The sequence below is a fragment of the Ehrlichia minasensis genome (assembly GCF_004181775.1).
Classification (GTDB): Bacteria; Pseudomonadota; Alphaproteobacteria; order Rickettsiales; family Anaplasmataceae; genus Ehrlichia; species Ehrlichia minasensis.
The window spans coordinates 1-45,847 of the sequence record NZ_QOHL01000010.1; the positions used below are offsets into that span (position 1 = coordinate 1).

Annotated in this window: 38 protein-coding genes and 1 tRNA gene; 13 read left to right on the forward strand and 26 right to left on the reverse strand. The window is 29.7% G+C overall.

Going from position 1 to position 45,847, the window contains the following annotated elements; all coding sequences use genetic code 11:
* Nucleotides 1-571: 571 nt before the first annotated feature.
* The 16 genes from DRF75_RS02590 to DRF75_RS02665 all read right to left on the reverse strand — a co-directional run bounded on the left by DRF75_RS02590 (nucleotide 572) and on the right by DRF75_RS02665 (nucleotide 15,754).
* Nucleotides 572-1,456 carry a P44/Msp2 family outer membrane protein gene (locus DRF75_RS02590; protein ID WP_129992605.1) on the reverse strand — a complete coding sequence of 295 codons (885 nt, stop codon included), beginning with the start codon at nucleotides 1,454-1,456 and terminating at the stop codon, nucleotides 572-574.
* Between the two features lie 23 nt (nucleotides 1,457-1,479).
* A complete protein-coding gene (locus DRF75_RS02595) occupies nucleotides 1,480-2,376 on the reverse strand; it encodes a P44/Msp2 family outer membrane protein (protein WP_240729884.1) in 897 nt (298 codons plus the stop codon).
* Between the two features lie 24 nt (nucleotides 2,377-2,400).
* The gene (locus DRF75_RS02600; protein ID WP_129992607.1) at nucleotides 2,401-3,288 is read right to left on the reverse strand and encodes a P44/Msp2 family outer membrane protein; all 888 of its coding nucleotides are present in this window, start codon (nucleotides 3,286-3,288) and stop codon (nucleotides 2,401-2,403) included.
* Between the two features lie 23 nt (nucleotides 3,289-3,311).
* A complete protein-coding gene (locus DRF75_RS02605) occupies nucleotides 3,312-4,211 on the reverse strand; it encodes a P44/Msp2 family outer membrane protein (RefSeq protein ID WP_129992608.1) in 900 nt (299 codons plus the stop codon).
* Nucleotides 4,212-4,234: 23 nt separating this feature from the next.
* Entirely contained in the window at nucleotides 4,235-5,086 is an 852-nt protein-coding gene (locus DRF75_RS02610; RefSeq protein ID WP_129992609.1) for a P44/Msp2 family outer membrane protein, read from the reverse strand.
* A gap of 9 nt (nucleotides 5,087-5,095) precedes the next feature.
* Nucleotides 5,096-5,941, reverse strand: coding sequence for a P44/Msp2 family outer membrane protein (locus tag DRF75_RS02615; RefSeq protein ID WP_129992610.1), 846 nt, complete (start codon nucleotides 5,939-5,941; stop codon nucleotides 5,096-5,098).
* An 8-nt stretch (nucleotides 5,942-5,949) separates the two neighbouring features.
* The gene (locus tag DRF75_RS02620; protein ID WP_129992611.1) at nucleotides 5,950-6,816 is read right to left on the reverse strand and encodes a P44/Msp2 family outer membrane protein; all 867 of its coding nucleotides are present in this window, start codon (nucleotides 6,814-6,816) and stop codon (nucleotides 5,950-5,952) included.
* Complete coding sequence (locus tag DRF75_RS02625; protein WP_129992612.1) at nucleotides 6,809-7,387, reverse strand: hypothetical protein; 579 nt, start codon at nucleotides 7,385-7,387, stop codon at nucleotides 6,809-6,811. Before DRF75_RS02625 ends, DRF75_RS02620 begins: the two co-directional genes overlap by 8 nt.
* A gap of 8 nt (nucleotides 7,388-7,395) precedes the next feature.
* Nucleotides 7,396-8,262: a P44/Msp2 family outer membrane protein gene (locus DRF75_RS02630; RefSeq protein ID WP_129992613.1), complete on the reverse strand. Its 867-nt coding sequence runs from the start codon at nucleotides 8,260-8,262 to the stop codon at nucleotides 7,396-7,398.
* Between the two features lie 24 nt (nucleotides 8,263-8,286).
* Nucleotides 8,287-9,189, reverse strand: coding sequence for a P44/Msp2 family outer membrane protein (locus DRF75_RS02635; protein ID WP_129992614.1), 903 nt, complete (start codon nucleotides 9,187-9,189; stop codon nucleotides 8,287-8,289).
* A gap of 14 nt (nucleotides 9,190-9,203) precedes the next feature.
* A complete protein-coding gene (locus DRF75_RS02640) occupies nucleotides 9,204-10,001 on the reverse strand; it encodes a P44/Msp2 family outer membrane protein (RefSeq protein ID WP_129992615.1) in 798 nt (265 codons plus the stop codon).
* Nucleotides 10,002-10,015: 14 nt separating this feature from the next.
* Nucleotides 10,016-10,867 carry a P44/Msp2 family outer membrane protein gene (locus tag DRF75_RS02645; RefSeq protein ID WP_129992616.1) on the reverse strand — a complete coding sequence of 284 codons (852 nt, stop codon included), beginning with the start codon at nucleotides 10,865-10,867 and terminating at the stop codon, nucleotides 10,016-10,018.
* Between the two features lie 15 nt (nucleotides 10,868-10,882).
* Nucleotides 10,883-11,836, reverse strand: coding sequence for a P44/Msp2 family outer membrane protein (locus DRF75_RS02650; protein WP_129992617.1), 954 nt, complete (start codon nucleotides 11,834-11,836; stop codon nucleotides 10,883-10,885).
* A 556-nt stretch (nucleotides 11,837-12,392) separates the two neighbouring features.
* The gene (locus tag DRF75_RS02655) at nucleotides 12,393-13,238 is read right to left on the reverse strand and encodes a P44/Msp2 family outer membrane protein (protein WP_129992618.1); all 846 of its coding nucleotides are present in this window, start codon (nucleotides 13,236-13,238) and stop codon (nucleotides 12,393-12,395) included.
* Nucleotides 13,239-13,973: 735 nt separating this feature from the next.
* On the reverse strand, nucleotides 13,974-14,864 hold the full coding sequence (locus tag DRF75_RS02660) for a P44/Msp2 family outer membrane protein (protein WP_129992619.1): 891 nt from the start codon (nucleotides 14,862-14,864) through the stop codon (nucleotides 13,974-13,976).
* Nucleotides 14,865-15,106: 242 nt separating this feature from the next.
* Nucleotides 15,107-15,754 carry a helix-turn-helix domain-containing protein gene (locus tag DRF75_RS02665; RefSeq protein ID WP_045170689.1) on the reverse strand — a complete coding sequence of 216 codons (648 nt, stop codon included), beginning with the start codon at nucleotides 15,752-15,754 and terminating at the stop codon, nucleotides 15,107-15,109.
* Between the two features lie 244 nt (nucleotides 15,755-15,998).
* Between DRF75_RS02665 and ndk the strand changes: the two genes are divergently transcribed.
* Nucleotides 15,999-16,424, forward strand: coding sequence for a nucleoside-diphosphate kinase (gene ndk / locus DRF75_RS02670; RefSeq protein WP_082019986.1), 426 nt, complete (start codon nucleotides 15,999-16,001; stop codon nucleotides 16,422-16,424).
* 439 nt (nucleotides 16,425-16,863) lie between these two features.
* Here ndk and DRF75_RS02675 read toward each other — a convergent pair whose 3' ends face one another.
* Together DRF75_RS02675 and recJ are read right to left on the reverse strand one after the other, a co-directional pair.
* Nucleotides 16,864-18,054, reverse strand: a complete 1,191-nt coding sequence (locus tag DRF75_RS02675; RefSeq protein WP_045170675.1) for a CCA tRNA nucleotidyltransferase — start codon at nucleotides 18,052-18,054, stop codon at nucleotides 16,864-16,866.
* 1,230 nt (nucleotides 18,055-19,284) lie between these two features.
* Complete coding sequence (gene recJ / locus DRF75_RS02680) at nucleotides 19,285-21,039, reverse strand: single-stranded-DNA-specific exonuclease RecJ (RefSeq protein ID WP_045170674.1); 1,755 nt, start codon at nucleotides 21,037-21,039, stop codon at nucleotides 19,285-19,287.
* A gap of 297 nt (nucleotides 21,040-21,336) precedes the next feature.
* Here recJ and icd point away from each other — a divergent pair, with 297 nt between their 5' ends.
* Nucleotides 21,337-22,785 (forward strand): isocitrate dehydrogenase, encoded by a 1,449-nt coding sequence (gene icd, locus DRF75_RS02685; protein ID WP_045170673.1) that lies wholly within the window; start codon nucleotides 21,337-21,339, stop codon nucleotides 22,783-22,785.
* A gap of 50 nt (nucleotides 22,786-22,835) precedes the next feature.
* Here the strand turns inward: icd and ftsY are convergent, their stop codons facing one another.
* Complete coding sequence (gene ftsY, locus DRF75_RS02690; protein ID WP_045170672.1) at nucleotides 22,836-23,768, reverse strand: signal recognition particle-docking protein FtsY; 933 nt, start codon at nucleotides 23,766-23,768, stop codon at nucleotides 22,836-22,838.
* 83 nt (nucleotides 23,769-23,851) lie between these two features.
* On the opposite strand from ftsY, the gene bioD reads away from it, so the two are divergent.
* The 7 genes from bioD (at nucleotide 23,852) to DRF75_RS02725 (ending at nucleotide 32,186) form a co-directional block, all read left to right on the forward strand.
* On the forward strand, nucleotides 23,852-24,538 hold the full coding sequence (gene bioD / locus DRF75_RS02695; protein ID WP_129992620.1) for a dethiobiotin synthase: 687 nt from the start codon (nucleotides 23,852-23,854) through the stop codon (nucleotides 24,536-24,538).
* A gap of 594 nt (nucleotides 24,539-25,132) precedes the next feature.
* Nucleotides 25,133-26,206: a recombinase RecA gene (gene recA / locus DRF75_RS02700; protein WP_045170670.1), complete on the forward strand. Its 1,074-nt coding sequence runs from the start codon at nucleotides 25,133-25,135 to the stop codon at nucleotides 26,204-26,206.
* Between the two features lie 8 nt (nucleotides 26,207-26,214).
* Nucleotides 26,215-26,811, forward strand: coding sequence for an orotate phosphoribosyltransferase (gene pyrE / locus DRF75_RS02705; protein ID WP_045170669.1), 597 nt, complete (start codon nucleotides 26,215-26,217; stop codon nucleotides 26,809-26,811).
* A 3-nt stretch (nucleotides 26,812-26,814) separates the two neighbouring features.
* Nucleotides 26,815-27,597: a HesA/MoeB/ThiF family protein gene (locus tag DRF75_RS02710; protein ID WP_045170668.1), complete on the forward strand. Its 783-nt coding sequence runs from the start codon at nucleotides 26,815-26,817 to the stop codon at nucleotides 27,595-27,597.
* 801 nt (nucleotides 27,598-28,398) lie between these two features.
* Nucleotides 28,399-29,916, forward strand: coding sequence for a protein translocase subunit SecD (gene secD / locus DRF75_RS02715; RefSeq protein ID WP_045170688.1), 1,518 nt, complete (start codon nucleotides 28,399-28,401; stop codon nucleotides 29,914-29,916).
* 30 nt (nucleotides 29,917-29,946) lie between these two features.
* Nucleotides 29,947-30,108 carry a zinc-finger domain-containing protein gene (locus tag DRF75_RS02720; RefSeq protein WP_082019984.1) on the forward strand — a complete coding sequence of 54 codons (162 nt, stop codon included), beginning with the start codon at nucleotides 29,947-29,949 and terminating at the stop codon, nucleotides 30,106-30,108.
* Between the two features lie 494 nt (nucleotides 30,109-30,602).
* Nucleotides 30,603-32,186: a hypothetical protein gene (locus tag DRF75_RS02725; RefSeq protein WP_129992621.1), complete on the forward strand. Its 1,584-nt coding sequence runs from the start codon at nucleotides 30,603-30,605 to the stop codon at nucleotides 32,184-32,186.
* Between the two features lie 570 nt (nucleotides 32,187-32,756).
* On the opposite strand, the gene DRF75_RS02730 is transcribed toward DRF75_RS02725, so the two are convergent.
* The gene (locus tag DRF75_RS02730) at nucleotides 32,757-33,674 is read right to left on the reverse strand and encodes a hypothetical protein (protein WP_082019988.1); all 918 of its coding nucleotides are present in this window, start codon (nucleotides 33,672-33,674) and stop codon (nucleotides 32,757-32,759) included.
* Nucleotides 33,675-34,254: 580 nt separating this feature from the next.
* On the opposite strand from DRF75_RS02730, the gene lgt reads away from it, so the two are divergent.
* Together lgt and DRF75_RS02740 are read left to right on the forward strand one after the other, a co-directional pair.
* Nucleotides 34,255-35,040, forward strand: a complete 786-nt coding sequence (gene lgt / locus DRF75_RS02735; RefSeq protein ID WP_045170715.1) for a prolipoprotein diacylglyceryl transferase — start codon at nucleotides 34,255-34,257, stop codon at nucleotides 35,038-35,040.
* Nucleotides 35,041-35,137: 97 nt separating this feature from the next.
* Nucleotides 35,138-35,407, forward strand: coding sequence for a hypothetical protein (locus DRF75_RS02740; RefSeq protein WP_045170714.1), 270 nt, complete (start codon nucleotides 35,138-35,140; stop codon nucleotides 35,405-35,407).
* Between the two features lie 1,435 nt (nucleotides 35,408-36,842).
* Here DRF75_RS02740 and ftsH read toward each other — a convergent pair.
* The 3 genes from ftsH to DRF75_RS02755 form a co-directional block, all read right to left on the reverse strand.
* The gene (ftsH, locus tag DRF75_RS02745) at nucleotides 36,843-38,678 is read right to left on the reverse strand and encodes an ATP-dependent zinc metalloprotease FtsH (protein WP_045170713.1); all 1,836 of its coding nucleotides are present in this window, start codon (nucleotides 38,676-38,678) and stop codon (nucleotides 36,843-36,845) included.
* Entirely contained in the window at nucleotides 38,675-39,976 is a 1,302-nt protein-coding gene (gene tilS / locus DRF75_RS02750; protein WP_129992622.1) for a tRNA lysidine(34) synthetase TilS, read from the reverse strand. Before tilS ends, ftsH begins: the two co-directional genes overlap by 4 nt.
* Before the next feature lie 23 nt (nucleotides 39,977-39,999).
* Nucleotides 40,000-40,090 (reverse strand) — tRNA-Ser (locus DRF75_RS02755).
* Between the two features lie 752 nt (nucleotides 40,091-40,842).
* Between DRF75_RS02755 and DRF75_RS02760 the strand changes: the two genes are divergently transcribed.
* Together DRF75_RS02760 and ftsA are read left to right on the forward strand one after the other, a co-directional pair.
* Nucleotides 40,843-42,126: a TrkH family potassium uptake protein gene (locus DRF75_RS02760; RefSeq protein WP_235424702.1), complete on the forward strand. Its 1,284-nt coding sequence runs from the start codon at nucleotides 40,843-40,845 to the stop codon at nucleotides 42,124-42,126.
* Between the two features lie 274 nt (nucleotides 42,127-42,400).
* Nucleotides 42,401-43,636, forward strand: a complete 1,236-nt coding sequence (gene ftsA / locus DRF75_RS02765) for a cell division protein FtsA (RefSeq protein ID WP_045170710.1) — start codon at nucleotides 42,401-42,403, stop codon at nucleotides 43,634-43,636.
* On the opposite strand, the gene DRF75_RS02770 is transcribed toward ftsA, so the two are convergent.
* The 3 genes from DRF75_RS02770 to DRF75_RS02780 are packed head-to-tail and all read right to left on the reverse strand — an operon-like array spanning nucleotide 43,633 to nucleotide 44,848.
* Nucleotides 43,633-44,118 (reverse strand): ATP synthase subunit B family protein, encoded by a 486-nt coding sequence (locus tag DRF75_RS02770; RefSeq protein ID WP_045170709.1) that lies wholly within the window; start codon nucleotides 44,116-44,118, stop codon nucleotides 43,633-43,635. The genes ftsA and DRF75_RS02770 overlap by 4 nt on opposite strands.
* Nucleotides 44,115-44,618, reverse strand: a complete 504-nt coding sequence (locus DRF75_RS02775; RefSeq protein ID WP_045170708.1) for a F0F1 ATP synthase subunit B family protein — start codon at nucleotides 44,616-44,618, stop codon at nucleotides 44,115-44,117. The genes DRF75_RS02770 and DRF75_RS02775 overlap by 4 nt, the downstream gene beginning before the upstream one ends.
* 8 nt (nucleotides 44,619-44,626) lie before the next feature.
* Entirely contained in the window at nucleotides 44,627-44,848 is a 222-nt protein-coding gene (locus tag DRF75_RS02780) for a F0F1 ATP synthase subunit C (protein ID WP_006011614.1), read from the reverse strand.
* Nucleotides 44,849-45,847 lie beyond the last annotated feature (999 nt).

Here is a 45,847-nt window from a genome sequence, read left to right on the forward strand (position 1 = left end):
CGCTTCTTACTAGAATTTTCTTATAATTCATGTTAATAAACCTTTTATAAAAGATAATAAAAGTTTAAGAATAATAAAAGAAGTAAATAAAAGCAAGTCTAGAATATAAAATTTCTTTCAAGTTTACAATAAAAGTAATTGATATTTAAAAGAATTAAAATAAAAACTTTAATAAAAACCGTAATTAACTTCATCAGTTAATTAATAAAAACATTACTAGACTTACTTACTATAGTTTTACTACACATCTATTTATACGTATAAAAGCTGTATTCAGGCTTTAATTACATTAATTTTTAAATGGTTAACTGACAGTATAGATGTTATAAATACACTTAGCATGCTCATTTATTGCATTATAACATATCTTAATATGTATTGCTAATAATTTAGCTAAAGCTTTTTTTTAATACCTTAGGTATTTTATCAAGAATATTTGATAAAGTTTGGATCTTTTTGTTTTGAGTTGAGAAATTTAGTAAATATGACAATTTATATCTTTATGTTTAATTGTATATTAAATAAATGAGAAACTAATGAAAAGTTTCTCATTATTTAATGGTTCAAATAATTAAAATGTCAATCTTGCACCAATTTCACCACCAAAATAACCAATATTAAGTGTAGCAACTGCAGATGTAATTGGAGGTGCTGTTGCAAGCTTAGCAACGTGTTGGACATCTAAATTTTTAAATTGATTGCCCATTACTTTATGGTAATATAAGCCAGCAAAGAGACTAATGTTAGATGGTAAAGAATAAGTGATACCTAACTTACTTTGATATGCAAATTTGATATGTAACACATCGAAAAATTCTATAGCATCTACTCCCACTCCTCCACATATGTAAGGTGATACTAATAAATTATTTAATGAGAAATCATAACAAACATTTATTATAACAGATGTTATAGACAACCCATCATTTCTCATTACGGTATGATAAATAGTATTACTACTTGCTTTTTCTTTGGGTTCAAATTTATTACTTGTGATATTCATTTCACGTGCCAGTGCAAAATAGCGGTAAGCATCTTTTATTTTAGTGTATCCTCCAGGATCTTTAACATCGAATTCCTCATAAGACCCTTCTACTTCAACTCTTGTGCCTTCGACAAATGTATAACCAATAGTTCCATTAAAGTTGACTGCGTTATCCTCAAATACAGCTGTGTAAGGGATAGTAAAATTTCCTGGATTACTAATGCCTACGCTAGCATCAGACTTAGTTTCAATAGAGTCAACGTCTTTTTTTAAAGCTATAAGGTTTTTAGTTATAACGTTTGTTTCTTTAACTGAAAAGCTACTGAAAACAGAAACACTAGGTTTATATTGCCCACTGATATATAATCCGTAGTGTTTGTTATTTGTAGTCTTTGAAAAAGATATATTAGGTAATGACAATAAGCATACTAATGCTGTATTTATTATAGTAAATTTAAGTTTATTATTCATAAAATTTTCTTAGTTATTTGTAATTAAAATATAAATCTCACTCCAATTTCACCACCGAGATAGCCAATATCAAGTGTAGCAATTGCGGATGTAAGGCTAGGATACTCTTCTAAATGATCTACATATTGAACAGGTAAATTTTTAAATTTGTTACCCATTACTTTGTGATAGTATCCATCAGCAAATAGATTAACATTTGGAGATACGGAATAAGTAAAGCCTAACTTACCTTGACAAGCGAACTTGATATGTAATGCATTAAGAAATTCTATAGCATCTATACCGATACCTACGCAAGTATAAGGTGATAGTGGTAGATTTGGAAAAGAAAAGTCATAACAGCCATTTATTGTAGCAGAGGAAATTGATATTCCATCATTTCTTATTACAACATAATGTACACCTTTTTGTGGTGGTGTATTTTCTTTTTTAATATAAATAACTGAATTTCTCTCACTTATATACATTTTACGTGCTAAAGCAAAATATCGATAAGCATCTTTTATTTTAGTGTATCCTCCAGGATCTTTAACATCAAATTTTTCGTAAGAGGCTCCTATTTCAATTCTCAACCCTTTGGAATAAAAGAACCCAAGCGTACTGCTGAAGCCAGCAAAATTATCTTGAAATTTTGGGACATAAAGAACTGTAAAGTTTTCTGGCATGCTAATACCTTTGTTATTTTCATAACTAATTTCAATAGAATCAATATCTTTTTTAAGAGCCATAAGTTGTTGTGTGTTAACGCTTGTTTCTTTTGCTGAAAAATTACTAAAAACAGAAACACTAGGATTATACTGCCAGCTAATATATAGTCCAAGTTTATTGCTGTTTGTGTTTTCTGCAAAAGAAACATGGGGTAGAGATAATATGTAAAATAATGCTACACTGAATGTAATTAATTTGTGTTTCTTGCGCATAAAATTTTCCATTTTTAGTTATAATTAAAATATAATTCTTACTCCAGCTTCACTACCAAAATATGCTATGTCAAGTGTAGCAACTGCAGATGTAACTTTGGGATTATCTTTCAGTTCATTTACATGTTGAACCTTCAGGTTTTTAAATTTATTACTTGTTACTTGATAGTAATATACGTCAATAAATAGGTTGATTTTACGTAGTAATTGATAGCTAACCCCTGCTTTGCTTTGATAAGCAAATTTCACATGTAAAGCGTCAAAAAATTCTATGGCATTTATACCAATTCCACCGCATAAATAAGGTGATACAGGTGGTAAGTCACTTAAAGAAAAATCGTAACAAATATTTACTATATTAGATAAGATAGATAACCCATCATTTTTCATGACAACATAGTGAATACCTGCTGGTAATGGTTCAGTAAGATTGTATGGTTTAAATGAATTAAGGTCTATTTCACGTGCTAAAGCAAAGTATCTATAAGCATCTTTTGTAGTGTACCCTCCAGGATTTTTAACATCAAATTTTTCATATGATAATTCTATTTCAATTCTTGGACCTTCAGCAAAAGAATAACCAATGGAACCATTGCAATTAGTATGATTGTCTTGAAATTCTGCAGTATAAGGGATTGTAAAGTTATCTGTTAGACTGATACCTTTGGTGGCACTAGTATTATCAATATCAACAGAATCAACATCTTGTTTAAGAGCTATTAGATGTTTTGTGTGAACGTTGGTTTCTTTTACTGAGAAGTTACTGAAAACAGAAACACTAGGTTTATATTGTCCACTAATGTACAGACCAGAATGTTTTTCGTTGTTTATTTTTGCAAAAGATATATTAGGCAATAACAACGTGCACATTAAAAATGTACATCTTATTAAGAACTGACTTTTATTATTCATAGAATTTCCCATGTTTGATTGTATTAAAGTGTGAGCCTTACTCCAATTTCACCTCCAAAATATCCAACATTAAGAGTGGCAACTGCAGATGTAATTGGTGGTTTATCATGAAGTTCTTTTACGTATTGAACTTTTAAATTTTTGAATTGGTCACCTATTACTTGGTGATAGTACCCGTTAGTGAATAAACTGATATTGTGAGATAGTTGGTAAGTAACACCCAACTTACTTTGAAAAGCAAGTTTAAGATGCAGCGCATCAAAAAATTCTATAGCATCTACACCTATTCCTGTACAAAAATAAGGTGATATTGATAAATCATTTAAAGGTAGATTATAGCAACCATTTATCATAATAGATAATATGGATAGCCCGTCATTTTTCATAACTGTGTAGTAAGCCTTGGCGTTATCTTCTTTAGGGCTAGGTGATGGCTCAGGTTCTCCCATTTTACGCGCTAGTGCAAAATAACGAAATGCATCATTTAAGATGTATTTACCAGGACTTTTAGCATCAAATTCTTCGTAAGAACCTTCAATTTCAATTTTTAGTTGTTCGGAAAAAGAATAACCAATAGCTCCACTAAAGTTGAATGCATTATCTTGAAAATCTGCAACATAAGGACAGTTAAAATTTGTTGCTTTGCTAATACCTTGAGCATTATCAACTGTACCAGTATTACCATTATTTATGGAAGTAGTATCAACATCTTTTTTAAGAGCTACTAGTTTTACTGTGTTAGTATTTGTTTCTTTTACTGAAAATTTGCTAAAAATAGAAACGCTAGGTTTATATTGCCCACTAATATACAACCCAGAATGTTTTGTACTATTACCTATGAAGTTTGAAGAAGATATGGCAGGTAATGATGATAAGCATATTAATGATGTACATATTATAAAGAACTTACTCTTACTGTTCATAAAATTTTCCATGTTTATTTATATTAAAATATGAATCTTACTCCAGCTTCACAACCAAAGTACCCAATGTTAAGCGTTGCAACTGCAGATGTGACTTTAGGTGCGTTTTGTAATGTGTCTACATGTTGAACATGTAAATTTTTAAACTTATTACCTTTTACTTTATGGTAATATCCATCAAGAAATAATCTTACTTCAGGAAATATTTGGTAACTAATGCCTACTTTACCTTGATAAGCAAACTTAACATGAAAACCATTGAAGAATTCTATAAAATCTCCCCCTATTCCTGCGCATATGTAAGGTTCTGCTTGTATATCATTTAATATCACGTTATAACAGCCGTTTATCATAACAGATGAAATTGATAACCCATCATTTCTCATTACAGTAAATTTTTCTGTATCGCTGGGACTATTAGTATTCTCTCCCATTTTACGTGCTAATGCAAAGTACCTATATGCATCTGTAGCAGCTCCTCCATCAGGATTTTTTACATCAAATTCCTCATAAGAAGCTTCTACTTCAATTCTGAGGTTTTCTGAGTAAAGGCATCCTATTGCTCCGCTAAAACTTATTTCATTGTCTTGAAATTCTGCATTATAAGTGGAGTTAAAATTTGTATTTAATTTAATATTAGTCATGTCAGTTTTGCTGTCTTTTTTCATCCCCACTAATTTTACAGTGTTATGATGAGTTTCTTTTACTGAAAATTTGCTAAAGTGCGAAACTCCTGGCCTGTATTGCCCGCTAATATACAGACTAGGTTTAAAATGTGTATGACTATGTACTTCCATAGAAGAAGCATCAGTTGACAACAGTAGATTTATCAATAGCGATATACCTATTAAAAAAAAACTTCTTTTATTACTCATAATATTCCTTTAAAACATAAGTCTGATTCCAACTTCTCCACCGAAATAACTAACATTAAGTGTAGCAATTGCAGATGTTGCTTTAGGTGCTTCACTAAGTTCAACTACATGTTGAACGTTTAAATTATTAAATTGATTACCTATAACCTGATGATAATAACCATCGATGAATAAGCTGCTTCTAGTAGAGAAAGAGTAACTAATGCCTAGCTTACCTTGATATGCTAACTTAATGTGTAAAGCATCAAAAAACTCTATGAAGTCTCCACCAATACCAATACAAACATATGGTGATATTTCTAAATCTTCTAAAGAGAGGTCATAACAACCATTAAATATAACTGAGGTAATAGATACCCCATCATTTCTCATTACAGTGTATTTTCCAGTGTCAGGATTATTACTAATGCTACTGCTGGTAGCTCTAGCTAATGCAAAGTACCTGTAAATATCTTTTACTATACAATCTCCAGGGTCTGTAACATCAAACTCTTCATAAGAACCTTCCAGCTCGAACCTTGCACCTGTACTATCAGAATAACCAATGGCACCACTAAAGCTAATGATGTTATTTTGAAATGTTACATTATCATAAGGAATATTGAAACTTGAATGATTTTTTAAGTTGTCAATAGATATTTCATCATGTTTTAACCCTATTAATTTTTTGGTGTAGTGATCAGTTTCTCTGACTGAAAACTTATTAAAATAAGAAAATCCTGGTTTATATTGTCCACTTATATATAGTCTAGAATATTTATCAATGCCATTGTTGGTTGTTTCTGAAAAAGATATGTTAGGTAATAATAAACAAGCTAATGTTATTCCTGTTGTAATAATTTTCTTTTTTCTCATAAAACTCCTTAAAATATAAATTTTAATCCAAATTCACCACCAAGATACTCGATATTGAGAGACGCTATTGCAGAAGTTACTTTAAATTCGGTTAAATCAGTGACGACATGTTCAACGTTTAAATTTTTAAATTGGGAACTTATTACCTTGTGGTAATATCCATCAGCAAATAAAATTGTGTTAGAAGATAATGGATAACTAATACCTATTTTGCCTTGGTAAGCAAACTTAAAGCGTATAGCACTAAAAAACTCTATAAAATCTCCACCAAATCCTGCACATATATAAGGTAATATCTTGGAATCATTTAAAGCAATATCATAACAGCCATTGATTATGATGGATACAACAGATATACCGTTATTCTTTATAATTACATATTTGTTTGTTGTAGGATATGTTTGATAGATTTGATCTTTTTCTCTAGCTAAAGCAATGTACCTGTGAGCATCCGTTGTTGTATAATTTCCTGGATTTTTAACGTCAAATTCTTCATAAGATCCTTCTACTTCAATTCTTGGACCATGATGAGCAATATATCCAACAGCTACACTAAAGCTAGCAAGGCTATCTTGAAATTTTGCAGTATAAGGAACATTAAAATTTTCAACTTGTTGTGTGGTGGCGCTACTACGTAAGATAGAACTAATACCTTGTTTTAACCCAAACAATGCTTCAGTATTAACATAAGTTTCTTTGACTGAAAAGTCACTAAAATGAGAGACACTTGGCTTGTATTGTCCACTAATATATAACCCAGTGTGTTTAGTATTGTATATGACATTATTTGATTCTGAAAGAGATTGAATAGGTAGGTATGCTGCTAAACATACTAACATTGATCCTAATATAAAGAATATTTTTTTACTATTCATAAGAATTTTCCTGATTATTTAATATATTTTTTGCCAAAATTTTATTACTGAAACTCCTGGTACTTTTGTTATGCTGATTTGATACAGAACAGATGTACTGAACGTATAACTCATGTTGATGGATGAGACCTATTGTATGTGTAGCATTAGAAAAATTATAACTTTTATAGGCAGATTTATAGTTACAGTATAACTTGCTAGAGTTTTTTTGTGTTACATTGTATTTTATAAAGTGCAAGCTATTAAAACTTAATATTCTATCTTTAATATTTCTACTATAAGAAAATGTTTCATAAGAACTTTGTGCACTTTTAGATTTTGAATATTTATTGCATAAGTTATACAAGTTAATGTTGCGAAGAACTGTAATATTATCTTTAGCATTTATTAATTTTTTTATGATATTACTCAAAATAAGCTTATATAATTTGGTAATGCGTATGGTAAAACTATTATAGTCTTCAACATTATTTAAAATTGATAAAGTAATGCAATCAGGAAGAATAGATGAAGAAAACATTGGTATATACTCTATAAACTTTGCTTTGTATATCATAGTGTAAGCTGCCATATATATACTTAGAGTATAAACCTTATTCCAGCTTCACCACCAAAATATGCAACATTAAGTGTTGCTATTGCAGAGGTTGCTTTAGGAAAGTCAGTAAGTGCAACAGCATGAATGACATTTAAATTTTTGAATTGATTGCCTATAACTTTGTGATAATACACATCAGCAAATATATTAAATCTAGAAGATAGGGAATAGTTAACACCTAGCTTACCTTGATATGCAAGTTTGATATATAAAGTATCAAAGAATTTAATAAAATCCTCACCAATACCTGCACATATATAAGGTGACACAACTAGATTATAAAAGGACATATCGTAGCAACTGTTAATCATAATTGATGCAATGGATAATCCACTATTTTTCATAACTACATATTGGTTGTTTTGAGTATTACCACTGTCCTGTGGTATACTTATAGTTTTACGTGCCAAAGCAAAGACGGCAGTATTTGTTACTTGATAGCCTTGAGTGGTTTTAACATCAAATTTTTCATAGGAAACTTCAAATTCAAATTTTAAATTTTCAGGATAAGAGTACCCAATAGCTCCACTAAAACTTGCAGCATTATCTTGGAATTTAGCAGTATAAGCACCTGAAAATTTTGTACCTTGTGTAATACTCTCCTTGAGGTCAATAGACCATCTGTTATCTGGTTGCAACATTACTAATTCTTGAGTAGCAAAATTAGATTCACTTACTGTAAAGCTGCTGAAATGAGAAACAGCTGGTCTATATTGTCCTGTAAAATACAGACCGCTAAAGTTATGACTTATATCATTGTGATTTATAACTGAAAAAGCTTTGATGGATAAAGATGAAAACAATGATAATAAAACAGTTCCTATTAAGAGAGATTTTTTGTTATTCATAAAAATTCCTTTGTTTAATTATTTTCAAAATACAAACCTTACGCCAACTTCACTACCAAAATACCCAATTCTGAGTTTAGCTATTGCAGAGGTAATATTAGGTGGGTCTTGAAGTGAGTATATGTACTTGACATGTAAATTTTTAAATGTATTATCCGCAACTTTATGATAATGACCACTAACAAAAATGCTTACAGAAGGAGATATAAGATAGCTAATACCAAACTTACCTTGATAAGCAAATTTAATATGCATTGTTTCAAAAAGTGTAATAAAATCTCCTCCAATACCCGCACATACATAAGGTGATATTTTCACATTGTTGAAAGAAAAATCGTAACAACCATTAAGCATAACTGATGCGATGGATATTCCATTGTTTTTCATGATAGTGTAGTATGACTTGTACTGAGTAGTACTACCACTCAACGTATTCTGATGAGCTTTTGGATAAAAGCTGCTATTATCAGGTTTATTACGTACCAAAGCAAAATATCTATTAGCATCTGCTGCGCAATTTTTGCAATTTGCGGCATCAAAATTTTCATAAGAACCTTCTATTTCTAATCTTGGTCCTTGACCTGAATAGTAACCTACTGCTCCGCTGAGATTTATTAGACTATTTCTAAATTTTGCAATATAGGGAACGTTAAATTTTGTGTTATCCTTTAATATGTGTTCTGTGGCATGTGTAACATCATTTGCAAGGCCCATTAATCCTGCAAATACTACAGGTATATGATAACTATTTTCTTCTATTATAAAATTTTTAAAATAAGGTATGCTCGGTTTATATTGACTACTTATATACATACCAACGTTTCGGGTAACTTCATGATCATGTATATATAATGTAAATGATTGAAATGGAAAGAGAAGTAGCAGAAATACTAATATTATATTTATAAAATTAAACCTTTGTACCATAGATATAACCTTATTTAATTAAATATAAACCTTACTCCAACTTCACTTCCAAAATAACTATCAATATTGGCAAGGGCAGATATAACACCTTGAAAAGCATTGATACTGATTGAATTCTGCAAGGGTAAATTTTTGAATTTATTTACAATAACTTTATGGTAGTGCACATTGAAAAATGGTATGACATTGCTATTTATTAGATGACTTAATCCTGTTTTTGCTTGGTATACAAGCTTAAAACTCATACCATTGGAGAATTCTATAACATCTACATCAACTCCTATACATAATAAATGTGATAATGCTCTGATATTGTTAATCAAAATGTCATAACAAGTATTGGCTATAGCAGATGTAATAGATAATTTATTATCTATTACAGTAATAAAGTCTTGAAAATCTTCATTATACATTTTGGAAAAATGTTTACTTAAATTTATCCTTAATGAGTCATTAGTATTTTTTATGTCATAAAAACCTTCTACTTCAGACCTTAATCCTTTGAAAGGATAACCAATAGTTCTGCTGAAATTAGTAGTACTATTTTCAAGTTGTATATTGTAAGGTATAGTACTATTAGTACTTGAATTTAAAACACTAATTTTGGTATTTTTTTCTTTAGAATAATGTTCTTGTATTAAAGAGTTACTACCCTGAGAAATACTTGGTTTATATTGACTACTAATATATAGACTTAAGAGCTTTATATTTTTTTCTATATTATATATTAATATTGCACAAGATACTCTAGGCAATAGTAAGAAAGCTAATGCTATTGTATATTTTATTACATAATTTATTATGTTACACATATAGCCCCTTAACTTTAAAATATAAAACTTAAACCAATTTCACTGCTAAAGTACTCTAAATCTAGAGTTAATAATGCAGTCACATCTGTTTCGTCTAGCTCATTATTTATTCTTTTTAATGCAACAGGCTGAATGAGTGGTAAGAATTCAAATTTATTTCCTATAACCTTGTGATATTGTCCACTAATAGAGAGAACTAATCTTGAAGTTATAGGATAACTTACACCAACTTTTCCTTGATAAGTAAATTTTACTCTCATAACATCGAAGATTTCTATAAAATCTCCACCAATGCCTAAGCATATGTATGGTGTGAAATTTTTATGTTTCGTTTCGCTGCATAAGTTTATTATATTAGATATAATAGATATACCGTTATTTTTTGCTACAGTATAATTATCTGTGTCTGGCATAACATGGTAGTAAGATTTACGTGGTATAGCAAAGAACTTGTGTCCTTCTCTGGAGTTGTAGTGCACAAGACGTTTTGTATCAAAATTTTTGTAAGAACCTTCAAATTCTATCCTTAAATTTTTTACTAATAACCCAATGGATAAAGCCAACCCTGATAGATCGTTATCATAAAATTTATAAGAATCTTTGTTATATAATACAGAAAAATTATGATGAGCTTTTAAGGAATCGAAAACAGTATTTGGTGCAACTGTATTAAATCCAATAGGAGCTTCTGTATCAAAATCTGTTTCTTTAATATGAAAATTCTTAAAGTTAGAAATAGTAGGTTGATATTTGATTGTAATATAAGACCCGTGAATATTGTTGCTTTGATCTATTGAAAATGCAAACCCAGGAAATAATAACTGAGCTAATGATATTGCAAAACTTAAATAATATAACTTATACATAAATATCACTCACTATTATGAAACGAATCTAATGCCAATACTACCGGTAAGAAAAATCACATTCAGTTTTGCTAACATAGTAGTGAATTCTTGGTAAGTAGTTGGTGACTCATAACTACTTAATTTAAATGTTTGACTTTGATCAAAAGGGTAGTCCACTAATAATCCGGAAAATTGATTATTCATGTGCCCATGGAAGGACCCATCTACAAAAAACGTTAAATTTGGAGATATAGCATAACTTACACCGGCTTTAGCTTGATAAAAAGATTTCAGACTTGTTTGTCCTAAGAAATCAATAAAGTCTCCTCCAACTCCAAGACATAAATAAGGTGCTATTTTTTTTGTTATCTTTAAAGTAAAGTCATAGCATGCATTAACTAAAAAGGGTGATAAGACAATGCCAGTATTCTTCATACAATGATAATGTGTAGGTTGTGAATTACTATTAATCGCAGTCCCTATGATAAGGTACTCAGTATCATAATTATAACCAGTAGTAACTTTAATACTGAATTTTTCATAAAAAGCTTCAAGTTCTATTCTAAAGTTATTTATTGAATACCCTACAATGCCACCTGCTCCAAGTAGGCTATCTGTATATGTGGGATGATAGCCTGGTATGAAATTACCCTTATTTTTCAATGCATCTAAAGTTGTTGGTCTGTCTGTTGCATGATGTAAAAGATTTTGTTGCTCTTGTGGGAGGGAAAGTAACCTATTAACTTTTGTTGAATAATATAACAGATTATTTTTTTTGTCTATCAAAGCAAGTATATTTGTTGCATTATCATCAAAGATTGAGAACCTATTAAAGCGCTGTGCGCCTGGTTTGTATTGCACACCTATATAAAAATGACCTATATTTTTTCCAATATTATGTCCAAAGTAATTATTATCAACTGCAAAGGATAATGAAGGGAAAAGAAATATAATACATGTTAATATAAAAGCCTTTGCATAATTCATGACTTAAACCTTAATAACTGCAACTTAGAAAGTGAAAATATGCTCTGCTTGTAAAGACAATTAGTAGTATTGTAATGCTTGCTAATGTGATAATTAGCAGAAAAATTTTTTAAACTATTTGTCAATACCTTAGAGTTGCAAAAAATATTTTTGAAATCAGCTAAAAAGATTATAGAAACCAACTTTGAGAAACTTAGACATAAGTAATCTATTATTTGACTACCAGAATAGTTGTTTGAAAAGTTTAAGAAGCAAACAATACTAGAAATTTTTTTTAATCTCAACAAGGTATGCTTGTGATTAAAATATTTTAACTGACTCTTGATATTGTTTAACCTGAGTAATTTTTTTACAGGTTGCTTGTTATATTCTATATCAGTAAAATTGTGTAAAGGGTGTGGTGATGCTAAAAGTAGTAGAACTTCACTTTGTGATACTTTGTTATTCATAGCATAACCTTTTTACATATTTACTTAGATAAGTAATAAACACACTAAAATATTATTTTATACCTATATACATATAAATACAAATATAAATTTGTCAAAAAATATTTTTACAATATAAACTTTATTCCAACACTCCCTCCGTAATACGCAATGCTTAATATAGCTGATGCTGTAGTAAGTGAATGCGGTTGAGGTAATGTTATTGTGGGAGGCTCTTGTTGCGTATAATTTAGAGGAAGCTGCTCAAATTTTTTACCAAATAAACCATGATAGTAAACCTCTGTAAAGACTGATGTTCTATGAGAAATAGTGTAACTAGCCCCTAGCTTGGCTTGATATGAAAACTTTGTAGTGTATTTACTTAGAAAATCTACTATATCTATTCCAAACCCTAAACATGAGTATGTTATTATATTATGTGCGCGTGTAAGTACATCATGGCAAGCATTAATTAAAGCTGAAGTAGTTGAAATACCATTGTTTATTAAAGTAACATGTGTATACTGCTGTGTAGTTGGTTGTTTAAACTTTAGTGCAAAATATTTTTCGAATCCAACTCTTTTATATCCTTCATTTTTTAAGTGAAAAACTTCATGAAAAATCTCTGATTCTATTCTGAAATTTTTATTATAGTAGTAGCCAAATATTGCAGAAAAACCTAACCTATTGTTCTCATAATGTGGATCGTATTTTATGTTAAAGTTATCTATTGTTTGAATAGCGGTCAGTGGGTCATCTGTTTTATCATGTTGCAATGCAAGCACTTCTATAGTCTTTATTGGATCACTTGCTTTTGTATTTTCTTTTATAAGAAGATTTGATAGATGATTCCTGGCTGGTTTATATTGAATACCAAAATATACAGAATTGTGATCGTTTAGAACCAATGCTGAAGAAACATGTGATGTAAATAATATTAATGCAATATACAAAAGGAAAAATTTATTATTCATGCACCTAAACCTTAATAATTTTCAAGTAACTACACATTTACAACTATAAGTAAATATACTAAAAATGAATTAAGTCAACAAAACTAATTATTATATTTTATGAAATGGTTTGAATGTTATTGAAAGTATGACATATAGCAATTTGCAATAGTTGCTTATATTAGAAAAAAATGTTTGACTAAAAAAATTGTCAAATACAATTAAGTAATGGATGTATTTATTTGAAATATCTCTAAGTAGTTGGTACATGTGATTCTTGTGTTAACAGAAATACAGTGTGGTTTTAATGTTGTATTATTAGTAATGTGTGTATAACACATAGGAAATTTATTATCTAAAGTTAGTAAAAATAGTTGTTTTATTATCAAAGAGAACAGATTTTTGCATTATAAAGACATGTGTTGAAAACAGTTGAATTTTAGCAACTTAACTTTGTCATAATAACATTTATCATTGAGATGTTTTGTGCATGTTGATAATGACAATTGTTATACTAGTAGTGTCACTTGTTGTTTTTTATAATAAAAACAATATGCTAAGCATTATTTAAACTTAGAAAATGTTCAATCCAACTTTACTTAGATGTTTAGTATTTAGATTATTTACCGTATTTTACTATGTAAATTTGTTAAATAACATAATATCTTATGCCACATATCACATAATAACTAACACAGTAATTAACTTTTAGTTTTAGCAATTCTTAAATACTAAAGCTTATACTTTTGTAGAAAGTTATAAGATAAACCTCAGACCAACTTCGCAACCATAATTATCTGCATTAAAATAAACTGTAGGATCTATATGCTTTGGTGCTGCAGAAATTTCAACTGGATATTGGACTGATAAATTAGTAAAAGCATTATCCTTGGATTTTACATAATATCCATTTGCAAATAGAATAGTTTTTGGTGAAATTAAAAGTCCTAAACCTAATTTAGCTTTAAATAAAGTGTGGATATTTGTACCACCTAAAAACTTGATTATTCCTTGTCCTATCCCAATGCAGGCATTTGGTACTATAGAAGAACTACCAATGATCATGTCATAACAAGCGTTAAACATTAAAGAAATGGCGTTAAATCCTTCGTTTTTCATTACTACGTAATTGTTCTCCTTTGGTGGTGGTGGGTTATCACTGCTTTTAATCTCTGAGTCTTTGCTTAACGCAAAATACCTATGACCATCAGGGTTTTTATATTTTTGTTTGTCAACATCAAATCTTGTAAATGATCCTTCTAACTCAACTCTGAGTCCACCTCCTGAGTACCCAATAGCTCCAGAGAACCCTGTGTAACTTCTGTTGTATACAGGACTGTAACCCTTTTTAAAATCTTCTGCTTTTTTTAGATCTATTGTTTCAATTTCTTCTTTTAAGCTAAATAAAGTTAATTCTTTTTCTGACTTTTCATCTGTTTTGTACTTTGCAGAGATTGGACTAAATTTAGGAAAACCTATGTTGTATTGTGCACTTGCGTAAAAACCAGCCATCTCACTTTCATTTGAAAAGTCAATAGGAACTGGTGATGAAAAAGCATTAGATGCAAATAATGCTATAAAAGAAAAAACAATTCCTATAGCTGAGAATTTAATCATAATATTATCCAAATGACATAATAACTTCATATTAATAAAAACCATGCTTTAAGTCAAAAATAATACTTTAATATATGTAAATCTAATGTATTACGTAACATGCATAATTTAATTTACTCTTGTGCTGATGTTTTTAAATAAACACTTATTAGCATATCACAATCAACACGTACACAATAAATTATAAATATAATTGTATAAACATAATAAACCTACTAAACTATTAATAATTCTTGTAGTATAGCTTAGATAATGAGCTGTACAATGTTGATTTATGATTTGTTATCTAATGATAGTGCCTTAACTAAATTATAGATTATATTACGTACTTTTTCATTTTTTATACAAGTGTATGCTCTGACCATCATTAAAACTTCTTTGCTGTCTATTTTGCTATCATTAAACTCTGGTAAGAACTTTTCCTCGTTGTCTCTTAATGCATGTGGATGTGTGATAGTATTGTCACATGAGATATTTTTTAGATCTTCTTGTAATTTTAACATGATATCTCTTACTTCAACATTAAGTACACTTGCAAGCTGATATAATCTGCTAATTACTATACGATTTGTTCCTTTCTCATACTTTTGTACTTGTTGGAATGTAATTCCTAATTTATTTGCAAGCTGGTTTTGGCTCATACCTCTCATGATGCGTTGTCTTTTTATCTCTTTTCCAACACACTCATCAACTGGATGTGGTCTAACCTTTGTTGCGCTTTTTGATTCTTTTGTAGATTCAGCACCTTCTTTCTTGAAGTTTTTTGCAACATAGTCATCTACATCAAGTCTTATTCCTTCCCCTGTAAACTTGTGTTGTTGTATGTTTTTTTCTATCAAATCTTCGATTAGAGGGTCATGTGCTTTTATTTCATTGGCATATTCTGGTTTGTTTTGTTTGTTTTTTGCATGTATAGACATAATCTTTTTCCTATAATAAAGCAACATTATGTAAGATAAATCATGCATAGAGTGAATGCAATAGTTATTTAATGGATATATACTATTGAGTTGGTTAAACTAGAATATTTATTGTGTAATATCAGAAATAACATATTATGCTTTATGAAGTATAATATACTTTTTCCTGACTTTTTATATTGATTGAATTGATAATCTGCATTAAAATGTTAAGTTCAGTTTTTTTCTGTGTAGGGGGATTATTTTGTTAGAAAGAACTTTATCTATATTAAAGCCAGATGTGGTAAAACGTAACATTACTGGGAAGGTTAATTCATATATAGAGAATTCAGGTCTTAAAATAATTATGCAAAAGATGTGCCTACTGACACGTTTTCAAGCTGAGAAATTTTATGAAATACATAAATCACAGAGTTTTTTTGTCCATCTAGTTGATTTTATGGTATCTGGTACTATAGTTGTTCAAGTATTAGAGGGGGAAAACGCTATAAGCTTGTATAGAGAACTGATGGGTGCTACGGATCCTAAAAAAGCAAACCCTGGGACTATTAGAGGAGATTTTGCTGAGAGCATAGATGCAAATTGTGTTCATGGCTCAGATAGTTTAGATAATGCTATAAGAGAAATAAGGTTTTTCTTTAGTGATTATGAACTTTTATCATTAAAGTAATTAGTGTATATCAAATTAATTAACTTATTCTCAATATTTATGTGGTGAGTTTTTGTGCAGTGTAACAAGAGATTTCTATGTGTTTGTAGATGTATAGATAAGCTTTTTTATATGATTTAAAGCAATGAATCCTGTAGGTACTTAGCTTATTATAGTTTTCTTTCTGTGTTAAACATGTTTTATTAATAAGTGCGTTAGTGATAAAAAAGCAAAAGTTGTATGCTATATTGATAAATCTTAGTAATTGCTAAGTGCTGTTGTATTACAGTTGAATGTTATTTTAAAAAGCTTAAGTATTTGAAAGTTTATATTGTTGTGTGCTCTGTCTATAAAGTTTTTAATTAGATGATCATGTATTTTTGTTTTATTGCGTATTGTAGTTCGCTTTGTTTTTCTTATGCATGTACATAATAGTTTTTTAAGTGTTGTAAGCTAATTTTTACTTTTCTAATAATTCCTCAGCGTGGTCTAATAGTTGAGATTTTGTGAGTTGATATGAACTATCTTCCCACAAATCTTTTATTTTTTTTAGAATCTTACCAAGGTTTTTTCCTTCTTGATATCCTATATTGAGCAAGTCTTTTCCAGAAATGGGAAATTCTGGAATAATAAATTTGTCTGCATATTCAATGTATTGTGCTAGATCGTGGTAATTTAAGTTTAATTCTGCGTGCCTTATTTTCATTAAGTTGCAGTATACTTTTTTGCCAAGCTTGTTAATGTATTTTTGTTGTTCAATAGTTGAAATTGGAAGTTCCAAATTATTATTTAATAGTAGAGCGAGTATTTTTTGATCATGATTTGATAAACAGAGTGAGACTTTAATTTTTTCTAATGAACATTTGTTTGTTCTTAATAAGGCTGCTAGTTTTGTTAATGGATCTGCATTTGATAGAATATCAGATGACATTATGTCTGGTGTGATTTCAAAGGGGATGATTTTTTCTAATACTTGGCATTTTTGCATAATTTTTAATGTATTAGTTAAGTTTGTGTGAGATAAAAGTTTAAAAAATTCATCACGAATGCGTTCTTTGGACAAGTTGTTAATGCAAGACGAGTATTTTGTACAACAGTAAATAATTTGATCACTTAATGTATTTTGGCTACATATAGAAGTATAAAATCTAAATGCTCGAAGTATGCGTAAATAATCTTCTTTTATTCTAATCTCTGGGTCTCCAATAAAATTCAACTGTTTTTTTTCTAAATCTTCGATACCAGAAAAGTAATCATATACTATGCCTTGTTCATCACAGTATAAAGCGTTAAAAGTAAAATCTCGTCTTGAAGCGTCTTGTCGCCAATTGTTTGTGAATTTTACCTCAGCGTGTCTTCCGTCACAATTAATATCTGATCTTAGTGTAGTTATTTCATATGCTGTATTGTTCACTATGGCTGTTACTGTACCATGTTTAATGCCTGTTGGAATGGTTTTAATATCAGCTGCAGTAAGAGATTCTATGATTTGGTTGGGTAATAAAGTGGTGGCGAAGTCGATATCTGTAGTTTGTCTTGCTAAAATATTATCCCTTACACAACCACCTACCAGCCTGATGTCTCCTTGAAATTTTTTTACTGCATTTATGATTAGCAGTATATCATAATTATTTATAAAGTTTTCGTACATTTATAACATTGGATTATTGAAATAGAAAAATGTTAATATAAATATTGATAGTATTGTATTGTTTTTTTTGATTAATTATGATACAACTTTTATTTGTATTGTGTTGAACCCTCTAATATCGTTATAATATATATTAAGCTTTCAATACTTACTAAAATAAAATGTAGCAATTATTGCGTGATGCACTTTTGTGTCTATGTGTAACTTTAATAAAAACAGTCTAATGGAGATTTAGCAACCCTATCCAGTATCTGCTCATGTGTTAAGTATTCTAGTGTTGTAAATTATAAAAAGATAAAGCTTGATTTTGTTGAAAGGATTTTCTTATGTATATTAAATTTGTTTTATTGTTTGAGAACTGCTAGTGCTGTTATAGCATCTGTTGAGTGTTTAATACTTACATAAGAATGAAAATGTAGTTATTTATATAGTTTGTGCTTGTTGCATAGTTTTGAGTGAACTTTGTAATTTAGAAAGTTAATCAGTATTATAATAACTATAGATTACCAAATAAAGATACTAGTGTCTTCAAAAGTATTTTATTGTGTTGGAACTCCTGGGTATAAATTGTAACGTCTGCTAAATTTTTGATGCTTAATAAAATAAGAGTATAGCTATCATAAAGCCTATGCTTTTATTTCTGTGTATGGTTTTGATGGAAACAGTCTAATAGAGATTTAACAAACCTACTTAGTATCTACATGTGCTATGTGTTCTAGTGTTGTAAATTATAAAAAGATAAAGCTTAATTTTGTTGAAAAGATTTTTTTATGTGTACTAGATAATCTTGTTTTATTGTTTGCTGCTGATGCTGTTATAACATCTGTTAAGTATTTTAATGCTTAAATATAAAATAAAAATATGTCTATTGTAATTTCTGCACTTTTGTTTTTTTATGTGATTTTGATGGAATAGTCTAATGAATTTGTCGGGTATGCTCAGTATCTTTGTATATGTTTAGTGTTCTGGTTGTAGATTATAAAAGATAGCTGTTGGAGTTTCTAATATAATTATAGTATCTATTAAGTTTTAGTGTTTACTGGAATTTAACTGTTGCGGTATACACACTTTTGTTTTTATATATGGGTTTGAATGGAATTAGTATTGTAAATTTAACAAGCTACTAAATGGTTCTTATGTGTTATATAGTGCTAGTTCATGTGAATTATTTAAATTCTTTTAAAAATTAGTTCTGCTGCAATGTGTTTTGTGCTACAGTGAATTTTAAATTTAGTAGTTTTTTGTAATTGCATCTTCTATTATGAACTGTATATTTTCATTACCTCTCCAATAATTGACACTAATTTTGCCTAATAACATAACTGCAGTACGTTCTAACAAAGCTGACCCTAATGCTGTGTCTACACATCTAAAACAGATACCTTTTATAAAAGTTTTGTTGTCATAAATTAAACATCTTATATGGCTCTCTCCTATAATTTCTGGGTTTTTTATTTTTATATTTGTTAAAACAAATTTTGGTTCTGGATTACCTATGCCGAATGGTTCCAAAAATTGTAGCTCTTTCCATAAAGTCAGATTGACTGCTGATGCAGTAATAATACCATCTACTTTAAATACTTTTTGTTTATTTATGTTGTGAAATCTTTGTGAAAGGAATTCGTATAATGTTTTAATCTTATCTTCATTTATAGAGAAACCAGCAGCCATTGCATGTCCTCCTCCTTCAGTGATGATTCCTTCTAGCTTTGCTGATAAAATAGCTGCACCTAAATCTACATCTGGTATTGATCTAGCACTTGCTTTACCAATGCCGTTATCTAGTGAAATTACTATACTTGGTAGAAAAAATTTATCTTTAAGCCTTCCTGCTACTATGCCTATTACTCCTGGATGCCAATTTCCTGAAACAATAATTAAATTTGTATTTGTTGACATAAAAGTTTCTACTTGTTCTACTGCCTCATTAAAACTTTGATGTTCTAACTCTTTTCTTTCTAAATTGAAATTTTGTAGTTTTTCTGAAATTTCTAAGGCTTCTTCTTCATTATTGCTTGATAACAATCTTGCTCCTAGACTTGCATTACCGACTCTTCCTCCTGCGTTAATATGTGGTCCTATGCTGAAGCCTAGTTGATAAACATTTGGTTTTTCTTCTAATCCAATAACATCAGACAGAACTTTAAGACCTATATTTTGTCTTGTTGCAATGATTTTTAGTCCTTGTTTTACAAAAGCTCTGTTTAATCCAATAATAGGCATAACATCACATACAGTTCCAAGAGCTACTAAATCTAGGTGGTTTATTAAGTTTGGTTCATAGTTATTTGTAAAAAATCCTTTTTCTTTTAAGGTTTTGTTTAATGCTACAAGCATTAAAAATGATACACCAACTCCTGCTAGATATGTATATGGAGAATTTTCATCTAACCGGTTAGGGTTAATCACTGCAATTGCATCTGGTAGTGTATTCATGCCTATATGGTGATCAATAACTATTACATCTAAATTTACTGATTTTGCTGCAGATATTGGTTCATGTGCTATAGTTCCACAGTCGACAGTTATGCATAAACTGTTGCCAATTTCTTTTAATTTAAGAAGTGCTTGAGTGTTTGGGCCATATCCTTCGCATATACGGTCTGGAATATATATTGTTGTAGGTACACCTACTTGTGTGAGATACTGTTTTATTAATGCAGATGATGTTGCACCATCAACATCATAATCTCCGAAGACTACTATTTTTTCTTTGTTGTATATTGCTTCACAAATCCTATTCACTGCTTTGTCCATGTCTAAAAGATGGAAAGGATCAGGTAGCAATACTTTTAGTGTAGGATATAAAAAATCATGAATTTCTTCTATACTTATTTTTCGTGTTGATAGTACCCTTGCAGCAATCTCTGATAGACAAAATTTTTGTTTAATTGTCAAGATATCACGCAAGTTTACATTGTAAGGCTTCCACAATGCACCTGTTACTCCAATATAATCTGAGTTTTCTAAATTGCAATGTAGCATATAACACTAATTAAAAAATTTGTATTATAGCATTGCTATTTTATGCTTGCTATAGATATATTTGATATCATATTGTTTTGTATATTGCTAATGAGAGTTATGTGCACTAAATTTGAAATGTAGTTTTTAGTCAAAGTTTAGTTGGATGATAATAGATAAGAAAATTTATAAATGCTTTGTATGGCTATGTACTTAATATAATATATTTTTATTGTTTTTAATGTTACATTGTTTATATAATCAGATTTGCATAGTCATTATTATTATTGAATTGTTGTTGAACGTGGAAGAAATATAATGTCAATCCCAATCACGGTTGCTTATGGAGATGGTATTGGTCCAGAAATTATGGAAGCTGTACTATTAATCTTGAGTGAAGCAGAGTCAGGTTTAGTTATAGAAACTATAGAAGTAGGACATAATTTATATAAAAAGGAATGGTCTTCTGGTATTGCTCCTTCATCTTGGGATTCTATTTTTAGAACGAAAGTATTACTTAAGTCTCCTACCATGACCCCACAGGGACGAGGTCATAAGAGCCTTAATGTCACATTGAGGAAAAAATTAGGACTGTATGCGAATATTAGACCATGTATTTCTTATCATCCTGTAATAAAAACAAAATATCCTAATCTCAATGTAGTGATAATTAGGGAGAATGAAGAAGATACTTATACTGGTATAGAGCATAGGTTAACGAATGATACATATCAATGTTCAAAAGTGATTACAAGGTCGGGATCGGAAAGGATATGTAATTATGCATTTCACTATGCTGCTGTTCATAATAGAAAAAAGGTTACTTGTTTGATAAAAGATAATATTATGAAAATGACAGATGGAATTTTTCATAAATCTTTTTCAAAAATTGCAGAAAATTATCCCAATATTACATCAGATCATTACATTGTTGATATTGGTATGGCAAAGGTAGCTGCCAACCCGGAAAACTTTGATGTTATAGTTACTACTAATCTTTATGGTGATATTGTATCTGATATAGTTGCTGAATTATCGGGTTCTATAGGTCTTGCTGGTAGTGCTAACATAGGAGATAATTATGCGATGTTTGAAGCAGTACACGGATCAGCTCCGGATATAGCTGGGAAAAACCTAGCTAATCCTTCTGGCTTGCTAAATGCAGCTATACAAATGTTAGTTTATTTAAAGAAGTTTGATAAGGCAGAGTTGATATATAATGCATTCCTTAAAACTTTAGAAGATGGTATGCATACTGCAGATATTTACCAAAGTCAGTTCAGTAAAGGAAAAGTTTCTACTATGGGTTTTGCCAAGGCAATTATTGATAATTTTGGGCAATCTCCTTCTCAATTGCCAAAATCTATACTTCAAAATAATTCAGGTGAATCAGGTGTGTCTTATACATATAAACCATCTTACACTACTAAAGTTCTTGTTGGAGTAGATCTAAATATTAGTTGTGATAGTGCAGATTTAAATTTAAAGCAATTGATTAGTAATATTCAAAGTGTTACACATGATAAATTGGAGCTTGTACTAATTCATAGTAAAGGATTGGAAATTTGGCCTGATGAATCTTCTAATTCAAACCTTTCTTATATAGACCAAATATGTTGTAGGTTTTATATGAAAGTTCAAGGTGATAAAATTGTTAATGAACATGTTAATCAGTTACTTTTTAATATGGATAAAAGAAATATAGATGTTGTGAAAATGGAAAAACTGTATTTGTACGACAATCAACCTGGATTTTTCACTATGTAATACTGGTTGTTGTGATTACTATGATTGTTTATAAAATAACATGTGTAATGTCACGTGTTCTCTATGTCAAGTAATCCTATAGCAAACTCTTTTGCTGAAAAATCTTGGAGCTGTTCTACATGTTCACCAATTCCAATTGCATGAATACTGAGCTTATATTTCTGTGCTATTTTTATTACTACTCCACCTTTTGCTGTGCCATCTAATTTAGTCATGATTAATCCGCTAATGTTTACAAATTGGGAGAAAGCTTCAACTTGATTAATGGCATTTTGACCAGTTGTTGCATCTAATATTAGTATGACATTATGAGGTGCATTATTGTCATGTTTACTTATGATCCTCTTAATTTTAGCTAGTTCTTCCATTAAATTTTTGTGATTATGTAATCTTCCAGCTGTGTCAATTAATAAAACATCTACCTGATCATTTAAAGCTTGCTGCATTGCTTGATATGCTATACTTGCAGCATCTGCGCCTTGGTTGCCTGTTACTACTGGAAAGTTTACTTTTTGTGACCATACTATTAATTGTTCAGTAGCTGCTGCACGGAATGTATCACATGCTGCAACTAATACTTTTTTTCCTTCATTTTTGAACTTATGTGCTAGTTTTCCTATAGTTGTTGTTTTACCATTTCCATTTGTACCACATATCATAATTACATGTGGTTTGTTGTTGATAGACAAGGGTTTTTCAGCTTGTAGTAAAATGTCTTCTATGGATTCTGCTAATTTTTGTTTTACTGTGCTGTAGTCTACTTCGTTAAATTTTATTTCTGAAAGTTTTTGTGTAAGTAGTGAGGCATTTTCATATCCGACGTCTGCTGTAATGAGTAATTCTTTTAACTCTTCTAATGTTTCTTGATCAATTTTTTTTCCACTAGAAAAAATTTTTTTTATGCCATCACTTAACTTTGATGAAGTTTTGAATAAGCCTTTCTTGATATTGTTAAAAAATCCATTATTGTTTGTATCTGCCATAATCAAATTGTCCTTGTTTCTAAAAGTTGTGAATTGTGTTTATATAATATACACTCAATGAATTATATTGTTTGATGTATGAAATGTCAGCTTATTTTATTACATCTTCTGGTACTGATGTAGGAAAAACTTTTGTTACGACAGCATTATGTTGGCATTTGATTAAGAGTGGTAAAGTAGTACACGCAATAAAACCTGTTATTAGTGGATGGAATGATACTGATGTTTTAAATAATGATACATATAAAATACTATGTAGTTTAAATATTGAGTGTAGTAGTAATAATATAGCAAGAATTTCACCTTGGAGGTTGTCCTATCCTCATGCTCCTAATATAGCTGCCAAGTTGGAAAATATTAGATTGAGCTATAGTAAAATTTTAACGTTTTGTTACCGCTGCATTAGTCAGTCTTATGATAATTTGTTCATAGAAGGAGTTGGTGGAGTTATGTCACCCATTACAGATGACAAAACTTGTTTAGATTTAATATGTGATTTGAATATCAAAGTAATTTTGGTTGTTGGATCTTATTTAGGTAGTATAAGTCATACATTAACAGCACTACGTGTATTGTCTGGTATGAGTGTAAAAGTAGTGCTAGCTATTAAAGATGAAAGTAGCTCTAATGTTGATGATATTGTAAAATTTATTTATGAATATACAGGTAAGTCAGTATATGTTCAGCATTATGTTGCAGGTAGTTTTGATTTGTGGAAAAAAACTTCAAGGGATATAGTGAATTTTCTAAATTTGGATGATAAGTTTTAGAATTTATATTGTGAAGTTGAAAGTAAATTGCTTTGTTGTGTATTGTGATATTTCAAAAGAGGTATTAATTGTATATATTCAGGGTCAGTATGGTAAAATGGTTATCTACCATAATATTTTGTTACATAGATATGATTACTCAATGTTGGATTAATGTAAGTAGCATGTTATAGAAATTAAGTTATAAATCCTACACTATTGTTACCTAAAGCTGCTACATTAAATATATATTTTTTTCGCCACACTCGTTCTCTTGTGTTACATCACAACAACATAGATTGTACAAATTATTTTATCCTGCACATTTTTTATAATGCTCTACACATATCAATTAACAAACATTAATGAATGCACACACTTCCAATTTGCTTTATAGTATTAATGGTAAAGGCATTATTTAAACCATTACTAATATAAAAGCTATAATGTATATTATTGATAAGTTGAGTACTATTTCGGTATTTTTTTTGAAATATTAAAATTTTGCTGCTTATATTTGTCTTGCCATATTTGTAATAAATAGTGTCATGATTTAGGGCTTGACAATTAATATTAAGAATGTTTAGCTTTCTTTAGATCTTATGAAATTTAATTATGTCTGATAGTAAAAATTTAAACCAAGAAAGACAAAAAGCATTGGATAATGCGATCAGTCAAATTGAAAAAGCTTTTGGTCGTGGTGCAATAATGAAATTAAAACAGGGTGCTATTGAAAAAATAGATAGTATTTCTACAGGGTCAATTGCACTTGATACGGCTTTAGGTATTGGTGGGTTTCCTAAAGGCAGAATTATTGAGATTTTTGGACCTGAAAGTTCTGGTAAAACAACTCTTGCTTTGCATGTAATTGCTGAATCGCAGAAAAAAGGTGGGAATTGTGCATTTATTGATGCTGAACATGCTTTGGACATAATGTATGCACGTAAATTGGGTGTAAATACTGGTGATTTGATTGTTTCTCAACCTGATACTGGTGAACAGGCGCTTCATATAGTTGAATATTTAGTGTGTTCAGGTGCTATTGATGTAATAGTGGTGGATTCTGTTGCTGCATTAACTCCTAGAGCGGAAATAGAAGGTGATATGGGTGATCAGCATATGGGCTTACAAGCAAGATTGTTAAGTCATGCTTTAAGAAAATTAACTTCTATTGTATCAAAAGCAAATTGTGTGCTTATTTTCATTAATCAGATACGTATGAAAATAGGTGTAGTTTATGGAAATCCTGAAACCACTACTGGTGGAAATGCTTTGAAATTTTATAGTTCTGTGAGGTTGGATATACGCAAAGTAAGTGCAATTAAAGATAAAGACTTGATTGTTGGCAATCAAACCAAGGTAAAGGTTGTTAAAAATAAAGTAGCTCCTCCTTTTAAACAAGTGGATTTTGACATAATGTATAATGAAGGAATCTCAAAAGTTGGTGAAATTATAGATATGGGTGTAAAACTTAATATTGTTGAAAAAGCTGGTGCATATTATTCATATAATGGTATACGACTTGGTCAAGGCAAGGAAAATGCAAAATCTTATCTTAAAACCAACTATACTACTGCAGATGAAATAGAACAGAAAATAAGGAATATGTTAGCAAGTGATAATGATGTTAGTTGTTTCAATGCAGAAGTTAGTGATAATGTTCATGAAGTAGAAGAAGCAATTTTTTAAGGTGTGGTATGGAAGTAGATTTGTTAAATAGTGATTCTATATATGATGAATTTGCTAGAATTGGGGTAATAATAAATGGTCACTTTGTGTTATCTTCTGGGTTGCATAGTGATACATACGTGCAGTGTGCCCGAGTGTTTGAAAATCCTAATCTTGCAGTAAAATATTGTGCTTTACTTGCGAAAAAAATTGATAGGGTTTTACCAAACATAGATTTGATAGTTGCTCCAGCGGTTGGTGCTATTACTATTGGTTATGAAATTGCTAGACAATTGAGTATTAGTAATATGTTCTGTGAGCGTGTCGGTGGTGCTTTTGTATTACGTCGTGGTTTTGAAATTCAAAAAGGAAGTAAAGTTTTGATTGTAGAAGATGTAATTACGACTGGAAAAACTTCTATGGAAGTGGTGAATTGTGTAAAGAAAAATGGTGGTACTGTTGTTGCAGGTGCAGCTTTAGTTAAACGTAGTAGAGATATTAAACTTCCTTTCCCTATAATTAGTTTAGTTGAGTTAAATATTAAAAGTTATGTTGATGAGGACATTCCAGAATATTTGCGACAAATACCTGTCTCTATGCCGGGAAGTAGGTATTTGCAGGAATAGTTAGTGTTTGACCGTTATAAGAAACAAATTCTTATTCCAGAGATAGGGAAAGTGGGTCAGAATAAATTAAATAGTAGTTGTGTACTAGTAGTAGGATGTGGTGGATTAGGTAGTATAGTTATTCCTTTACTGGCTGCTGGTGGTATTGGTCATATGGTGTTATGTGATAATGATACAGTCCAGTTGTCTAATCTTAATAGGCAAGTGATTTATAAAGAAAAAGATGTTAATCAAAGTAAAGTTGCAAAAGCTCAAGAATTTGTAAAGTCACTTAACTCTGATGTTAATATTCGAATATTAAATGGTTTTGTTACTCCTAAAAATTTTGAAAGGATTTTTGAGAATATAGATATAATTGTAGATTGTACAGATCGACTAGCTACGAAATTGTTTCTTAATGATGCAGCTGTTTTAATTGGTAAGCCTTTAGTGCATAGTGCAGCTATTGGATTTACTGGGCAGATATTAACAATTTTTCCTCATGGTAAGCCTTGTTTGAGATGCTTTTTTGAGTGTCAATATATGAGTTCGCATTTAAATTGTGCTAATGCTGGAATATTGGGGCCAACGGTAGGAGTGGTAGGTAGTATTGCAGCTGCAGAAGTTATGAAATATTTATTGGGAGTTGCAGATAGTTTAGTGGGAAAATTGCAAAGAATAGATTTACAATCTAATAATTTTTCTAAATATACTTTTCAAAAAAATGGTTCATGCATAGCATGTGGTGACAATGTGAGAGTTGATCCTTATGATTACAGTTATTATGAAAGTAAGTTATGTTTTTAGCTAAGATGTTTACTTAAGTTTTTCTTGTATTAGAGTTTAATAATTTTCATTGAGTATGTATTTCAAAAAATAATGCATGTAATAGCAATGTAAAGCTTATAATGACAATTTTATAAAAGCAGTTTTGACAATCGATGTTGACTTTAAGTTAAGTAGGAATAGATATTAAATGATCAATTTACTAAACGTGCATTAAAAAAGATGTGGCTATGACATATAGTGATAATTGTACTGAAATTGTTGTGGGTACAAGTAATATTTACTGAGGTTCTTAGTATAATCCTGAGATGAATAGGTAAGTATAATCCTTGCTAAGTATCCTTTAAAAGAATACTGCGACGGTAATTATAATAGCATTGTTATTATCAAGATAAGTTATATTTTTAGCTTAGATATCTATTTATATTTTGTATGAAATTTTTAAATATAAATTATCACTTGTTGGCATAATATTATTCTTATAGATATTGATTTTTAAGATGTTGGTCTACTACTGTTAGTTTATTACAGTGCTAAATTTTGTTTGTGTGTTAGGTGTTTGTTCTTTATGAGCATGTAATATAGTAAGTCTAAAATTTAATGTATTGTATGGTTAAATGAAAACGCAAGTTTTAGCTTCAATAAGGCAGTTAGTAAAAGCTGGTAATATAATCTTATCAAAATAGTGTAATTGTGGTGCTGTTAGTTTTACAATATATTTGAGTGATTCTGTAATTGTAGAGATAATTTGTATTAGAAATATAAAGTATTTTGTTTGTTATGATAATATAATATAATTGCAGGATATGTTTAGTGGATGATATGTTTTCTAAGTTACAAATTAAGCCTATAGTTATTTCATTGTTGTGTGTACTTGCTATATATTTAGTATTGCCTAATTTTATTGATAGTAAGTTTTTACTTTCCAAACAAAAAGTTAATCTGGGCTTGGATTTGCAAGGTGGTGTTTATTTATTATTGGAAGCAGATTTTAAAGAGTATTTAAAAGAAAGAATGTATGCACTGTATGATGAGCTGAATGAATTCTTATTGAGTAAAAGGATAGAGTATAGTAAATTTGATGTAAGACAAGATAAGCTGGTATTGGTACTAAAGGATAGTAAGAATTTTGATAAAGTAAGGTTATTTGACAATAAAAACGTTAGAGTATCTGAGCAAGAAGATTGTGTTGTAATATCCTTTTACGATAGTTATAAGTCAGAATTGTTGAGAAATGTTATATCTGATGCTATTAGTAATATCAGGCGTAGATTAGACAAATCTGGTACAAAAGAAATTATTATAAATAGTCACGGTAAAGATAGAATATCTTTGCAAGTTCCTGGAGTACATGATACTAGTCAAATTAAAACTTTATTAGGTAAAACAGCAAAACTTACATTTCACTTACTGGAAGATGTGAAGCAGTTATCATCGATTAATTCTTTAACTACTGTTTTACTTAAGGATAATCATGGTAATACTTATCCTATATTAAAAAAAGTTGAAATTAGTGGAGATTCTTTAGTAGATGTATCATCTGGTATAAATAGTCTTGGTAATGTTATTGTGCATTTTAAATTAAACAATGAAGCAGCTAAGAAGTTTGCTAAAATTACAAAAGAAAATTTTAACAAACCATTTGCTATAGTGTTGGATGGTGTAGTACTTACTGCTCCTATAATACGTGAGCCTATTCTAACTGGAAGTGGTGAAATTAGTGGTAATTTTACTGTTGAAACTGCAAAAGAATTGTCAATATTGTTAAAGTCTGGTGCCTTACCAGTACCTTTAAAGGTAATAGAAGAAAAGACAATAGGTTCTAGTTTAGGTACTGAATATATCAAGCAAGGCAGATTAGCAATGATAATATCAGTTATAGCAGTTTCTGTTTTTATTATGTTTTCTTACCGTATGTTTGGTGTTTTAGCTGTAGTTGGGTTAGTTTTTAATATTATTTTTATTGTTGCTGTACTTACATTACTTCAAGCTACACTCACATTGCCTGGACTTGCGGGTATTACTTTGACTGTAGGTATGTCTGTTGATGCTAATGTGTTAATTTTTGAGCGTATTAAAGAAGAATTAAGTTCTACAAAGAAATTGAGATGGGCTGTAGAATCTGGATTTAAAAATGCTATGTCAACAATATTTGATTCTAATATTACTACATTAATTGTTGCTGCAGTGATGTTTGTAATAGGTAGTGGTCCAATTAGTGGTTTTGCTATTACATTATCAATAGGTATTTTATGTTCTATGTTTTCTGCAATTACTTTAACAAAGATGTTGATAGATTTATATATTAAATTATTTAATTTGAAAACATTGAAAATATAATTTATTGTAAAGTTATTGGAAATGCTGTTTATGTCTAGTGATGAGGAAAATGTAACAATAGTTTATTGTAATGGTGAAGGGGATGATGCAGGTTATATTGAACACCCAAAAGTATATTTAATAGTTAAAATTGGTGAAGAAGTTAGTTGCCCTTATTGTAGTAAAGTTTTTACTTTTAATGCTCATGATTAATTTGTAGTTGTTGTTACATTGGGTTTTATAACACTTCAAAAAAAATAAGGCAGTGTTTTGCTGTGTATTTTTATTGAATTTAATATTTTTTGAAATCTTATTCTAACTAAGTTAGATATTATAATTCTGGGTTTTGTAAAATTTACAGAAAGTTATTTTACTTTCCTGTTAAATTTATGTATAGCACTTGTTCAAATCTTTTTGAATCACTAAATGAACTTATAATGATAGATTTTCAGTACTTCAGAATAGTGTTGGTATGTCTGTCTTAAGACTATTGTAAATGCATTTTAGTATTATTCTTGTATCACTGCTTCTTAAGCTCTGTTTGTATAGTTATAGTGTGATATAAAAAATGCAAGTGATTATGTGTGTTGCATGAAAGAACTTCTGCAAATATTTAATGTTAATTTTTACTTCTATGCTTAAATAATTAATGTGTTATCAGGAATTATGTCGTATTCTTATAGTAAGTAATAGTTCTTTTAGTGTTTATGCTGAATAGTAATGATTATGATACATATAGCAAGTTTATACATGATATAAGGAATACTGTTTTTTATATACAGGGCAAAGGTGTTTTACATTTAGGTAACTTGGTAAGTAATGTTACACCAGCAACTTGTATTATTGATTCTGCAAAAGAGGGTATACGAGAACAGTTCCTAAGTAGGGTATTTGTCCATCGTTCTAGTAATAAGAATGATATAAAGAAGGTTGCAGAGTTTGTAAATTCATTAGGGTTTATACCAGTAGTAAGTGCAGATTATAGAATTGCAGGGAGTGATGGTGTATGTATTTATGATGTGAGTCGCAGGTATGGTGATAAACATGTTTTGATTGTTTCTTCTGTTGGTAGATATACTACACGTAATTTACTTGATGTTATCTTAAACAGTCAAAAAAACTTTTGTAGTAGTTTTGATGATGGTGCTAAAGACAGCATTAAAACTGTTCTGTATGATCCAAAGAGTAAACCATTGAAACAAAAGATATATGATGCAATATCATATTCTGAGAAATGGTCTTTACTTACAACTCAAGAAAAGGTGATTAGATGTATTTTTACAGTACTTTCTCTTAGCATTCCTTTGATTCCTCCACTACTTTTATTATCTTATATTGGAAATATTGACATAAGGGAAGCAGCATATAGTGTGAACTTGCTTCCGTGGCAATATCGTGTGTATATGAAAACATCACATAGTCTTTATGATGTTATTGTGAATAATTCTGATGAAGACAGACGCAAGATGATGACTGATGGCATCATGGAAACAGCCATGGCAAAAGGGTTTGTTGTTAGAGGTGAAGACGGTGATATACAGCCTACTGATTTAGGGAAACATGTAAGTGGGAAACATAATTTGCTTCTCGTAGCGCATAATAAAGAACTTTCTAAAAAACAACTGTTATTAAGAATTACGACTTTTTCAGTATTAGCATTTGTGTGCTTTTCACAGATTATAGCATTGACATGTCATCTGGTTAAAGCTGAAAAGGTAGCTTTGTACTGTTCTATATTATCATATTTTGTAATTTTTGTAGAAGGTTTTTACTTACTTTCACTTAAAACTACATTATCAAAAGTTTGTGCAGCTTTTTGCTTAGTGTTTGCAGGGTTTATGTTAATGGTACATGCATTTTTACTGTATAAGGACATTACATTTGGCTATGGACCTGTAATGTCTGGTTTAATGGTTATTATTACTGGTGTTGTGTTAAGTATTGCTTTAGCGTGTAATCGGTATTACAAGCAAGATAGAGATTTAGCATTAAAACTTGGGGGTATTAGTACCACAGCTTATTTGTCTATGAAGAGAGATATTGATGTAATTGATGAAATAAAAACTGTCAAACTTGAAGGAGGATGTGATTACCAAATAATTGATGATTTAAGTCTAGCTCTTTTTAATGCATATAATGCAGGAGTGTTTGGTGCGTTACATCAAGGTCAATCTGTCGGTAATCGACAGGGTGAAATGCATAGTGATATGCAGTGCAATGATGGTCTACCAAATGCTAGTATTGATGACTTGCACATTGATAGGAGTAACTTTCAAGATTTAAATCCTTAAACCTAAGTAAAGATGAAACTTGTGTAAATTTTGTAAGAATAATAAATTGAGATTTAAAAAAAGAATTTCTAGTTTTGTAATCAATTAAATTTTATATTGTGGATGATAGTTGTGATAGTATGTATGTAGTGTTGCAATTGTTCCAATTGGCTTTGTATTTGGTCATGAAGATTTTTGTTTAGGTTGTTAAAACTATGCATAATAGTGTGCGTTATTATAGAAGATGTTTCAGAATTCTTAATTGTGTTTTGTAGAGATTAGTAGAGTTAAGGAATGGTTTCTAGTTTTGTGATCAGTTGAATTTTATATTATGGATGATAGTTGTGATAATATGTGTGTAGTGCCTCAATTATTCTGATTGGTTGATTATGTGTTGTATTTGGTCATGAAAATTTTTGTTTAGGTTGTTAAAACTATGCATAATAGTGTGCGTTATTGTAGAAGGTGTTTCAGAATTCTTAATTGTGTTTTGTAGAGATTAATAGAGTTAAGGAATGGTTTCTAGTTTTGTGATCAGTTAAATTTTATATTGTGGATGATAGTTGTGATAATATGTGTGTAGTGCCTCAATTATTCTGATTGGTTGATTATGTTCTGTATTTGGTCATGAAAATTTTTATTTAGTTTGTTAAAACTACGCATTATAATGTGTGGTGCTGTAGAAAATTCACCTGTACTATTAATTGCATCTTGTAGTAGTTTAGCAGAGCATGAGTCAAGTGATTTGTCACTTGCTAGATGTGAGAAGATGTTTTCTACATTTTTAGCTATGTTTTTATATTTGCTTAAGGGATGATCAGTAGGGTATTGTGCTATATTCTTTACTATTTGTAGCTCATTGGATGTGAAATCATGAAAAGCAAGTTTAGTCAATTGCTGTAATATCTTTTCTTTATCATTTTCTTCTATGATTTGCACTTTTATCAATATGTTTACAAGTGATTGTAGTACTTCGTATATTACAGTGTTAATTGATATTAAAATAGCATTTTGTTTATTGTCTATTGTAATGTCATTGGTGTTTGTATGTGTTTGAAGTGAACTAATTAATTTTTTGTTGTCTTCTGAAGATAAGTCAAAGTATTGTGTAGATATTGGATGTAGCATTATTGTATTATTTCTAATACTCATGTTGATACTGTATAGTGGTTGATGATTGAATCTACAAATAACTAGATTGCTGGTTTTTAAAATATTACATCCTTGTTCTAAAGATTGTGCTATAATGTTTGTACTGATTGTAAAGCTATGCTGTAGCATGTGTGTTATTATCTTATTGAGGTCACTAAACTCAAAGTGTGTGGGGGTAATTAATGTAGCAGACATGTCTTGATATTGTATGTTCACTTCATTGTTGAATAGGGTTTTAGCGGCTTTATTTTTATCTAGTACAGTAAATATTTTAGTAAAATTTTCTATTTCATTTTTTTCAGTGAAAAATATTGTTATATTACTATCATCACTAATAAGAATATTTTGTATCACCACCTTTCTCTTTAAAGTTGAATATTAATATTATGCTCAACATTTATTAATAAATAAATAATATAGTGAGCTATCATTGAATATTTTTATAAAATATACTAAAATTATATTTAATGATGTTGGATATAATAAATTTAGTAAGACAATTTTATTGTAAATTACTTAAGAAAAGTACAATTATATTTTACATATTAATATATGGATTATATTATTACTGTAAATACGGTTAGCTTTACATATATGTAAAAGTTGTAGTTGCTGTTAAGTTAAGGAGTAGTTTACCAGATAAATCTTATATAATTATTGTATAACATATTGTTTATAAAAGACTTATGTAACTTACAGTATCAGGTGTTTTTTACAGGATATTATTGCTATTTAGTATCCATATTATAGAAATTAATATTAGTAGTCTTTATTGTATCAACTGCTATAAAAGTATTGGTTCCTATAATTCTGGTTAATTGTTATAGAAAATTTATGCATATAATCTTTATGCTAGGTTATATAGCAGCCATAGTAAAAGTTGATAAAATTTACCATTTGTTTCATACTTATTAAAACTTAAAATTTGTGTATTTTTATGGTTATAGATCAAGTAGCTTTTAATATTGGGCCTTTGCAAATAAGATGGTACTCTTTATCATATGTATTTGGTATAATGTTTGCTTACTGGTATATAAAAAAGGTAGATAAATATCAAGTTTTTAACAAAGAAAGTTATGAATCAGTAATATCTTGGTGGGTGATTTCTGTAATTCTTGGTGGCAGAATCGGATACATATTGTTCTATAATCTGGATTTTTATATACACTTTCCTATTGAAATGCTTAAATTATGGAATGGAGGCATGTCATTTCATGGGGCTTTAGTTGGAGTAATGACTGGTATGTATATTTTTTGTAGAAAGAATAAAATAGATGTTCTTGCTGCTCTTGACTTAGGTGCATGTGCTGTACCTGTTGGTATATTTTTTGGACGTATTGCGAACTTTATTAATGGTGAATTGTATGGTAAAGTAACCGATATGAAAATTGGAATGACTTTTCCTGCAAGTGGTGACCTACTTTATAGACATCCAAGTCAGTTGTATGAAGCTTTTGGTGAAGGATTTTTGTTATTTGTAGTGACGAATTCTCTTTTCTTTTTTACAAAAATCAAAACATCTAAAGGAATGCTGAGTTCTGTTTTTTGTATATGGTACGGTGTAATAAGATTTTTTATTGAGTTTGTTAGAGAGCCAGATGCGCAAATTGGATATATTATTTTTGATCAAATAACTATGGGACAGTTATTGTCTATTTTTATGATAATTATGGGTTTTTATTTTATAAAATTGGCTAAAACGCAAGATAAATCTTCAATTTAAAGATGTTGTTTTTATGTAATTTTAGAAAATTTTTATAAGTTATGGTTTGAAAGAACAAGTTGTTTTGAGTATTAGTGTTTGTTTTTTAAAGTGTTAGTTGTGGCTAATTAAATTAGTCTGTAAGACACAGTTGCCTTTTGATGGAAAAGGTAATATAGTGTGTGAATATACTAAAATTAATATAATTTTGGCTCATGTAATGAACACACCATTATTAACTCCATTTACTTCAAGTAGCCAAAGAGCCTCACTATTACAAGGTTTGTATTTAAATATAAAAAGTAACGGAAATGATCTTTTTCCTGCTACTTATTGTGTAGATGTGAGTGTAGAAGCTGTAAATTCTAGGTCATTAAATGTAGAATAATGTACTGTTATATTTGAATGATAAGCCTACATATGCTTGATGATCTAGTGATATTTTGGTTGATGTGCAAACTTGTATAAGCAATAATGTAATGAATTACAGGCTGTGGTAATGTAAATATGGTATGTATATAGTACGTTTGATAGTATTCTTGTACGTTATTGGAAAGTAATACTAGATGATATTTCATAGTTTACTGTATGTTATGGCCTTATATTTAAGAAGTGGTATTTAATTTTTAAGGCAAATACGCTTATTTAAAGTGCAAAATTATTCAGTAGTATTTGTTGATCTTATGTATGTTAGTTTGTACATATGTGGAATTGTCTTTTCAGTTTAATTTAGAGTTGTAGGAATATAAAATTGGTAACGCTGCTGCATAATGTTAAGTAGTTTATGGTGTATTATGTATTTTGTAATCTATAGCGGTAGTGTTAAATTTTGTAACATACTTGTTTAAATAAGAAGTAGTTCAGTAGTGTTTGTTGGTCTTATATGTGTTAATGTGTATATGAGAACTGGTCTTGTCAAATGGGTTTAACATTGAAATAAAGAGAAATTGATATTGCGTGTAATATTATGTGATTTATTGTTTGTGCTTTTATGTTTATGGTGGAGTAGTATTTAATTTTTGGAATATATGCTTGTTTCAATACATTGTTATTCAATATGTATAGTGTGGCCTTGTGTGTATAATGTCAATTTGTGCGCATAGCTGCAATTTTTCAGGTTGATTTAAATTGCTAATAAAGCAGTTTCGGTAATCTGTAAGGTTATAGTGTATTGTAAATTGTGTATCCATAACTGTAATGATTTGTTTTGGTACAAGTGTGCTTGTTTAAGTGCACAATGTATATATAGTATTAGTTTGATGTGCGTTAATATCAACTTATACATATAGGTCTATCATATTAATTAGAAAAGTTGGTCTCAAATATCTGAAACGCTATATAATATATGTAGAGTGTGGTATATGCATTTCGTGTCTGCTATTAGTTTTATAATAAATACTCTTGTTTGAAAAGTTATTCAGCAAAGGTAAAATTTAATTTTATACATGTTATTTGTGTACATATTGGTCTCTTCAATGAGTATAGTTTTATGTTACATTTGTTGTGTAGCAAAATAGTTTTTTAGAAGGAATGTACTTGTTTAAAGTGCAGGTTATATAATATAATGGTGGTACTTGTCTGTTACATCTGTGGATATTGTGCATACAAGTTTCTGTTGATTAAGATGTTGGTAAAGTAGTTTTGTAAGTTCTACATGACGTTGTAGTGATTGTAGTGTATTATTTCTAGGTGTAGTAGTGTTTGTTTCAGTACAGATATACTATTTGTGTCTGCATAGAATTATTTAACATAAGTAAAAATATGAATTTTTCACTTATGCATCCTTACGTAAAGTGATGCATGTAACTTATTCAGATGTGAAGTTACTGTTCTTTTGATGCAAATGATCTTTTTAAAGGTTGAGATTCATCTTCATTATTTTTGGTTAATTCTTTTCCATTAATTATATTTTTAATGTCTTCTCCAGTTAAAGTCTCAAATTCTAGTAAGTTTTTAGCAACTATATGTAATGATTCTAAATGCTCATGTAAAAGACTTTTTGCTCTTTCTAGTGCAGATGTAACTATGGATTTAACTTCTTCATCTATCAAATTTGCTAAGTTATTAGAGATAGTTTCATTTTTTTCATCACTATGGTATAGCGGACCTACTTTATCACTCATACCCCACTTCATGACCATTGCTCTTACTAAATCTGTTGCCTGTTTTATGTCTGATGATGCGCCGCTTGTTACTTTGTGGTATCCAAAAATTAATTCTTCGGCTGCTCTTCCACCCATTGCTACTGTTAAGTCTGCGATCATTTTTTCTCTTGTATGAGATACACGATCTGACTCCGGTAACCTCATTACTAACCCTAGACTTCTTCCTCTTGGAATTATTGTTGCTTTATGTATAGGATCCGATGCCGCTGTAAAAAATGCAATAACAGCATGTCCTGCTTCATGATAGGCTGTTAATTTTTTTTCTTCTTCTGTCATCATTAATGATTTTCTTTCAGCTCCCATCATGACTTTATCTCTTGCATATTCAAAATCACTCATTGTGACGATTTTTTTATTCAGCCTTGCTGCTATTAGTGCTGCTTCATTTACTAAATTTGCAAGATCAGCTCCTGAAAATCCTGGAGTACCACGCGCAATGGTTCTGATATCTACATCAGGTGCTGTAGGGACTTTTTTGATGTGTACGTTAATGATCTTTTCTCGCCCGTTAATGTCAGGAATACTAATAGTGACTTGTCTGTCGAATCTTCCTGGTCTAAGAAGTGCAGAATCTAATACATCCGGACGGTTGGTTGCAGCGATAATAATTACTCCTTCATTAGATTCAAAACCATCCATTTCTACTAATAATTGATTTAATGTTTGTTCGCGTTCGTCATTTCCTCCGCCTAAACCAATTCCTCTATGTCTTCCTACTGCGTCTATTTCATCAATAAATATGATGCATGGTGCATTTTTTTTGCCTTGTTCAAACATATCACGTACGCGGCTTGCACCTACACCTACAAACATTTCTACAAAATCTGAGCCAGATATGCTAAAAAAAGGAACATTTGCTTCACCTGCAATTGCACGTGCCAATAAAGTTTTTCCTGTTCCTGGTGACCCTATTAACAAGCACCCTTTTGGTATTTTGCCTCCTAATTTTTGAAACCTTTGCCTATGTTTTAAAAAATCTACTATTTCAATTAGTTCTTCTTTTGCTTCATCAATACCTGCTACATCGTTAAAAGTAACTTTATTGCGGTGTTCAGTCATCAGTTTAGCACGTGATTTACTGAAGTTAATAGTTCTATTACCTCCTATTTGCATTCGTTTGAGAAATATGAACCATATTATGACAAGTAGCAGCATAGGGAACCAAGATATCAATATGCTCCCTAATATTCCAAATAATGTATCTTCAGGTAAAAAAGTAAAGGTAACCTGCTTACTGTGTAATGTTTTTATTAAACTGTCGTATATTACACCAGTTGTTTGGAATTTAGAACTGTCTTTCAGTCTTCCAGTAATATTGTGTTCGCTGATGTTAATAGTTTCTATTTCATTATTATCAATCTTGTTTAAGAATTCTGAGAATGGTAATTTTAGTACGTTTCCGTTAATAACTTTGTCGTTAAATTGGACATATGCTGCAGTAACCAGAACAATTACTATAATCCAAATTGATAATCCTTCAATGATTTTTCTCATAGTAAAGGCTCCTTGCTTATAAATTCACTATAAGTTAAATTGATAAGATGTTGTTTTACCAATACCTCTTCAATTCTGATGTATGACTTAATGTCAATATAGTCATTCTTGTTATGATTTTGTAGGGGGTAAGCAACAATTTTATTTTGGTGTTTTAATACAGGTAAACAGCGTACAGCTTCCCTATTTAATTTTTTAAGATCATCTGGAATATTGCTGTTATTTAAGCTACAAACAGTGAGACTGTTTGCATTGTGGTGTGCAATGCTTATTTTAAATCTGTTATCCCATATTATTGGTGTATTTGTAGGATAGGTAACAGTTAGTTCTTTGATAGTTGATACCTCTCTAATGACAGAAATAGTATTATTCTGGTTTTTTACAATTTTACAATTACACAAAGTTTGGGCTGAATTGAATTCATTGTTTTGTATTTTGTAGAATATCCTGTTGATCTTGTTGTATCTTGGCTTATATTTTTGTTGACCAATAGTCATGATAGAATATGTTAAAAGCCTTAATGATATTTCTTCTGGAAGGTTTAAAAATACATCCAATTTAATGTTAATATGTCCTAAATTTGTGAATTCTAAGCATTGATCTGTAGCTTCCCTTACATAATGTAAGATACAATCTAAAGATCGTTTTATATGTGTTGATGCAGTATAAAGTCTGTTAATGAATACTTCAGAGTTATCTGTAGTTTCTAACATATTACGATATAGTGTTCTTTTATACTTTTTGTTGTTGTTACTTGGGTCGTTTATCCAGGAAATATTATTTTGGTTTGCATATTGTAGCAATTCTATCCTACTAACGCTTAAAAGTGGTCTGAGTATACATATTCCGTTTAGATATGTACATTCTTGCATACCAGCTAACCCATCTAATCCACTACCTCTTTCTAATCTAATCATAATAGTCTCTGCTTGGTCATTTTTCTGATGCGCTACCATTAAATAGTTTATTCTATTCTCATTACACCATTGCAATAATAAGCCATATCTTATTTGTCTGGCAGAAGATTGTATATTGCTTTCTGGTAATTTGCCATGCCAATTTAATATATGGCATTTTAAGTTTAAATTTTGTGAATGTTGAAATACAAATAACGCTTCTTGCTCTGCTTCTTGGCGCAATCCATGGTTTACTGTCAGGATTATTGGAGTATTACAATTACTATATTGTGCTGACAAATGTAACAAAACCATACTATCTATCCCACCAGAAACTGCAACTGCATAAGTACCGTTCAAGTTTTGTATTTTCTTTTGGAATAACAGTTTTAAATCTCTCATTAATTTTTACTAATAAAAACAAATGGCGGAAAGAGAGGGATTCGAACCCTCGATACAGGATTACTGCATACACACTTTCCAGGCGTGCGCTTTAGACCACTCAGCCACCTTTCCAGGCTGACATTATTATAGTTGTGAGTTTTTATACAGTCTAGTGGTAAAAATGTTATTGATTTCAGGAAGTGATTTTATTAATGTTTATTTTGTGTTCTCTGAAAATTATGTTCCTACTGAATATCAAAGATTTTTCTTTAGTTGGTATAATACTACAGTTCTTTTATTGTGTTGCGGTATTTATTTTATTATTTGAGATACAATTGTTTCTTAATGTATAGTAAGTTTTGCTGTAATAACTACTAAAGATTTGTGAATAATCTGTTTGAATTTTCTTGGTGTATTACACTATGCTCTAGTAAAGATTTGTATCCTTGATATTGTCGTACTTCATTTATTAGTTTTATTATAATTTGGATAATAAGGTTAGTAATATGTATGTCTTGATTATCAGAGATTAAATTTTTAATCTCATTAATTATGTATTAATGATTCTATATTACAGTTCAGAAAGAAAATATATATATTTATAAAATTTACGCATTTATAAATGTAGTTAATGTTAAGTTTTTGTAATGCGTGTTATTGCTGATTCTTAAATTTGCTAATTTACTAACATTCTGTTTAAAATAAAAGTATATATCATGTATAAGAGTTTACTTAGCGTAATTTTTATTACTGGCGTGTTTTCGCTAATTTTTGCGCTTCTTATGTTTATCCCAACAATAGTGAATTATTATACTGGCTATGTATGGCAACACTTTTTTTGTACATGTCTTTTTGTAGTATTATTTAGTTTGATATGTATTTTTTTGGGAAGGCCATCTAATTTGAAACAAATGAATGTTGTTATTGTTACAGTGATTATATGGATTGTTTTATCTGTAATATCTGCAATACCATTTATTTATGACTGTGATCTCCATTACATAGATGCTTTTTTTGAGTCTGTATCTGGCTTAACTACTACTGGAGCTACAATATTAACTGATTTGCAAAATCAGTCTCCTGGAATTTTAATTTGGAGAGCTTTACTGAATGCGATAGGAGGACTGGGAATTATTACAAGTGGTATTTTTCTACTGTCTTACTTAAAAATTTACAATTTACATGGATTATACCGCTCTGAATCCTCTGAGCAATCTAAGAAGTTTAAATATGGAATTGTTAGATCATCAATGTACATTTTTATTATATATTGTATGTTAATGGCTTCGTGTACAATACTATATTGGATTTCTGGTATGTCAGGATTTGATGCTATATGTCATGCAATGTCAACTGTATCTACTGGTGGTTTCTCTAATTATGATAATTCTCTGCAACATTTTAATAATGTGTACATTGAAGTTATAGCAGTCATATTCATGTTATTGAGTTCTTGTCCTTTTATGGTGTATTTGAAAATTATTACAAAGCAGTGCTTTTATGATGAACAAATTGTGTTTTTTGCTATTATTGTTTTTCTTTTTGTAATGATATCTGTAATAAATTGCTATTTTGATGAAACAATGTCAGGTTATTCTTTTCTTGATATTTTGAGATACTCTGTATTTTCTGTTGTGTCATTAAGTACTTCCACTGGACTTGTAAATTGTGATTATACTAATTGGCATTTTTTCTCAATTTTTGGTATTTTGATGATGCTAATAGGTGGCTGTAGCGGTTCTACTAATAGTGGAATTAAGGTCTATAGAATTGTGTTATTGGTAAAAGCATTGCATGCTTATATGAGTAATATTGTATATCCTACGCAAATAAGTACTGTCAAATATAATAGAAAATGTGTAAGTGAAGATTTCATTTGTAATATAGGATTATTCTTTTCACTATATATTTTTTTGTTGTTTATAGGAAGTGCAATTGTTTCTAGTAGTGGAGTGGATTTTATTACTGCTTTTAGTGCAGTGTCTGGAACTTTTAGCAATGTGGGACCTGGTATGGGACATGTTATAGGTCCAAGTGCTAACTATTATAATTTATTGCCTTCAGTGAAAATCCTATTGTCTTTTTTTATGTTAATGGGAAGATTAGAAATAATACCATTTTTTTCTTGTATGTATCTAATGGCAAATGTTCTGTTGAAAAATAGGTAAAATTCTTATATTTGAAGTGCATTATGTATATTTAAGATATATATGTTATTGCTTATAAATGTAAAAAAATGTTAAGTTTTTGAGCTATTAGTTGTGATAGTTAAAATGTTTGGTTAGTTTTTACACTAAATATGATATTTATAAGAAATATTGCAACTAAGTTTTATTTGTGTGCTTAAATTTGAAAAAAGCTTGATATTCTTTTGTAAGGATATAACATTGAGTATTTAGAGTAGTAATATTGTAAATTTTAATCATTTAGCATGTATATTGTATGTTACATTCTGCTGTTATCACAGATCCAGGAAGGGGTATTTTTGCTGTTGTAGATCTTGGATCTACGAAAATAGTTTGTTTTATAATTAGAGTTTCTCGTAATAGCAGTCCTGAAGTTATTGGAATAGGGTATAAGGCTGCTGAGGGAATCAGTGGTGGTACTATTACTGATATGGAGCCTGCAAGTTATTCTGTATTGTCTTGTATAGAATCAGCTAAAAAGATGGCTCAGGAATCAGTAATAAATCAAGTTTTTGTTAATATTTCTGGATGTGATATTTGTTCTACAAATGTTGTCAATGAGATTAATGCAGCAATTCATGAAATTTCGGATATTGATATAAGAAATATAATGTTACAAACTTATAATAAATGTCGTGATGACCAAATTATAATTCATAACATTCCAATAGTGTATTCTCTTGATGATTTAAACAATATTACAGAGTTAAAAGGATTATATGGAAGTAAGTTGAAAGCAAGTATGCATGTGATTGCTGCTTCTAAGTTTGCATTGTTGAATATAGAAAACTGCATAACTAGTTGTAGTAGTTTGGATGTTACTGGATATATAGCAGAACCTTATTCTTCAGGATTGTCATGTCTTACTGATGATGAGAAAGAAATTGGGGCAATGGTTTTAGATATTGGAGGTAGATATACATCTCTTGGAATTTTTTATAAAGGGAAATTAATATATGCAGATAGTGTACCTTTAGGTGGTATGCATATTACTAATGATATTGCATATGGTTTGTGTATTAGTGTTAGGGATGCTGAACGTATAAAAGTATTATATGGTGATGCTATGTTAGTATCTCCAGATAAGGATGGTATAATAGAAGCTGATGTTGGTGAGGATGAAATTATCTCAGTTGTACGTTCTGATTTAGTAAAAATAATTAAGCCCAGGGTAGAAGAAATTTTTGATATAGTAGGCAGTAGAATAGTTAAACAGAAAGATTTAATTAATAGGGTAGTAATTACAGGTGGTTCTAGCCAATTGATTAATATTAAAGAAGTGGCTAGTTATGTATTAAAAAAACAAGTAAGGATTGGTTTCCCATTAGAGTTAAAAGGAATAAGTAATGACTATAAGCGTAATCCATCTTTTTCTGCAGCAATAGGTACAGCTTTACTGGTTTCAAATAGGATACATAATAAAAGAAAACCTATACAGAGAAAAAACAACATATTAAAGAAAATTTTAGACTTGATACCAGTAAAAGCTTAGTGTAATTTTTTCCTTAAATCACGATCTAATGTAGAGATGACACCAGTATTATCCTGCTTTTGGGTATAATTAGATTCTTTAATTAATTCCTGAATAGCACTTGTTGCAACATCAATGGTACTAAGTTTTAATGATTGTGTCATTGTTGATACTTGATGAGATATCTTTTTTATAGCTACATCAAGATGTTTCTCTAAGATATTTTCTATATCCTTTTTGTTAGAAGTGATGATAAGGTCATATTCTTCATGTGCTTTCTTTAGTATCTCTTTAAGAATTTTTTCAGTTTCAAGGTTTTGCACAACTACACTATCTAATAAATCTTTGGATTGCTTTTGTACATCAGAAGGTAATATAACTTCCTGTTTTACCTTATTCAGCCTTGTGGATAAAAACTGATTAATTTTTCTGTACAAAGGACGAAAAACTAATAAAGCTCCTATGCAAAATGCAAGATTAATAACGAAATATGAAGATATCATATTTTCTCCTTGTATAATCTAATAGTAATATCTCGTAATTTGTCTTTATCAGTATACTCAGTTCCTAACATTTTTTTATAATACAGCAAAGCTATTTCACATGTAAGATCAATTAGCTCTTGTTCCACTTGATGTTTTAGGTTATGCATATATTCATCTGCTGTACTAAACATTTTCTTTAGTTCTTCATTTAGTGCAGAGATTAAATCTGCATTAGTATTCTTTACCTCTTGAAGAGCAGAGCTTATAATCTTATCTGCTTCAGCTTTTACTTCATCTAAACTGAACAACTGCTTCTTTAATTCGTGTTGTATCAGATTTAAATCGTTTTCAACAGAATCAATAGAACCTCTTGTAGTATTGTACCTTTTTTTTATAACATTTTCAACTTTTGGTAAAATATTCTTACTAATTACTAAGTACAAAATGCCAAAAGATAAGAAAAACCAAAATAACTGAGATGGGTAAGAGGTTATATCTAATTGTGGTATTATATCCATGATTTACACTAGGCTACAAAAATTAGTAATAGAGCTAAAAGAAAAGAGAATAGACCCATAGCTTCAACTAATGCAGCACCAGTATAAACATATTTTTTTAGTTTATCTTCGGTTTCAGGATTGCGTGCTAAGCCATTTAGCATGGTAGAAAATATATTTGCTACCCCTAGAGCAGAAGCAACCATACCAAAAACGCTTAATCCTACAGCAATGAACTTTAAAGACTCCATACACTCCTACCTTTATAAAAAGTTAAGAGTATTATAAGTTCATCAATATATGAAGTCAATTGATAAAATTTAGTGTTTATTAGCTGTGTTTGATAAATATACACAAGTTGGTACTGTAAGTTGTGTTCTTGTCATATTGCAGGAATGTTTCAAAAGCAGATTAAAATGATGATAAAAATTATAGATAAAACATAAAAAATGTATTCATATTTATTAATTTGTTATTTGTTTAGTATTTTGATTATCATGTTGTACTGGCAAAATATAGTGGCTTATGAGAATTTATTGGCTCAGGCTAGTTAGTTATAACAAATTAGTATTTTATATGAATACATGCATGTCAGTATTGTAGTAATGTTTCATCAGGTAAAAATTATAGATAAAATAATAATGATGTATGCATTGTTTTGACGCTGTTGCTTTTAATATGTCCTGTTATTGTTTGGCAATGAAGTATAGTAGTTTGTGAGAGTTTCTTGACTCAATCTGATTAGTTATAACAAATTAGTATTTTATATGAATACGTGCATGTCAGTATTGTAGTAATGTTTCACCAGGTAAAAATTATAGATAAAATAGTAATGATGTATACATTGTTTTGACGCTGTTGCTTTTAATATGTCCTGTTATTGTTTGGCAGTGAAGTATAGTGGTTTGTGAGAGTTTCTTGACTCAATCTGATTAGTTATAACAAATTAGTATTTTATATAAAATACGTGCATGTCAGTATTGTAGTAATGTTTCATCAGGTAAAAATTATAGATAAAATAGTAATGATGTATGCATTATTTTGACGCTGTTGCTTTTAATATGTCCAGTTATTTTTTAATAGTGAGGTATAGTAGTTTATGAGAATTTATTGGCTCAGTCTAGTTAGTGATAACAAATTAGTATTTTATATAAAATACGTGCATGTCAGTATTGTAGTAATGTTTCACCAGGTAAAAATTATAGATAAAATAGTAATGATGTATACATTGTTTTGACGCTGTTGCTTTT

What these genes read in the sequence shown, in the direction of transcription:
- DRF75_RS02770 (WP_045170709.1), bottom strand. Translation starts at nt 44,118, where the DNA reads ATGATATCTTCATATTTCGTTATTAATCTTGCATTTTGCATAGGAGCT.
- DRF75_RS02620 (WP_129992611.1), bottom strand. Translation starts at nt 6,816, where the DNA reads ATGAATAGTAAAAAAATATTCTTTATATTAGGATCAATGTTAGTATGT.
- DRF75_RS02610 (WP_129992609.1), bottom strand. Translation starts at nt 5,086, where the DNA reads ATGAGTAATAAAAGAAGTTTTTTTTTAATAGGTATATCGCTATTGATA.
- DRF75_RS02675 (WP_045170675.1), bottom strand. Translation starts at nt 18,054, where the DNA reads ATGTACGAAAACTTTATAAATAATTATGATATACTGCTAATCATAAAT.
- DRF75_RS02660 (WP_129992619.1), bottom strand. Translation starts at nt 14,864, where the DNA reads ATGAAGTTATTATGTCATTTGGATAATATTATGATTAAATTCTCAGCT.
- DRF75_RS02725 (WP_129992621.1), top strand. Translation starts at nt 30,603, where the DNA reads ATGCTGAATAGTAATGATTATGATACATATAGCAAGTTTATACATGAT.
- lgt (WP_045170715.1), top strand. Translation starts at nt 34,255, where the DNA reads ATGGTTATAGATCAAGTAGCTTTTAATATTGGGCCTTTGCAAATAAGA.
- recA (WP_045170670.1), top strand. Translation starts at nt 25,133, where the DNA reads ATGTCTGATAGTAAAAATTTAAACCAAGAAAGACAAAAAGCATTGGAT.
- secD (WP_045170688.1), top strand. Translation starts at nt 28,399, where the DNA reads ATGTTTTCTAAGTTACAAATTAAGCCTATAGTTATTTCATTGTTGTGT.
- DRF75_RS02650 (WP_129992617.1), bottom strand. Translation starts at nt 11,836, where the DNA reads ATGAATTATGCAAAGGCTTTTATATTAACATGTATTATATTTCTTTTC.
- DRF75_RS02775 (WP_045170708.1), bottom strand. Translation starts at nt 44,618, where the DNA reads ATGGATATAATACCACAATTAGATATAACCTCTTACCCATCTCAGTTA.
- DRF75_RS02605 (WP_129992608.1), bottom strand. Translation starts at nt 4,211, where the DNA reads ATGAACAGTAAGAGTAAGTTCTTTATAATATGTACATCATTAATATGC.
- DRF75_RS02600 (WP_129992607.1), bottom strand. Translation starts at nt 3,288, where the DNA reads ATGAATAATAAAAGTCAGTTCTTAATAAGATGTACATTTTTAATGTGC.
- DRF75_RS02615 (WP_129992610.1), bottom strand. Translation starts at nt 5,941, where the DNA reads ATGAGAAAAAAGAAAATTATTACAACAGGAATAACATTAGCTTGTTTA.
- ftsA (WP_045170710.1), top strand. Translation starts at nt 42,401, where the DNA reads ATGTTACATTCTGCTGTTATCACAGATCCAGGAAGGGGTATTTTTGCT.
- DRF75_RS02625 (WP_129992612.1), bottom strand. Translation starts at nt 7,387, where the DNA reads ATGGCAGCTTACACTATGATATACAAAGCAAAGTTTATAGAGTATATA.
- DRF75_RS02635 (WP_129992614.1), bottom strand. Translation starts at nt 9,189, where the DNA reads ATGGTACAAAGGTTTAATTTTATAAATATAATATTAGTATTTCTGCTA.
- pyrE (WP_045170669.1), top strand. Translation starts at nt 26,215, where the DNA reads ATGGAAGTAGATTTGTTAAATAGTGATTCTATATATGATGAATTTGCT.
- DRF75_RS02720 (WP_082019984.1), top strand. Translation starts at nt 29,947, where the DNA reads ATGTCTAGTGATGAGGAAAATGTAACAATAGTTTATTGTAATGGTGAA.
- tilS (WP_129992622.1), bottom strand. Translation starts at nt 39,976, where the DNA reads ATGAGAGATTTAAAACTGTTATTCCAAAAGAAAATACAAAACTTGAAC.
- DRF75_RS02640 (WP_129992615.1), bottom strand. Translation starts at nt 10,001, where the DNA reads ATGTGTAACATAATAAATTATGTAATAAAATATACAATAGCATTAGCT.
- DRF75_RS02595 (WP_240729884.1), bottom strand. Translation starts at nt 2,376, where the DNA reads ATGCGCAAGAAACACAAATTAATTACATTCAGTGTAGCATTATTTTAC.
- DRF75_RS02780 (WP_006011614.1), bottom strand. Translation starts at nt 44,848, where the DNA reads ATGGAGTCTTTAAAGTTCATTGCTGTAGGATTAAGCGTTTTTGGTATG.
- recJ (WP_045170674.1), bottom strand. Translation starts at nt 21,039, where the DNA reads ATGCTACATTGCAATTTAGAAAACTCAGATTATATTGGAGTAACAGGT.
- bioD (WP_129992620.1), top strand. Translation starts at nt 23,852, where the DNA reads ATGTCAGCTTATTTTATTACATCTTCTGGTACTGATGTAGGAAAAACT.
- ftsY (WP_045170672.1), bottom strand. Translation starts at nt 23,768, where the DNA reads ATGGCAGATACAAACAATAATGGATTTTTTAACAATATCAAGAAAGGC.
- DRF75_RS02630 (WP_129992613.1), bottom strand. Translation starts at nt 8,262, where the DNA reads ATGAATAACAAAAAATCTCTCTTAATAGGAACTGTTTTATTATCATTG.
- DRF75_RS02590 (WP_129992605.1), bottom strand. Translation starts at nt 1,456, where the DNA reads ATGAATAATAAACTTAAATTTACTATAATAAATACAGCATTAGTATGC.
- icd (WP_045170673.1), top strand. Translation starts at nt 21,337, where the DNA reads ATGTCAATCCCAATCACGGTTGCTTATGGAGATGGTATTGGTCCAGAA.
- DRF75_RS02665 (WP_045170689.1), bottom strand. Translation starts at nt 15,754, where the DNA reads ATGTCTATACATGCAAAAAACAAACAAAACAAACCAGAATATGCCAAT.
- DRF75_RS02645 (WP_129992616.1), bottom strand. Translation starts at nt 10,867, where the DNA reads ATGTATAAGTTATATTATTTAAGTTTTGCAATATCATTAGCTCAGTTA.
- ftsH (WP_045170713.1), bottom strand. Translation starts at nt 38,678, where the DNA reads ATGAGAAAAATCATTGAAGGATTATCAATTTGGATTATAGTAATTGTT.
- DRF75_RS02655 (WP_129992618.1), bottom strand. Translation starts at nt 13,238, where the DNA reads ATGAATAATAAATTTTTCCTTTTGTATATTGCATTAATATTATTTACA.